Source organism: Acinetobacter sp. ANC 3929 (assembly GCF_000369405.1).
Lineage (GTDB): Bacteria > Pseudomonadota > Gammaproteobacteria > Pseudomonadales > Moraxellaceae > Acinetobacter.
The window spans coordinates 346,028-403,698 of sequence record NZ_KB850000.1 but is presented as its reverse complement, the minus strand read 5'-3'; the positions used below and the strand labels follow the sequence as shown (position 1 = coordinate 403,698).

Sequence of the window (57,671 nt, the reverse complement as noted above, 5' to 3'; positions counted from 1 at the left end):
CTTTGCCTCACTGCTTGTTGCGCGTTTACTCACCCCAATGATGTCCGCCTATATTCTAAAACCATGGGTCGGCAGGGTTGAACAACAAGATGAATCAACAACAGCACCAAATATCAGTGATCATGGCACAACCAGTCTAGCCAAAGACCGCGCTAAAGACGGTAAAGTCATGCGTGGCTACATGCGTTTGGTGACATGGTGTCTAAATCATCGCTGGATTACTTTAGCTGGTGCAATTACCTTCTTTATTTGCTCAGTCATGCTAATTCCATTGCTACCTACAGGTTTTGTCCCACCACCCGATACCGGACAAACTCAAGTTCGTTTGGAGCTGCCCCCGGGTTCACAGTTTGGAGATACACTTAAGACCGCAGAATATGCACGTACGCTAATTAAAGATCATCCTGAAATTAAAAGCATCTATACCACGATTGGTGGCGGTGCTGCTGGAACAGATCCTTTTGCAGGTGGCGCTTCGAGCGAACCACGTAAAGCAACACTGACAATCCAAATTACTGCACGTTCCGATCGTAGTGCCAGCTTACAAGACATTGAAGATCAATTGCGCCAACGTCTTGCTCCGCTTCCAGGCGCACGCATTCAAGTTGGCTTGGCTGGGAATAATAGTCAATACCAATTGGCCTTATCTAGTGATGATCCAGAAGCATTGATTGCAACTGCTCGTAGCCTAGAACGTGAATTACGTACCATTCCAAATGTAGGCAGTATCACCTCGAGTGCAGCCTTGATTCGTCCTGAGTTAGTGATTCGTCCTGATTTTGCAAAAGCGGCTGATTTAGGCGTGACAACGTATGATATTGCTGAGACTTTACGAATCGCAACCGCTGGTGATTTTGATCAAAACCTTGCTAAATTGAACTTATCTCAACGCCAAGTCCCTGTGGTAATTAAACTTCCACTGGCTGCACGTCAAGATCAGGAACTCATGAAACGCTTGATGGTGAAAGGTAGTCGAGGCCCTGTGATGCTCGGTACCATTGCAGATATCAATATCGAAAGTGGACCATCACAAATTGACCGTTTCAACCGTTTACGTAACATTAACTTCAATATTGAATTAAATAATCAACCGTTGGGAGATATTGCTGCCAAAGTTGATCAATTACCAACCATGAAGAATTTACCGCCAACTGTGAAGCGTACCAATATTGGTGATGCCGAAGTCATGCAGGAACTCTTCTCAAGCTTTGGTTTGGCAATGTTAACGGGCGTGTTGTGCATCTATGTGGTGTTAGTTTTATTATTCAAAGACTTCCTGCAACCAATTACCATTCTTGTGGCTTTGCCTTTATCTCTGGGCGGTGCGTTTGTGATGCTGCTTTTAGCCAAAAGTAGCTTCTCAATGCCGAGCTTGATTGGTCTGATTATGCTCATGGGGATTGCCAGCAAGAACTCAATTCTACTGGTCGATTACGCTATTATCGCAAGGAATGAAAAGCATTATTCGCGATTCAATGCCCTGCTCGATGCCTGCCACAAACGGGCACGTCCAATCATTATGACTACTCTGGCAATGGGTGCTGGGATGTTACCAATTGCTCTCGGGATTGGTACAGATCCGAGTTTCCGTGCACCCATGGCAATCTCGGTGATTGGTGGTTTGATTACCAGTACTTTCTTGTCATTACTGGTGATTCCTGTGGTGTACACCTTTATCGATGATATTAATCGAAAGATACACAGCTTTAGCAAAACACCATCTCAGCCTATTGAACCCACTCAATAGTGTTGAATAAAAAAGACGGTCAGATGGCCGTCTTTTTCCTCATTAAGACAGCACTAAAACCAACATGAAAAAGATGAAACTTGCACCCGCCAAATAATATAAATAATGCAGCTTTCGGTTTAGCCAAGCTAAATCAATCGTAGAACCTAGTAATTTTACAAGCGCTAGATTCCAGATCAGCACCATTCCCACCATCCAACAACAGACTAAAACATTTTCAATAAAACGATATTGCGGATAAATCAAGATCACCAATACCATATAGAACATCAAATTCTTAGGATTAAGTAAGCTAGAAAGTAAACCAAGCAATAACTGCTTGAGATTAGTATTATTTATGTGTGTCTCAAGTTCTTCAGGAACCATATCAATCGAACCATGGGCTAACCGCGCAGCAACAAAGCATTGAAAAGCCAGATATGCGAAATAAGCCACGCCCAACCATTTCATATAGATCAATAACTTGGTATTGATCTGACCCATCAAAAACAAACTGACATATATTCCAATCAAAATAATTGCATTACCCAGTGCGATACCCAAACATGTATATTGTGCTGCTCGTTGCTTACTTTGTATCAGCGTTTTTAGAATCAAAAAGAAATCTGCACCTGGTGTAAGCAACGCAATAAAATGAGTGATGGCGATGGTTAGAAAAAGCTCCATAGATTCTCTCCCGATAGATAGGAGCGAGCTTAGAAAAGCAGGACAAATTATTCTTGTATAAAATTGCGTTGGCTAAGTTTTTTTATAGTATTGCTTCGGTGTGATGCCGGTATGCTGCTTAAATACACGATGAAAATGACTCTGATCCACAAATTCCAACTCGCAGGCAAGCTGAGCTAAATCACAGCCGGCCCTTAATCGTTGCCGAGCTTGGTTCACTTTATAATTTAATTGATAGGCATGGGGTGTTAAGCCAAAGTAATGTTTAAATAATCGTATCAAAGCATAACGACTGATGTTCATCTTTTCAGAAAGCCCTTGCAAAGACAGATTCTCAATGTTTTCTTCAAGGCATTCCAATAAGTCAGATAAATGCTGCTGAAAATAATGAGATGGCTGTATTTTTTCCCAATTAAAATTTGGTAACAAAATATCGGTCAGGACCTGAATTAAACAGTGCTCTTTCTGTATCATCGACATGTGAGAATCAAACAAAATAGAATTTAAAGCGCTAAATGCATGGTAAAGATTTGAATTATTGAAGATATTTGGTTTTAGATTCGGAAAATATAACGTATCTATTTCTACTTTTAGCTGAATATTTTGCTGTAGCTCCTCGATCAATCCAGCTAACCATGTTGCATCAAGATGCATCATTTGGTAGCTCCAAGCCTGATCAGGTAATGGATTACAAGCGTGCTCTACATGCGCAGGAATAACCACTAAACTCCCCGCTTGAATGACTTGCTCATGTGCAAAAGCACTTGAAAAGCGGCTCTGCCCTATATCAACGGCGCCGATTGAAAAAGTAGGATGGCTGTGCGATTTATAACAAATGCGACTTTGACATGCCCTACGTATTTCGACATAAGGCATGTCTGGATGACTCCAAAATTCAACTGTTGAGTCCAAAATAATTTAAACTCCAACCTCTATACTTATCATTTTTATTTTGCCAAAGCTTTTTCAATATCAGCTTCCAAAGCCTCTGGCTTGGTCGTTGGTGCATAACGCTCCAAAACTTCTCCATTACGCCCTACCAAAAACTTAGTAAAGTTCCATTTGATGTTACGGCTGCCTAAAAGCCCTTTTGCTTCACGAGTTAAATAGCGGAAAATCACGTGTGCTTCTGGCCCTTTGACATCCACTTTGGCAAACATAGGAAAACTGACCCCATAATTGCGCTGGCAAAAAGTGCCAATCTCCTTATTGGTGCCTGGATCTTGTCCTCCAAACTGATTGCACGGAAAACCTAAAACTTCTAATCCTTGAGCATTATATTTTTCATAAAGTTTCTCAAGTCCTGCAAATTGTGGCGTAAAGCCACACTTACTTGCAGTATTTACAATCAGCATGACCTTGCCTTTATAATCAGCGAGCGCTTTTGTTTCTCCCTCTAACAAGTCAGCTTCAAACTGATAAATGTTACTCATGGATAAGTTTCCTCGTCATTCTTTTCTTCTGTTTTAAGTTGTAATGATGCCGAATTCACGCAATAACGCAGTCCTGTCGGCTGGGGGCCATCCTCAAACACATGGCCCAAATGTGCATCGCAATCATGGCAGACAATTTCTGTTCTGACCATACCATGTGACAAATCTTCATGCTCTTCTATGGCAACACCATCAATCGGTCTAAAAAAGCTTGGCCAACCACAACCACTATCGTATTTCGTTTCAGAAGAGAATAATTCCGCACCACAACAACGACATACATAAGTACCATGTTGTTTATTATTCCAATATTGTCCTGTAAATGCGGGTTCTGTGCCTTTCTGACGAGTTATGCGATATTCTTCAGGTGATAATTCTCTTTGCCATTCTCGGTCCGTTTTATTCACTTTTCCCATAACCTGCACCTTTATATTCTGTTGTTAAAAATATCATGATGATCAGATTTTATATTTACGCCATTCGAAAAAAAAACTCTAGTCTCAGATCGTACAATTTAGTGAAATTTAAGCACTTAACTCAAAAATAGCAAAAAGGAAGCAAATCAAATCCACTTGGTAAGCAATTTTTAACAATATTGTCTTTTGCGTAAGCAAAGATGGTGTTATTCTAATCCCGCACGGTTGTATAGGACAAAAAATGTCTCAGAAAAAAAGTGTGGTTTTCCAAAACTTATTACCAACCATCAGACAATATCAACAATCGGGCTTTACCCATGAAAAAATTGTTGAGTTGCTGAGAGATCAACACGATCTAAATTTGGTAAGCGTTGAAACCTTTAAAAGTTATTTATACCGATATGCAAAAGTGAATCCAGCTATGTCAAAAAATACTGTTGTTCCCCAGTCTATCCAATCAAGCCGAGAAATTAAAAAATCATCTAAGCTTGAGCATGTTTGTTACGACATCCGTGGACCAGTATTACGCGCCGCCAATGAAATGGAGGAGCAAGGGCACAAGATCATCAAGCTGAATATTGGCAACCCTGCACCTTTTGGTTTCGAAGCACCACAAGAAATTATTAATGATGTTGCTTTAAACCTGCCTAATGCAATTGGCTATACCGATTCAAAAGGGATTTTCCCTGCACGTAAAGCCATCTGCCAGTATTACCAACAGAAAGGCATTTTTGATATGCACGTTAATGATGTGTATGTCGGCAATGGTGTTTCTGAACTGATCGTAATGGCAATGCAAGGATTGCTTGATGATGGAGATGAAATGCTAGTGCCTATGCCGGACTACCCATTATGGACAGCAGCAGTAAATCTTTCAGGTGGTACAGCCGTTCACTATAAATGCGATTCTGAAAACTACTGGTATCCAGACATTGTAGATATGGAAAGTAAAATCACACCGAATACACGCGGCATTGTAATTATTAATCCAAACAACCCAACGGGTTCAGTCTATCCACGACATGTGTTAGAGCAAATTGTGGCGCTGGCGAAAAAGCACGACTTAATTTTATTTGCTGATGAAATCTACGACAAAATCGTTTATGACGGCATTGAACATGTTGCTGTTGCAGCATTGGCTGGCGATCAGCTTTGCATTTCATTCAATGGTTTATCAAAAGCATACCGTATTGCTGGTTATCGTGCAGGTTGGATGGCGATTACAGGCGACAAAGCGCGCGCAGCTGACTATATTGAAGGCTTGGACATGCTGGCTTCAATGCGTTTATGTGCCAATCACCAAGCACAATATGCCATTCAAACTGCATTAGGCGGTTATCAATCGATTAATGATTTGATTCGTCCAGGTGGTCGCTTATACGAACAACGCAATATTGCTTGGGAAATGCTGAATGAAATCCCAGGTGTAAGTTGTGTCAAACCCGATGGTGCAATGTACTGCTTCCCTAAACTTGATCCTGCGATCTATCCAATTGAAGATGATGAAAAATTGATGCTGGATTTATTAAAAGCTGAAAAAGTTCTTTTGGTACAAGGTACTGGCTTTAACTGGCCAACCCCAGACCATTTCCGTGTGGTGTTCTTGCCTGCTGAAAATGAACTGCGTGAGGCGATTAATCGCTTGAGTCGCTTCTTGGCAAAAATGCGTTAATAAAAAAATCCCCCTTAACTGGGGGATTTTTTTATTTAAGAATCCGAATCCTGTAGCTCATCCCATTGTGCTTCGTATTCTTTCGCTTTCTTCAAATTCTTAGTCAAACCAAAACCACCTTTTTCGTAGATTCGTGCTAAATCTAGCAGAGCCTCGTCTTCCCCTTGTGCCACCGCCAAGTCATAAAATTCCGCTGCCTTTTTATAGTTCTTAGCAACTCCTTTACCTTCTTCATATATATAGGCAATATTTGAAGAGCCTAAACCATTACCTGCACCAGAAGCCAAACTAAATAAGCGCAACGCTTCTTTATAATCTTGCTTTAATCCAGCCTTGCCTTCTAAATAGAAAATACCCAAATTATTAATGGCTGAAGATTCATTTTGTTTTGCAGCCAATTGGTAATAACGCAGTGCTTTTTTCAGATCCTGCGGTACACCTTCGCCACCATCATTGTATAAATGCCCAAGTTCAGCTTGTGCCATATCCAAACCAGCATCGGCTGACTTACTCATCCACTCCAATCCTTTTTGGGTATTTACCTTCACACCATCATCACCATAAAGATATAAATAACCTAAATAATATTGTGCATAGAGTTGTCCTTTTTGCGCGGCTTGGGTATACCACTTTAAAGCTGTTGGATTATCTTCTTCTACGCCTTCGCCGTAGTCATACATATAGCCGACTGAGAAAATTGCATCGGCATTGCCTTTTGCAGCCGCTTTTTTAAACCATTCCAAGGCCTTACCAAAATCTTGATCAACCTCATTTCCATAATAATAAGCATCGCCTAAATTATTCTGTGCAGTGGCATCACCTGCTTTTGCTTGTTGCACAAGTCCTTGACTAAAAGACACATCATCTGCATGACTCAAGGTAAATAAACTGCTGGTTAATAATATTGAAAGTACGACATCTTTTAATTTCATTATTTCGCTCACATTGCTACATTTTTATTCGATTACATTCTAGCTGTAAAACACCTTATGTAAACTAAAACTTATATTGATCGAAAAATCAAAGACTAATTTTTAATATTTTATAAAAATAACAAAGCAAAGACACGGTTTGCCAAAATATTAAGCATGTCATTTTCGGTTTGCATGCTAAACTATGCCTTGCTTTAAAAAAGGATAGTTCTTCTATGCGGTTTGTTCATCTCGGTATCCACACAGAATTCTCGATTACGGAATCGATTGTTCGCATACCTGATTTGGTCAAAGCTGCCGTAAAAGAAGAGATGCCCGCACTGGCGCTCACAGACTTATCGAATCTGCATGCTGCAATAAAATTTTATGAGGCATGTTTAAAAAAAGGGATTAAACCTGTTCTAGGTAGCGTCATTCGACTGAATAATGCAGAACACCGTACAACCTTGTTAGCCATGAGCAATAAAGGTTGGCGAAACCTGACTGAAATCGTTTCTCGTGGCTTTATTGAAGGCCAGCAACTCAGTCTCCCTTGCGTACAAAAAGAATGGATACTTGAACAGGCTGAAGATCTAATTATCTTACTCGGTCAACACAGCGATGTTGGTAAAATGCTCTGCTCTTCCAATCCACAAAAAGCTGAATCGTTATTAGAAGCATGGATTGAAAAGTTTGGAAATCGTGTCTATTTAGCCTTAACACGGACTGAACGTGCTGGTGAAGAAGATTTCATTCAGCAAGCGGTCAAACTCGCTGCAAAATACCAAATTGGTGTTGTTGCACATAACGATGTTCATTTCGTTGAGCAAGATGATTTTTATGCACACGAAGCTCGTGTGTGTATCGCCGATGGCTACGTGCTCGGGGATGACAAGCGTCCTAAAAATTATACACCAGAACAATATTTCAAAACCGGCGAGCAAATGTCTGAGCTATTCTCAGACATTCCGAGTGCCATTGAAAATAGCTACCATATTGCTAAACGTTGTAATGTCGAATTACAGCTCGGCACTTATTTCTTACCTGACTTCCCTATTCCAGATGGCTATACCATCGACACCTATTTTGAGCATTTGTCTCGTACAGGTTTAGAGGAACGTTTAAATCATCTTTATCCAATTGCTGAACGTGACGAAGATTGGGCAGAAATTCGTAAACCTTATGATGAACGAATCAAGTACGAAGTTGATATCATTCTCAAGATGGGATTCCCTGGTTACTTCCTGATCGTCATGGACTTTATTCAGTGGGCCAAAAATAATGGCGTCCCTGTAGGCCCTGGTCGTGGTTCAGGTGCAGGTTCACTGGTTGCCTACAGTTTAAAAATTACTGATCTTGACCCATTGCGCTATGATCTACTCTTTGAACGTTTCTTAAACCCAGAACGTGTTTCGATGCCCGATTTTGACGTCGATTTCTGTATCGCAGGTCGTGACCGTGTCATTGAATATGTCGCGCAAAATTATGGCCGACAAGCGGTATCACAGATTGCAACTTTCGGTACCATGGCTGCGAAAGGTGCAATCCGAGATGTAGCACGTGTCTTGGGTAAATCTTATGGTCTTGCTGACCGTATTTCAAAAATGGTTCCTACCAAACCTCTCGGTGTCGATTTGGCCACAGCGATTGATATGGAACCTCAACTTAAAGATATCGTCACCAATCCATCTAACCCTGATAATGATGATGCTGCTGAAATCTGGGAAATGGCACTCAAACTTGAGGGTATTACCCGTAATACAGGTAAGCATGCGGGTGGTGTCGTTATCGCACCAGGTAAAATTACCGATTACTCTGCGGTATTGTGTGATGCAGACGGTACTAACCGTGTCGCGCAATATGATAAGGACGATGTAGAAGCAGCAGGTCTGGTTAAGTTTGACTTCTTGGGCTTGCGTAACCTGACCGTGATTGAAGATGCGGTTCAAAATATTAATAAAAGAATCAAGGCTGAAATACCTCTTAATATTGCTAATGTCCCATTAGATGACAAAGATGCCTATCTGGTCTTTGCCAATGCAAATACCACTGCGGTATTTCAGTTTGAATCCGTCGGCATGAAAAAAATGCTTAAGGAAGCAAGACCAAGCAAATTTGAGGAAATTATTGCCTTTGTTTCATTGTATCGCCCTGGTCCAATGGATCTTATTCCCGACTTCATCCATCGTATGCATGGTGGTGAATTTGAATACCTACATCCGTTGCTGGAAGGTGTATTAGAACCAACTTACGGGATTATGGTTTACCAAGAACAGGTCATGCAGGCTGCTCAGTTCTGTGCAGGTTATACCCTTGGCGGCGCAGACTTGCTTCGTCGAGCCATGGGTAAAAAGAAACCTGAAGAAATGGTGAAACAGCGCCAGATCTTTATTGAAGGTGCTGCGAAAAAAGATATTGATGAAGCCACAGCCAACCATATTTTCGACTATATGGAAAAATTTGCAGGCTATGGTTTTAACAAATCCCATGCTGCAGCGTATGCGCTTGTTGCCTATCATACGGCTTGGTTAAAAGCACATTACCCTGCTGAATTTATGGCCGCTGTTTTATCATCGGAAATGCAGAATACCGACAGCATCGTATTCTTGATTGACGACTGCCGTAATAACAAGTTAGAAGTACTTCCACCTTCTGTGAATATGTCTTTATATCACTTCCATGCCAGTGACGAACAAACCATCGTCTACGGCTTAGGTGCAATTAAAGGTGTTGGTGAACAGGCGATGCAATCTGTCATCGACTCACGAATTAATGAAGGCCCTTATAAGGATTTATTTGATTTCTGTCACCGTATTGATCTGAAAAAAATCAATAAGCGGACCTTAGAAGCTTTGATTCGTGCAGGCGCTCTGGATTGTCTTGGTATTGAACGCTCAAGTCTAATGGCTCAATTACCTGAAGCCGTCCAAGCAGCTGATCAAGCTCGAAGTAATCGTGAAACGGGCATCATGGACTTGTTTGGTGAAGTTGAAGAGGTTCAGCGTAAACCAGCCAAGCCTGTAAAACCATGGGCAGATGAGGTCCGTCTCAAAGGTGAAAAAGACACGCTTGGCTTATATCTCACAGGTCACCCAATTGATGTTTACCGCCCTGAATTAAAATCATTCATTTCTGCAAAACTAAATGAACTCACTCCGACACGTCGCGGTGTAACGACAGTTTTTGCAGGTCTGGTGGTTGATATTGCCAACTTCCCAAACCGTATCATGATCACACTCGATGATGGTACAGCACGGGTTGAAATTAGCTGTAACCATGAACGTTTCCAACGTTATAAAGATATTGTTCGCTTAGAACAGGTTGTGGTCATTGAAGGTGAAATTTACGAGCGTGAAGGCTTTGATCGCCCGATGGCACGATTAAGTAAAGCTTTTAATTTGAATGAAATTCGCCAAAAACGAGCACAAAGCATTCAAATTCGCCTCCCCCAAGATTTGATGACCAAATCTTTGGCCAAAGATCTACAGGCGATTCTCTTACCTTATTGCAATATCGATATGTGTCAGCATATTGGTCTGCAAATCCTGCTTGAACAAAGCTTCGCAACTGCTGAATTACATTTAGGTGCACAATGGAAAGTTGTGCCATTAGATGAATTACTTGGAAAGTTACGCGATTATTTTGGTAAAGAAACCATTTCCATCGAATACCAAGTGAAATCGAAGGCTGCAAAAGCAGCTGAGGCACCTAAAGTAGCAATGGTAGCTCCCCCACCAGACAACATGTCAATGGATGAAGCACTGGATCTTTATCAAACTGAAGTCTCTCAATACTCTTAATTTTGGATAATATATGAACCTGTTTGACTCAAACAACGTGTCCAAACATTTGGATCATGTGCGTATTGTTATGGTCAATACCACCCTACCAGCCAATATTGGTAGCGCCTTACGTGCAATGAAAACCATGGGTTTATCAAAACTTGTACTTGTCGCGCCTAAAACCTATCCGCATCCAGATATTGATGCACTAGCAGCAGGTGCTCAAGATTTAATTGAAAAAATTGAAATTGTTGAAACCTTAAAACAAGCTATTCAAGATTGCCATATGGTATTCGGGACCAGTGCACGTAGCCGTACAATTCCATGGCCATTACTAGATGTTCGACCTGCTGCAAAAGAAGCATTAGATGCTGCAACCAAACAACAAAATATTGCAATTGTGTTTGGCCGTGAAGATCGGGGACTCACAAATGAAGAGTTAGCCTTAGCCAATTATCACTTAACCATTCCAGTAAATCCTGAATATGGGGTGCTCAATGTTGCACAAGCGATTCAAGTCGTCTGCTATGAGTTAAGAATGGCTGCGCTAGAACAAAATACTCAAGTTCAAGCCAACTCAGATGACCATATGCAACTGAAGCAACAACAAAGCATGGAATGGGATGAACCATTGGTTACACAACAACAAATGGAACAGTTCTATCCTCATTTAGAAAAAATGTTGACTGAAATTGAGTTTTTAGATCCAAATAACCCTCGTTTACTCCCATTACGCTTGCGTCGTCTATTCGGAAGGATACAATTAGATCGTATGGAGTATCATTTATTACGTGGAATCTTTAGCCGCGTACAGGCATTAGCCCAAGGTTCATGGAAAAAGACCAATACGGAGGATCACCCCAATGATTAAACAGCTTAAAGAAGATATTGAGGCTGTATTTGCACGTGATCCTGCGGCTCGAAATACACTAGAAGTCCTCACAACCTACCCAGGTATTCATGCACTGATTATGCACCGTATGGCACATGAGCTTTGGAAAAAAGAATATAAAGGCACTGCCCGCTTACTTTCTTCTTTTAGCCGCTTTGCAACTGGTATTGAGATTCATCCAGGTGCAAAAATCGGTAAGCGTTTTTTTATCGATCACGGTATGGGTGTGGTGATTGGTGAAACAGCTGAGATCGGTGACGATGTAACGCTTTATCATAGTGTCACCTTAGGTGGAACCACTTGGAATAAAGGCAAACGTCATCCAACACTTGAAGATGGTGTTGTTGTTGGCGCTGGTGCAAAAATCTTGGGGCCGTTTACAGTACATAAAGGTGCCAAAGTCGGCTCAAATGCAGTTGTAACAAAAGAAGTACCTGCAGGTGTAACTGCTGTTGGTAACCCTGCCCGTTATATTTTTAAAGACAAAAGTCAAATCGAACAAGACGAGGTCAATCGCCGTGACTATGCAGAAAGCATTGGTTTCGAACCTTATGCGACAACACAAGATCAGTCAGATCCTATTTTAGAAGGCATTCGTGTTTTACTCGATCGTATGCAAAAAAACGAAAAACGCATGAACGTACTTTGTCAACGTTTGTCTGAACTTGACCCAAGCTTCACTTCGCAAAGTTCAAAAACTCAACCATTGAGTAAAGAAGAACTTAAAATTATTGAAGAAGTTAGACGTGAGTGCGAAGCACAGAACAAAACTTCAGCAACATAATTGAATATATAAGAAATGTAACAAGCTTATCATTGCAAGTTGGTTTTGCTTTTCCTAGACTGTTGAAACCAACTATCTACTTCTCATTTAACTAAAATTAATGGATGTAAAGCATGAATTTTAAGCCTTTGGCATTACTTGTACTTTCAACTTCTTTTTTGACAGCCTGTGGCATCGCCCCAGCAAAAAAAGATAAGGCTGCTGAACCATTTGTGTTCAAGGAACCAGATCCAACCCCTGCTTTCTATGCTTTAAATCCAATCAAGTATGATGCACCACCAAGTTTTGAAGTCGCGATTAAGGATGCAACTGCACAACCTGTAACGAAGATGGTAGTGTCATTACAAAGTGATCCTTCAAAATCGACAACGCTTGATGTCAACAAACTTATTATTCCCACAGTCGATAGCAAACAACGCAGCATGAAATATGCAGTTCTTGCTGGCGACAATGAAGTTGATGTAACTGAAATTGACGATTTCTTACAGTTGGTTGAAGGTAAAGCGCGTCACTACCCACCTCGTTTCTCTGAGCGTCAAGAACGTAAAGGTTATGAAGTGAAGTTGAAAGAAACGACACAAAAATTAGATGCTTTAGCTGAAAAACCAAATGCTTCACTTGACGTATTAACACGTGCTTTCAAAGCGAGTGTAATGGCACGTAATCTAGACTTGGGTACCTCATATACTTCAAAATCGTTGACTTATGCCCAACGTATTCTTGCTATCAATCCAAGCGATGCGGAAACCAATTTCTGGTTTGGTTTTGGGTTGTCTGAAGGTGGCGGTCAGCGTGAAGCGATTCCATATTTAGATAAAGCCATGAAAGGTGGTGTACAAGAAGCATATCTTTCTGCTGCAAATAACTACCTTTGGTTAGAGCAAAAGAAAAATGCGATTCAAACCTTAAAGAACTATAAAGTCAGTTATCCTGATGAAGCGGAAGTCACGGATCGCTTAATCAAAGAAGTTGAAACTGGAAAACGCTGGAATATGTGGCAAGTTTTAAACTAATTGCTTGTAAATTTTACTCTGAAAAATAGACTGTCGTGTACAGTCTATTTTTTTATCAGTCATTGAAAAAACATTCTATTTTCGTATTATAGCTACAATCTTCCAGCGAACTTGCTGACATATCATGCTAGCATTTACACCAAATAAGCGTTTATTTTTTATTTCTCTCCTAAGCACCATCGTGATGAGTGGCTGCCAAGTTGTCAGTATTAAACAACAAGCGCTCAACGTGACAATTGCCAACGAACGTAACAGCATTCTCACCCAAAAGAAGCTCAGCGAAGCCAGTCTGAATGTACTTTCAATGTCAGGCAAAGAAGCTAAAGTCTGTATGCAAACCCCAAATGAGTGTATTGCTGACTTACATAAAATCCCACAGATTCAAGATGAGCAATTGCTATCGACAGCCAGTGAACTATATCTTTCCAAGGCAATCACACTTTCGGATTCCTCTGAATGTAAAATCAGCAAGCTGACTAAACATAGGGCTGAACAAGAACAAAAAGCAATCCAAACAGCCTATGAGCAATGCTTAGACCAAGAACTTGAAGCTTTAGATAAGAGTATCCGCTATAGCTATGCTTATTTATTTAAAACTGCTCGCCAGCCACAAGAACGGATTTTTGATAATAGACAGGTTCAAATTCGGGACTTCTATAATCAAGCCTTAACCAAATTGGTAAATGTACATAGTCTTAGAAATCCATCCAAGATCATAGCACCGACCATTCAGATTGGTAAAAGCATCTATACGATTGATATTCAGTCCTATCAACGACTTCAGAATATGAAACTGGAAAAATTTATTTCCAGTTATAACATGAACTTTTCAGGCTTACGTGCAATCAACCGTCGTGATGGTTTCGGCTCAGATTTCGTTGCAGTCTTCCCTTCAACAGATGCCAACCATGGTGAAAATAAATATATTCTCGATCCATTAAGTTATAGCTATCCAAATGGACTTAACCCTAATATTCATAAAGCACGCTATTTAGCGGCAACCATCATTGCCCAGCCCAAGAGTGCAGCTGCAACGATTAATGATGTTTTAAATAATCCGAACTTTGAAGTAAAGGTTTATGACCCTTATAGCGTAGAGAAAGTGAGTATTGCTGGTAAAGAATATTCGCTTGCCGCGAACTTCTCTGCACCTTATGGTCTTTGGTTAGCTGAAAATAATTTAGGTGCATCTGCCTATTTGAGCTTAATCGATCGTGATCAGCATCTAACCATGCCGCATTTATACATGCTCGAACCGTACAATCCAAACAAGAAAATCATTGTATTGGTACATGGTCTAGCAAGTAGTCCTGAAGCATGGATTGCAGTCACCAATGATATTATGGGCGATGCAGTTCTGCGTGAGCACTATCAAGTTTGGCAAGTGTTTTACTCAACCAATATGCCAATTCTAGAAAGTCGCTTCCAGATTTACGCACTTTTAAAACAAGCCTTTGGCTCACTGAATAATAAAGATGCAGCAGCTCAAGATGCGGTTTTAATTGGTCATAGTATGGGGGGCATTATCAGCCGTCTTTTGGTGAGTAAGGCTGATATTTCCAAGGAAGCACTCACCATGATGAATAGCCGCCAGCAAGCACGTTTACGTAAGCATCCCGTGATTGGTGAGCGACTTAAAATGGAACCTATTCCGAACTTTGATCGTGCTATTTTCTTGGCTGCTCCACATAAAGGAACAGACTTTGCTGATCGTTGGTTTACTTTGGCAGCACGAAAGATTATCAAACTTCCTGCAACCTTCTTGACCACTCTAGCGGATACCCTTACCAGCGATGACATGGATCTCAAAGATTTTGTCAAAACCCTGACTAATGATGTAATTCAAAATGGTCCAAGTGATCTAAGTAAGAAATCTAAATTTATGGAGTTAACCGCCAGTATCCCACCAGAAAAAGACCTCGTGTTCCATTCTATTATGGGTAACATTACCAAGAGTGACGATCCAAATGTCATTACCGATGGTATTGTTCCATATAAAAGTGCTCATTTAGATGGTGCTGTTTCTGAAAAGATTTTCACAGGTGGCCACTCTATTCAAGAAACACCTGAAGCGGTATTAGAACTTCGTCGTATCTTACGACAGCATTTAGTGGATCATGGTTTATATAAACCAAAGAATTAAGCGCAATAAAAAAGCCCCAAACAATTGGGGCTTTTTAGATCAAATCAGTTATACGCCAGAACGGATCATATAATCAAAGGCAGACAGCGATGCTTTGGCACCTTCACCAGTCGCAATGATGATTTGCTTGTATGGCACAGTCGTACAGTCACCCGCAGCAAATACACCTTTGACATTGGTTTCGTTGCGATCATTGATCACGATCTCACCGCGGTTACTCAGCTCAACCGCACTGTTCTTTAAGAAATCCGTGTTTGGCAATAAACCAATTTGCACAAAGATCCCTGCAAGCTCTACGGTGTGTTCAACCTCAGTGGCACGATCTTTGTATTTCAATGCCGTTACTTGTGAACCATCACCCACCACTTCAGTACTGAGTGCATTCAAGATCACCGTGGTATTTGGCAAGCTGTTTAACTTGTCTTGCAATACTTGATCGGCACGTAGTTTGGTATCAAACTCAACCAAAGTTACATGCTCCACAATCCCCGCAAGGTCAATGGCTGCTTCTACACCCGAGTTACCGCCACCAATCACCGCAACACGTTTGCCTTTGAACAATGGGCCATCACAGTGTGGGCAGTAGGCAACACCACGAGTACGGTATTCTGCTTCACCTGGTACATTCATTTCTCTCCAGCGCGCGCCAGTTGAAAGAATGATGGTTTTCGATTCAAGCTTGGCACCATTTTCCAGTTCAACTTCAACCAGACCATTGGCTGTTTGATCTGCACCTGTGATCTTGCTGACACGTTGCAAGTTCATGATGTCCACACCGTATTCACGTACATGTGCTTCCATGTCTTGAGCGAACTGTGGGCCTACGGTTTTTTGAACCGTGGTGAAGTTCTCAATATCCATGGTATCCATCACCTGACCGCCAAAGCGTTCAGCCACGATACCCGTTTTGATGCCTTTACGTGCGGCGTAAATCGCTGCGGTACCGCCAGCAGGACCACCTCCGATCACCAACACATCAAACGCATCTTTGGCATTGATTGCCGCTGCATCTTTCTCAGCAGAATTGCTATCTAACTTAGCAACGATTTCTTCCAAAGTCATACGACCTTGACCGATATGCTCATTGTCCTGGAACACCATTGGCACTGCCAAGATTTTACGTTCTTCAACTTCGTCTTGGAAGAACGCACCATCAATCATGGTCGCTGTGGTATTTGGATTGTTAATCGCAATTAAGTTGAGCGCTTGAACCACATCTGGACAGTTATGGCAGCTGAGTGAGACAAACACATCAAAATTTGCGCTTAAGTTTAAGCCTTTGATCTGAGTGAGGATTTCATCAGAGACTTTTGGTGCGTAACCAGACACTTGTAATAATGCCAAGATCAAAGAAGTAAACTCATGTCCCATTGGCAAGCCGGCAAAGAACACACGCGGTTGTTCACCTGCTTTTGCTACACCAAAACTAGGACGGCGAGTGTTTGAACCGTCAAAACGCGCCGTAACTTGGTCAGAAAGTTCAGCAATTTCCGTTACGAGTTCTTTAATTTTTGCAGCTTTGTCCGAGTCATCTAAAGCAGCAACCAACTCGATTGGACTTTCTAAACGTTCTAAGTAAGCTTTTAATTGAGTTTTAATATTTTGATCTAACATGTATTTCTCCAAACGCTAAGACTTTTCAATCAGCTAAATTCATTCAATGAAGCTATAGTACGCAAAAGTACTAAATAGGTAAAACAGTATGTTTTTATGAGTTTGATCGGATAAACCGAATAAAGATTTAAAAAACGTTAAGTTTCTGTGTGATCCGAACACGACGATTTTTCAAATGTTTGGCTAGCAAATACAAGATGGTACTGAACGCGACACTGAATACGATCAGTCCCCACAAGATCACATTCACAACGCTAGAAACTCGTTCTGCCTGCTGAGCCCGTAAATCTAGAGGCTGTGTGAGTGATGTGATACTTTTACCGTAAAGCTGCTGTTGCATGACCCACAGCTGCTCAGGCTTAAAATCATATTCTTTGAACTGAATCGGGTTGTTTTTCTCAGCTGCAATCAATTGATTAACATACTCATTTGCGGTTTTACGATCGACAGGCTGGTGCAATAAGGCCACTTGCGCCAAGATATAGGCTTTTTCAGTCGATGAAATATTGGCCTGCTGTAAATCTTGAGCAATCTGACTTTCAACAATATTGTTTTGATAGCTCATCCATTGCTGATATGCCTGCTTGGTTTCATCTTTCCAGTCGTATTGGATGTAGGTCAAACCAGACCAAAGCAAGATAAACGAAATTACCCATGCCAAAATACGCTGTGTCCATGCTTGGAAACGTTGCTGAAAAAATTTGAATTTCTTCGCCCAACTGACTAGCAAAAAAGCACCAATAAATGAGACAAAGAGTTTGAGAAACAACCAGCCAAACCATGATAATAAATTAAAAAGATAATCAACAGGTTGCTTAAAAGGAACAAGATCCTGTACATGATAAGGCAAATCTAAAGCCTGTACATATACAGAAAGATCAAAGAAACGATAGATAAATTCTTTTTGCAAAAACAGCACCGCAATTGTAACAACCAACAATGTACTGGTCAGAAAAAACCAGATCATCAAGTTGCGTTGACGTTTTTTTAAAACATCTAAACGCTGGTCAATAGGCTGTACACTAAAATCGTCTATGGGTGACAATGATCTTTCCTTCAAAAATGAGCTATATCAAGATTTAGGCGGTTGACTATTCTCAAGCACCAAATGATTCAAATTCTCTTGCAAAGCACGTAAGCGAGTTGTTGCTTCTGCGCGCTTTTGCATCCCTTCTTTCTGAATCTGAATCACATCGTTTACTGTTTTAATGAGGGTATTTTGTACATGTTCAAGTGTTTCTACATCGATCACAGAACGCTGATTGGCTTTAGCCGTATCAACAGAGTTCTGATGCAATAACTCCGCATTACGACGTAATAATTCATTGGTGGTATCATCAATCGCCTTGGCAAGTTGGACGCTGTTCTTTTGCTCTTGCAGCGAAATTGCCAAGCTTATTTGATTCTTCCATGCAGGTAATGTAATGTTTTTAATCGCATAAAACTTATCGACCAACATTAAATTGTTTGATTGGATAATCCGAATCATCGGCAAAGTTTGCATTGCAGACTGTTGTAAAACATGAAGATCACTCACCCGTTTTTCAAGATTATTGGCAACATGATTGAGATCATAAATCTGCTGTGTGGTCTGCTGATCTTGTTCTTGATTGGTCAGTGTCGTAATTTGCTGTTGAATATCCTGCTGCTTCAACTGACCCGCTGCAATATACACACCCAGTTGTTTATATTCATCCTGCACCGCATCAAACATTTTATCCAATGTGCCAACACGCGCTTTCAAACCTGATTGTGAACTTTCAATTTCTTTGACCAGTACATCAATCTGCTCTTTGGTGGTATTAAAATGCTGGTCAAAATTTTGTTTGGCACCCTTAATTTTGTTCAGTAAGCCACCAAAAAAGCCAGAGCTTTTTGATTTATTCAGAATACTTGACGTATTTAGCTGCTGAGCAACTTGTACCACTTCATTGAGTTTCTGACCTGTGGCATCCAAGTCTTTATTCTGTACCAAATTTAATAATTCATCGGTATAGGTTGAAGTCTTATTGGCAATATTTTTACCGTATTCAGCTACAGCTGTGGTACTGATTTCAGCCAGTTCTTTATGTGCATCCATCACTTCAGCATAGTCATGGGGTTGCAAGCCCAACTCTTTTAAATTCAATTGCTCAAAACGCTGTTCTGGTTTCAGTTCAATTTCATTTGATGATTGGATCAATTCTGAATCGGACATCATATTCCCCTCTTATTTCTGTAATGATTTTTTCAAATTTTGAATTAACTCTTCTCGGCTCTTATCTAGCTGCTCAATCGTTGCGCTAGAGTTTGACTCACGACTTTGCTTTAAATGGTATTGCCAAGCTGGAATCAACACCTGTTGTGCCTCTTTAAAACGATCTAAAAGACTAAAGGATAAATGCTGTGACAACTGCATCTGTTTCATCGCAATATCATTGCTGCTCTGTAAAGTCTGCAATGTATTGATTTTTTTAGATAGTCGCTCAACAAAATGGTCAAGCACCTGCTGTTTACTGAATTGAGGATATTCCTTCAGAAATTCATCTGCAGCAACAATATAGGCTGCCATCTGTTCTCGTAAACCCAAGGCTTGCTGCAAACGTGACTGGGATTTCTGGATTTCAATCTGCAACCGTTGACTTAAATGATTTGCTTCATTGATTAAACGATCCAAGTCTTTAACATATTTTACTTGTCCAGCATCATATTCGACATCAATTCCCAACCATTTTTGCAATGCATTAAATCGTCGGCTACCTAAATATTTCTTGGAAAGCGATAATTGCTGAATGATCTGTGTAATGACCTCACTCAGCTGTTGATTCAACTTTGGATCAACGCCATTCAGTAACACACTCTGCGCTTGCACCAAATGATCTGCATAATGATTCAAACGATGCGGATCATTAACTAAAGGCAATAGGTCATTCCGTTTAATCGCTAAAATATGTTCTTGATTTGACTCAATTTGCGATAAAGGTGTTAAGTCGAGCGGTATCGTCATAAAAGTAAGAAATAGTCAGAACAAATGAATTTGAACAGATTTAGTTTTAGCATGTTCTCACTATTTCGCATACTTAAATGTTGTTATGTTTTTTAAAGGACTCATCTACTTTATTCAATAAAAAACCCTCTAAATTACAATTAATAAAGAGGGCCTATTTGTTATTTTAAATCATATTTTATTCATCATTCAGTGCACACTCAAAACTATTTGGGTTTTGTTTACAGCGCACCTTTTTCAAGAAGTTCATCATTTTAGGATCATAGATTCCTGCCTTGGTGAGTGAAATACGCGCCTCACGCATCATTTTCATATAATTCACTTGTTCTTCAGGTGAAATGATCATCCAGTATTTTGCAGGAATTTCTTTTTCGTACTTGGAAATGATATTAAAGGTGCGACCGAGTTGACCCGCTACCCATTCACGAGACTTTTGCCCAAATCCTTCAGGAAACTTATCCTTTCGAATAATAAAATTTGCAGAAATTTGTGTCAGTGGAAATTTTACGATGCCACCTTTATCTCCCAACCCCTTATAGAGTTCAAACGGCTTATAAGCAACAATTGGCGCCGGCACAATATCAATTTGATGGTTATTAAACTTTGCCCCTGCATTGGTAACATCGACAGAAACTGCTTGTGCTCCTACTTGTGCAACCAGTTTCGGTTGAGCTTCATCATAAGCAAAAACACCGATCTTCTTGCCTGCTGCCTTAGCCAAAGTATTAATATTGCGATCAGAGACAAATAAATACGCAGGGCCAATCGTACCCAAACCAGCAATCTCATAAGGGCCGTTGAGCATACTTTTTGCAGCTTGCGGTTTGGAAAGCAATTGATAAGCAAGAATCGCTGTTTTTAAATCGGTTAAAGCACCAATAGCGTCTAATGAGCCGACATACTTATTGAACTGTCGACCACGTAATCCACTAATAATCGCGCCATCACATTGCCCTACTTTTAAATCTTCTGCTGCAACACGCTCATCCACATAAGCACGCAAATCAATTTCTGCACCCCACTTTTTTGCTTCCAGCGCATAATCTTTCGCTAAGGCAAAGGCATCACCCGATTTACCCACAGGATCAAATACACATACCGTCTGTTTCGCTTGCGCTGTTATAGCGCAGCCCAATAATGCCAAAGCAATTAAACCATTTTTAATTATCATCTCTTTCTTCCCGATAAGATTCATTCCATTATCACAACCGATTCGTGGTGATTATCCTATGACGAGATTTGTTTTTTTCATATATTTGCAGTCAATCAACTTTTAAAGGCATTTACTTAAAGGATTTTTAATAGAAGATAATTTTCACCTATAGACGATAGGAATCTTATCTAGGTGAAAATTACACAAGTCGTTCTAGTCAACTTTTTGTTGTGGTGGGAGCGCATAGGTTCCGATTACATGCGCAACAGGTTCTTCATCATCAAGCGAATATAACCATACTTCTCCTGTAACCAATGTTTTACCGACTTTGATTAATTTACACACTGCTCGGATATCGCGATTTCCATTGGGTTTGCGAAAAAAATTGATGGTCATATTTGTGGTAACCGCCATTGCGACCAAACCCAAATGTCCCATAATGGCGATGTAAAGCACATAATCAGCGATCAACATCAAGGTTGGACCAGATACAGTTTGTCCTGGACGTAAATCCCGAGCATCAACTTGATAAAGTAGTTGAGCACCTTTTGGTGTAATGTCTTCAATCACACTCTTCTTGAGTGCCTGTGGAAATTCCTGCGCCAAGAATCCCATGATTTCCTCTTTCGTTGCTGCCATGCTCTCTCCAATTATTAATCTTGTGGTGCCTATGATTTTAAAAACAGAAGCTCAAATTCCATTTCTTAGTCCGATTTATCTGATAACTCATTTAAGACTTGCCAATACGTCGGTGGCGCGGAGACATGACCACGCTCACGTAGCATCTGGTGCATTATTGGTAGTTTAAAATAAGGGACCGCTGCCATCAAATGATGCTCTTTATGATAGTTGACATTGATCGGTGCAACCAAAGCTCGCGCAAGATAGCCTGCTTTAGTCGTACGCGTATTGGTTAAAGCACTATGACTCGTCTCCATTCCTGCATGTTCTGCCATTGAACGGACTCTGAGGAATAAAGGAAATGGTGTCAAATATGCCACAACCCATAATGCATAAAGTTTAGGATGCCCCGCTGCCCACAATGCTGAAAATAGAGCAGCATTGGTTGCAATCGCACCGCCACTATTTTTTAGGAATGCTTTAGGATAATCGCTCCAGTGTTTGCCTTCCTGAGAAATCCAGCGACGGTCATTTGATAGCGTCCACTCCATTTTTTCAACATCCATCAATACTCGACCGACTGCAAACTTAAACCCCGTCACTCCTGACAGATCTCGCATAAATTTACGCATTAATGATTTTTTCGTGGTTGGAAAACCTGCGACTAATGATAAATCCGGATCATCCACCGTTGAGGTTTTACTATGATGACGCATATGATGGGCACGATATTTATGTAAATCATTCCAAATCGGACGCGCGCACAACCAATCCGTCAACGTATCATTCAACCATTTGGTTTTAAATAAACTTTGATGGGAAGCATCATGCATGATGATGGCGAGTGCCAGCTGACGACCTGCTAAAACAACTAAGGCAGCAATACACATGAGTAATTTACCCCAAGCAGGTAAATATTCCCAAGAACTGGCCACAGCTGCAAAAGTTCCACCAATGACTGCCCACGTCGAAAATACAGCCCAACTACCATGCGCATCAGATTTTGCAGTTAACTCGGTAATTTCTTCTCGTGAGAATAAATCACTAATCGCTACACGTGTATTCATATCCCTATCCTATATTTGTTTTATTTAAAAACTACACAATTTATATTTTTATTTTAAATTAAGTAATATTTCTGTCAATAAATTAAAATTTAAATTATTGTAATGAATATTTACTCGATACTGCTTTCATAAAACTTCTGCCAAGAGTCCAAACCGGTTTGATCAAGCTGTTGGACACTTTGCGCAAACTGTTCGCGAAGCTGCACATCGACAAAACCCTCTGGCAACAATGGATCATTCATGAGTAAGGAAATGGTTTGTCGTCCCAATAATAAAGATTCTCGCGCTGCATCTTCCAAACTGAGCTGATCGGCAGTCAAGAGCCATTTTTGAATCATTTGGCTATATTTTTCATAGTTTTGGTTAAGGGTTTGCGTAGACCAAAGTAATGGAATTGCCGCCAAAGTATCTGCATCAAAATGACTAATTTGACAGATCTTGGCATTATTTTCCAAGCCCGAAGCTTTTAACTCTGAAATAAGCTGATCAAATGTAATGACCAAATTATCAGGACGAATATAAATTCCTTGTTCTAATTCTTTAAAACCAAAATGCTTGAGTGCTCGTTCACGACGATTCAATGCAGTACGATCAACTCGCCCAAGCCGACCCGTAAAAACTGCCAGATATTGCCGATTCCATACTTTGGTTTGTTTAATACCATGCTTACGATTCAGCATGACATTTGCCCATTCATGCGATTGAACTGTAAATTGATAGACGCCACGTTCAATGGCTTCAATCACGCCGTCACTGGATAATCGTGTTACAGCAACACGGATACTGTTTTCACTGATTTCAAAAAGCCGTGCAGCAATAATAATTTGTTTAATTGAAATCGCTCGACCTTGAAGCCCTAACAGCAAATCAATAATTAAGTCTCGAGCATTCATTTTCGCTATTGTCATTGTGCTATCGAACCAGATTTGAAAAGAGTGAAATAAAGAACAGGAATTTTAACTGAGAATCTCCCTTTTCGCATTTGCCAAAAGGGAGATGTTTTTATTCTTATAAAAAGACGAATAATAAAATGATACCAAGTACGATGCGGTACCAAGCAAATACTCGTAAGGTATGACGTTCCACAAACTTGACTAAGGCACTGACCACCAATAATGCAGAAATGAATGCTGCCACAAAGCCAACAGCAATATTCAGCATATTGTCTTGCGTCAATACATCCGCATTACGTGCCAAATCAAACACTGCCGCACCCAACATTGTTGGCATTGCCAAGAAAAATGAAAACTCCGTTGCGGCTTTACGAGACAAACCAGAGAACATCCCCCCCACAATGGTTGCGCCTGAACGTGAAGTACCTGGAATCATCGCGACACATTGTGCACAACCGACCAAGAATGCTTGTTTATAAGTGATCTTGGTCGCATCTGTGGTTTTATGGTCAAAATTCTTCGACTCGACCCAGAAGATAATCAAACCACCCACAATTAAAGCAACGGAAACTACAAGCGGGCTGAATAAAACACTCTTGATAAAATCAACCGCAAAAATACCAATCACGACTGCTGGAATAAAAGCGAGTAAGACACTAAAAGCAAAATGTCGAGCTTCTGCATCCCCACTAAAGAAACCTTTGACCAAGTCAAAAATCTTTTGACGGTACAACCAGCACACAGCCAAAATTGCACCAAGCTGAATAACAACTTCAAAAACACGACCATCATCTGAATGAAAGTCGATCATATGACCAAATAAAATCAAATGACCCGTGCTTGAAATGGGTAAGAATTCGGTAAGACCCTCAATAAAACCTAAAAATAAGGCTTTTAAAATTTCAATATGTTCCATAAATTACTCAAAAGTACGAAATACAAGAATAAAAATAAATGGCAAGCTTACCCTGAAATCTAAGCATTTTATGTGATTGTCAGGTAACGTTTTCACAAAAAGATTCAGAGCAATACAGCAACTATTCTTAAATAATCATCAGACTGTTTTTCTTTTGCATTTGTTCGACCACTTCATGGGTATCAAAACCTAAACGCCAATATAAAAGCTCCAAAACATCTAATTCATCTTGGGTAATAATTCGATCATTCCAGAGACATCTTTCTGCAATCGATAAGATATTAAGGCGGTCGCGTAACAACAAACCCGAGACATCATTTAAGATTTCTGCCAAATCCAATGGCTCATCCGATATATCTGCATAAGTTTGCATTTCATCTTCAGTTAAAAGCATCTGCAAGATACGTTCACGAACTTCTAATTGGTTCGGACTATTAATTTGCTGTACATGCAGTAGTGCATCTATCAAATGTACGATCTGAGATTTGACATCTTCAAATGCTGCGGGCAAATGTGCAGGCATTAAATTTAGTTCCTGCTTCACACGTTCTAGTAATAATGCATCGAGTAAACCAACTTCCCCGTCTTCTTGAATAATACAAGCTAGCTTGGTTAGGAACTGACGTGCAATACTGGTTGGCATATGCCCAATATTTTTACAAGCGTCATGGAAAATCTGCACATGAATACGACCATCCAGATTTAATAATGCATCGACAATCGCATGGCTTACAGGTGCTTCTTGTGGAATAAATTCACGATATTGACGAATCATTAAAATCGCAACCATCACCTCACGTGAACCCGTTGCGGTCTGCATTGCCCTCTGAATCAATTCAGGCCGCTTTTTATTCTTACGGATTTCAGGATTAAGCGGTTTGATTGCATCATTCAAAGCAAAACTGATTGGCGATAACCTTAATAAGGGTAATGGCTGAGGTGAACTCCACGGCATGGTGATATCCGCACTTTCTTCTTCCAAAGAGCGGAATAAACTGAACAATGGTCGATTGCGCAACTTACGTAGATTTTCTAATTGTAGATCTTGCAACAAGGTTGGGTTTAATTCGTAAATTCGTTCTTTGATACTCGGATGAATATTCATCCAGCTCTGTGGACTCAGCGAGTTGGCAAAACACATATGCGAAATCGATTCAGAATAAGCACTGTGAATTTGGGAACCCGAATGGTGTACATAAATCCGTAATAAGGTTTGGACATTTGCATTGTTGTTCATCAAACGCATAGTCTTGAGGTCATTACGGAAAGTTCGACCACTCAAGGTTAGGTATTTAATACAACGTGTAATTAAAATTCCCAAACTACCAATCAGCCAAATCACCCCACCAATTGCAACAAAGATGGTCTCAAACTTATTTCGGTAAGAAGTTGCATAAGGATTATAACCTGCTTGAGCAAGTTTGCTGCCCCACTGACTAAAGGTGGTCAAGCCACTGTATAAAATTTTAAGCTTGGTATTTTCAACCGCTTCGCCAGATAAAATTTGATTAAACTCATAGCTGAGTAAGCCATAAAGCTCAAGTTCATCCAGATTTTGTAATGCACCCCAAGTCAGAATAATCGCAATATCTTGTGATCTAAAACCAGCTGTTAACGCATTTACCCCAACCTCATCAGGTAAGACATAAACTACGGGAGTATCGATATTAAAACTTTTAGCAACCTGATCTACAACTTTTAATGCGGTGCTTTCTTCAGGTGTACTTTCATCAAAAACCAAACGTCTTGCTTTCAACTGTTTTGCAAGTGAGTGTCCCCCCTCACGTAACACATATAGCTCCGCGCCTACGGACCAAAACAAGACTAAAATAAGGACCAAAATGAAGTAAGGACTAAGAACATGCCACCAAATTGGTTGTGTATAATCAAAGAAATGAACGACTAAACCCAAAATTAAATTGAGAATAAAGACGGTTAATAACATTGCGATAAGACAGAAACTGACCGACCATGCAATATTCTTATTTTCAATTAAATAATGGCTCATTTCTCTCAATGTAAGTTTTCCCGATTACATTGTTTCAGTTAAGTTTATCTTACCGACTATCATAAAATAAAAAAGCGGGAAATTCCCGCTTTTCTATAGATTAAGATGATTACTCTTCTTTAATCCCCGTTAAATCAACTGATGCTGCATCAATATTGACATCGATATAGCCATCAGCTTTACTTTTTGCAGCGTCACTTCGTTTTTGCTCAAGTGCGTCAAGATATGCCTTATCAATACCGCCAGCGACATAGACACCATCAAACACAGAACAATCAAACTCAGTTAAATCTGGCACTTTGCTGGTACGAACCGCATTTTTCAAATCTTCCAGGTCTTGGAAAACCAAACGGTCTGCACCAATATTTTCACGGATTTCTTCGACTGTACGACCTGACGCAATCAACTCAGCTTTCGCAGGCATATCAATACCATACACATTTGGATATTTCACCATTGGCGCGGCTGAAGCAAAGAATACTTTCTTCGCACCTGAATCACGTGCCATCTGGATAATTTCATTACATGTGGTACCACGAACAATTGAGTCATCGACCAATAGAACATTCTTGTCTTTAAACTCAAGTTCTACAGGGTTCAATTTTTGACGAACTGATTTTTTACGTTGCTGCTGACCTGGCATAATGAAGGTACGTCCGATGTAACGGTTTTTCATAAAACCTTCACGGAACTTCACACCTAAAATATTTGCCAACTCTAATGCAGAGGTACGACTGGTATCTGGAATTGGAATTACAACATCAATATCATGCTGCTCACCCCATTCTTTCAAGATTTTATACGCCAGTTTTTCACCCATTTTTAAACGGGCTTTATATACTGAAATCCCATCAATAATGGCATCTGGACGAGCAAAATACACATATTCAAAAATACATGGACGATATTCAGGATTCGCAGCGCATTGTTTGGTAAACAACTGCCCTTCTGAATCGATAAAAATCGCTTCGCCTGGTGCGATATCACGTTCAACTTTAAAACCAAGCGCTGTAATCGCAACAGATTCAGATGCGATAATGTATTCAATACCCTGTTCAGTTTCACGAGAACCATAAACCAAAGGACGAATCCCGTTTGGATCACGAAAACCGACTAAGCCATGACCTGTAATCATCGCTACAACACCATAAGCCCCTTTACAACGCTCATGTACGCGAGATACGGTGTGGAAAATATCATCTGGGCTTGGGTTTAAAGTTCTGATCTTCTGTAACTCATGTGCAAAAACATTGAGTAAAACTTCAGAATCTGAATCGGTATTCATATGACGTAAATCTGTTTTGAACAGGTCATCATGAATTTCGGCAGCGTTGGTCAAGTTACCATTATGAGCAAGGGTAATGCCATAGGGTGAGTTCACATAAAATGGTTGCGCTTCAGCACTGCTTGATGAACCAGCAGTTGGGTAACGAACATGTCCGATCCCATAGTTACCAAGCAATGCACGCATATGACGCGTATGGAATACATCACGTACCATACCGTTATCTTTGCGGAGGAATAAACGCCCTTGATGGCAGGTTACGATCCCTGCAGCATCTTGTCCTCGATGTTGCAGCATCGTTAAGGCATCAAATAACATTTGGTTCACTGGTGATTTACCGGCTATCCCAACAACTCCACACATAGCAACCTCGCGACAAGCTAGCGATTAATAAAAAGGATTTTTCGTCGAATGATCAGAACGCTCATCAACTGAAGCACGTTCTGATTGGTCCATTTCGGTCGAAGGGCGATGTAACAACGCACCTTCTGATGTCATTTGATTTAAAGCTTGATTTGCTGCATCTTTGGACAATTCAGTTGCCAAAGGTGCATAAGGTAATAGAATTTGTACAAATTTAGACTGTTTCCAGTGCGGTGAACTCTCAACCCAAGGCCCTAAACCCTGCATTGCGACCAGCACAATCAGCAGCCCCTTCAGAGAACCAAATGCACCACCTGCTAAACGATTTAATGGGCCCAATTTCAGACTTTTCAAGAGCCCATTGAGTAATGCAGACACAATCCATGTACACACTACGATGATCAATACAATAAAGGCAAATGCTGCAATTTTTTGCACAACGGGGTCTTGGCTTAGACTGCTCATCGCAGGTGCCAACATCACAGCGTATTTTGCCCCAACGATCAATGCGAATATCCATCCGATCAAGTTCGCAAAGGCTTTGATAAATCCTTGACGCAAACCGTTCAGCCCTCCAATGAGCAAGATGACCAGAATGATGATATCAAGCGTGTTCATTTCACACAGTCATCGCATCAACACAGTCTTTGACCAGTGTTGGACCCGTATAAATCAGACCACTATAAACTTGTACCAAGCTCGCACCTGCTTGTTGTTTTGCAATCGCCTGTTCACCCGCTAAAATGCCGCCCACGCCAATCAATGGAATTTGACCCGCCAGTACTTTAGCAAACTGACCTAAACATTCGGTACTTTTTTCAAACACTGGCGCACCAGACAACCCACCAGCCTCATTTCCATTTGGCAGGTTTTCAACCCCATCACGCCCCAATGTCGTATTGGTCACGATCAGGCCATCAATCTTGAATTGCAATAACTGTGCGGCAATGAATTGAATATCTTCTGCTGTTAAATCAGGTGCGACTTTAAGAACCAGTGGAACATAATGATTATATTGATTTGCCAGTTCGAGTTGACGCTCTTTTAAAGTTTGTAGCAACTCGGTCAGTGCATCGCCACTTTGTAAACTACGTAAGTTTTTGGTATTTGGTGATGAAATATTAACAGTAATATAAGACGCGTAATTATAAACTTTTTCTAGACAAATGAGATAATCTGAAACTGCATCTTCAACAGGCGTATCCGCATTTTTGCCGATATTGATTCCCAAAACACCCTTAAACTTTGCAGCTTTTACATTTTCAATCAGCTTATCCACGCCATCATTATTAAACCCCATACGGTTAATAATCGCTTTTGCTTGAGGAATACGGAATAAACGTGGTTGAGGGTTGCCCGCTTGTGGACGCGGTGTAATGGTTCCAATCTCGATAAAACCAAAACCTAATGCTGCTAGTGCATCAATATGTGCGCCATTTTTATCCAAGCCAGCAGCAAGACCGACAGGATTTGGGAATTCAATTCCCATACAGCTCACAGGTTTTGCAGCAACTTTCTGATGCATAAAGCCGAGTTTATGGGCCTTATCTAGCATAGAGAGTGTCAGTTCATGTGCACGCTCTGGCGCTAAAGTAAACAACAAAGGGCGAGCCAATGAATATAACATACCAATCACAGTCTACTGATTTTCAAGTAGGCATATTATAGGCATAGGCGTATCAAAACACCATGCCTGACATTGGGTTTTTAATGGCTTACTGTACTGTTGCAGTTAATTTAATCTGATTATTGTTAGAGACCATATCCATTTTCTGGATACTGATCCCCATTTGAGACAATTGCATCAAAAAGTTAGCTAACACAGCATAATTCTGATGTTCTGCGACAAGCTGAATCTGCTCACCATTTTGTTGTGAAGAAACTGCCAAACCTTGTTGTTGGGCCGTTCGCTGTATTTTATCTGCTGCGGTCAATCCCACATCATTTGCAGGCTTCATCGTGGCTGCATTACTCTGCATCCACACGGTTAAGTCTTTTAATTCATTTAACCGTTTTTGTTGCTGGTCTGCCAATGCATGCATTTTCCACAACGCAAAACCAATCACCGTTACAATGACAAAAATGGTGGTAAAAATAACCATCACCCGTTCACGCACAGATAAGCCTTGTAGATATTCATTTAACGCTTCAATTTTCTGATCAAAGCTATTTTGTAATCTTGTGAATGCTTTCATTATTTTACTTTTACCACCCCAATAGCGCCAACAGTATCTGCCTGAACATTGCCTAATTCAGCTTGAAAACCTTGTTGGTTTAATTGTTGAGTTAATCCTTGTAAATCATCCGCAGATTTTGCTTTAAGCGACATCGCCAATACAGAGGCATCATAACTGACTTGCTGTGCAACAATCTGTTTTTGCATCAAAATTGGTCCAACACGGCTTAACAGCGAGAGTGCTTGCGTATCCCCAAGTTGACTCATACGCAACTGACTTTCAAACTGACTTTTAATATTTTGTTCGGTGACACGACTATTTTCACCAAACCAATACTTATATTGCTCAATCGCCTGACTTGCCGTTTGATCAGCAACGCTTTTAAGTTTTGACCAACGTAACGCGTCATAACCCAATTGCACTATGATCACCGCCAATAGTACGGCAGCTGCAGCCTTCCAATAGCCAGACCATTTTATTTCTGCATTTTTTGATTTCGGCAGAACATTAAATGGATGCTGTTTCGGTCTTACTAATTGTTCAAATTGATAACTGAATTCAATCCGCTCATCTTTACTCGATGCAGTTGCAAGGCTATCCAATTGACTGGCATTCAGGTTGGCAAATTTATACGGTGTTGCTGCAGCCTGAAACTCCAAAAACAATCCTAAATCATCAACAGAATTACCTATCCATGTATTTTCTCTCACCAATAGATGATCATACAGGTTGAGCAACACCACTTGATTCGGTTCTGGTTCAGGTAAGATCAAGAAGTCTGGTAAAAATGCCACAATCTGGATGGGTAACAAACTCAAGGCATGCTGCCATGTTTCGATCGTCGATTGCGCAACACCCAAAATATTGAGTTGATCATTTTGGAAATGATGTACAACCTTCATATGATCAATCGGCAAGGTGACAAACTCTTCCAAGAGGTACTTAACACCCTCCTGTCCCAATTGCTTGTAATGCGCTTTGGTCATTGTTTGTTGTAATAATTGTGCATTTCGGCTTGGGAAATAAACCACAGCCTCTTTTCCATGATGCTCGTGCAAATCTTGAATCAACTGTTCAAGACTATCTGCCTGCAACCAATTTTCCCCTGCCGACCAATACCATGTTCCATTGGTTTCGGGCATCCATATATACAGCATCGGTGTTCAGTACCCTTATCCTTGCGCGGATATATAAAAATTATAATGTTGGTGTAAAACGATTGTTTTGTGTCGATAAACCATTTGCGATCACAGCTTGATCATAAATACGTGCTTCCGCCAATGCAAATGGATTAAAGTTTTCATGGGTCAGTTGTTCGGCAATATGTGCCACAACATTCATATGACAAACCACTGCAATTGACTCATAAGGTAGTTTTGACAACCACTCGATCGCATCTTTGGCATCATCATCGGGTTTAATCTTATCGCAAATTAACACAGGAATACCGTGAAAATGCGCTTTGATATGTGCCAATGTTTCCTGAGCCCGTAACAGCGGACTCACCACGAAAATTTCAGGCTGAATTACATCTTTTAGGAAATGCCCTGTTTGTTCCGCCTGCTGATGTCCACGCACCGTCAATGGACGCTGCATATCATTTCCATTGATTGCTGGAGAGGCTTCACCGTGACGAACTAAAGTTAACTGCATAAAACAACCTTATTTTTTATAGCTGTATCATAACGCGAATAGATGACAGTTTTTTGATTACACTTCAAGATTTTGATTAGACTTCATGATGCGGTAAAACGAACTCAACATCACTACGGTGGCCATTCTTCATCAAGGACAATGCGATTGTCATGGGTGGCGCGCCTTCAAAAATCACGTCATACAATGCATTGGTGATTGGCATATACACATCCAGTTCTTCCGCTTTGGTTCGAACTTGAACAATCGTATTGATCCCTTCTGCGGTTTGACCAAGCTCTTTGGTCGCCTGATCCAGTGTTTTCCCTGAACCCAATGCAAAGCCAATCTGATAGTTACGACTTAATGGACTGTTACAGGTTGCGAATAAATCACCTACACCCGATAACCCCAAAAAAGTTAATGGGTTTGCACCCTGCTTCACCGCAAAACGACTCATTTCAGCCAAAGCACGGGTCAGAATCATACTTTTGGTATTTTCACCAATCTTATAAGCACCGCCCATACCCATTGCAACTGCATAGATATTTTTTAAGGCACCACCCAATTCCACACCATGCACATCATCGCTACCAAACACACGGAACAAAGCACTGTGTAACGCATGTTGCACTGCATAACGAACCAATTCTGACTCACTGGCTATAACAGTTCCTGAAGGCATACCCGCCATAATTTCTTTGGCAAGGTTTGGGCCAGATAAAACACCGTACGGTACTTCTGGCAATTCTGTGCGAATAATATCGCTCATAAAACTAAAGGTTTTTGCTTCAATCCCTTTAGTCAATGAAACGATAGCCTGAGAAGTAATAAACGGCGCAATCTGTTTAAGCACATCACGGAAAGAATGGCTTGGAATCGCCACTAAAATAATGTCACGATCACGTACCGCCAACTCTAAGTCAGCCACTGCACGCAATGCAGGTTCCAATGGATAATCAGGTAGATAGCGTTTATTGATATGCGTTTGATTAATTTCATCGGCAACAGCAGCATCACGAATCCAAATCATGGTATCGCAACCATTTCTCGTCGCTAAATTTGCCATGGCCGTGCCAAAACTACCACCGCCCAATACCGTAATTCTGAGTGCTGTTTTCTGATCTACAGCAACTGGCTCAACTAAATCGCTAAAATTTAACTCTGTCATTTTTTATCCTGAAACGAATTTCTTTCTTTAATCACACAAAACAAAGCTTAGGTTACTTGCCATACTTTTACAAAATCTTGGCTGTTTATTTCTGCTCGTGGAGCGATTGTCTTGGCTGCAGTTCCAATATAAATAATACCAGAGATAAGATCTTGCTGTTTTAAGCCTAACTGCTGTTTTAACCAGTTTGACTCGACCACTGCACCAGAGCGCCACATCGTTGCAAAACCTTGGGCCTGTAAAGATAACAAGAAATTCTGAACCGCCGCACCTGTACTTAAAATTTGTTCAAAATGCGGAACTTTAGGATGATCTTGAAGGGTGGTTAAAGCTAAAACCAGCAAAGGTGCACGGAAAGGATGCTGTTTCACCCGATCAAGTTGTGCTGGATCTGTTTCACCCAAATCTGCTAAAGCACTCGCCAAATGCTCACCAAAAGCAGCGCGTTGCTCAGGCGTGATGATGACGAAACGAGTAGGTTTTAAACGATGATGATCAGGTGCGGTCAATGCAGCTTGCACTGCTTTTTCGAGTTGTTCTGTATTCGGCGCCGGCTCAATGAGTTGCCCAATAGATTGACGTTGATGAATATTTTGATGAATTGTCTCTATATTTGAGTCCGTCATTGAAATGAATCTAACTAACACAAGGATGGCGCTAGATTAGCATAATCTGAATGATTTCCACTATGCTTAATTCATGCTTGTCTCAGATGCCCATATTTGATTTCGTTAACAACTCGAAAATACCAGCGTTGCTAAGCCCATCATTCATTTGAAAAAATTAACAGAGTCTCTGCACAAACTGTACAGAACCTGCAAAACCGATGCGAAATTCTATGTTCCAATAATACAATTAAGCAGCAACTTGAGAACAAGCAATGAAAAAAACTTTAATCGTGAGTTTATTCGGCGGTTTAGCCCTTGGCCTAACAGCGTGTGCATCAACACCAACCAATACCTTGGCCATTCAAAAAGAAAACAATCAATACGAAGTGACGGGTGTAGGTAAAACCAGTCTGATTGCAAAAAATAATGCGGTTACAGCAGCACAAAAAACCTGTACTCGCAGCACCTCTCCTGTCGTAGTTGATGAAAAAACCGCGTATCAAGGCGTACTCAAAGGCGTGGTGGATGAACAAACCGGAAAAATGGTTGAAGCTGCCGCAGGTGTAATTGGTACCTTCACCGGCAAAAATGCCTCGCTCGCCCGTGATGATGATTATCAAACTACACTGACTTTCTACTGTAAAGCTAATTCATAAATACAAAAAAGCCGATGTGAAAACATCGGCTTTTATTTTCTAGATCGCTTAGTGCGCTTCGCTCGCAGCAACCTCTGAAGCTGCATGCTCTGCAACATCAGTATTATGTTCATCTAAATTCGGTTTATCAATCGCATCAATTGCGGCTTGTTGCTCTGGGGACGTCTGTGTTGATACAGCAGAAGCTGCTTGATCTTGCTGTTCAGTATTTTTCGCTTCTTCTTTCTTTGCACATGCAGTCAGCATGATTGGAGCAATAATTAGAGCGGCAAGGGTTAATTTAAATTTCATCACGGCTTTCCACAGTTACTTGGTTAAGTTGTGACAAGCATATTTCAGATATGTGACATTTTGATGACGACAACGTTGTGCAAAAGTAAAAAAGAGCCGATTTAAATCGACTCTTTTTTACTAATCTTCTTATAAATTAGAAGAATAAATTCAACTTAAGCACGCTCAAGTAAAACAGCAACAGCAGGTAAAGTTTTGCCTTCTACGAACTCTAAGAATGCACCGCCACCTGTTGAAATATAACCAATTTGATCAGCAACTTGATATTTATCAATCGCAGCCAATGTATCACCACCACCCGCAATCGAGAAACCAGCAGATTCAGCAATCGCTAAAGACAGTGTTTTAGTTCCTTCACCGAATTGATCTACTTCAAACACACCTACTGGACCATTCCAAAGAATTGTTTTTGAAGATTTTAAGATGTCCGCAAATGCTTTAGCCGTTTCAGGGCCAACATCTAAAATCATATCAGTATCAGTCACATCAGCAACATTTTTTACAACGGCTTGTGCACTTGCCAATGAACCAAGGAAATCTTCAAAGCTGATTTGGCTTGCATCTGCAACCACAACATCAGTTGGCAATGGAACACTGACTTTTGCAGCAATTTGTTTTGCCGTTTCAATCAAATCAGCTTCGTAAAGTGATTTACCGACATTGAAACCAGCAGCAGCCAAGAAGGTATTGGCAATCCCACCACCCACGATCAATTGATCACAGATTGTAGACAATGAAGTTAATACATCAAGTTTAGTTGAAACTTTAGAGCCTGCAACAATCGCCACCATCGGTTTTTCTGGGGTTTGCATCGCACGGCCAAGCGCATCTAACTCAGCGGCCAATAAAGGACCGGCAGCAGCGATTGGGGCAAAACGTGCTGCACCTTCAGTAGACGCTTCTGCACGGTGTGCTGTACCAAATGCATCCATAACGAATACGTCACAAAGCGCAGCATATTTTTTCGCAAGTTCTGGGTTATTTTTCTTTTCGCCGTGGTTGAAACGAACGTTTTCAAGTAACACAACTTGACCCGCAGCCACTTCAACGCCATCTAAGTAATCTGTGAATAATTTAACATCTTGACCCAAAGCCTTGCTTAAATAAGCAGCAACCGGTGCAAGTGATTGTTCTGGTTTTGGCTCACCTTCTACAGGACGACCCAGATGAGAAAATACCATCACTGCCGCGCCTTTTTCTAAAGCAGCTTTAATTGTTGGCAATGCAGCACGTAAACGTGCATCACTGGTAATTTCCCCATTTTTTACAGGAACGTTTAAGTCTTCACGAATAAGGACACGTTTACCTGCTAAATCAAGATCAGTCATGCGCTGAAAATTCATGGATGGCTCTCTAGTTGATTTTAAAAACGGCGTAATTTTAAATGATTCTCTGAAATAAAGGTGAGTTTTTTTGCAGAAAAGCTGCCGAAAGCTTCAGTTTTGATTATGATAATCACCGTCACTAAATCTTTCTATTATTATGTCAATTCATCCAGATCCAAAAATTAATCGTTTAAACGTCCTTGGCGAACCTTTAGCCAGCTGTTGTTATGACCCAATCACTGGGTATTTTCGTAATGGCTTTTGCCATACGGCGGTCACCGATTTAGGTCAGCATACCATGTGTGCACAAATGACTTCAGAGTTCTTAAATTTCTCCCAAAAAGTCGGCAACGACTTGATTACCCCTTTACCCGAAGTGGGTTTCCCAGGCCTCAAACCAGGTGACTTCTGGTGTATCTGTGTAACCCGTTGGGTTGAGGCTTATCAAGCAGGACAAGCGCCTCCTATTAAGTTGAATGCCTGCCACAATGCCGTGCTGCATTACGTGCCTCTCAATATCCTTGTGGAATATGCGGTGTAATGCGTCAACCTGAATTGATTTTGGCATCCAGCAGTCAAACCCGTAAAGATCTGATGAATCGTTTAAGGCTGGATTATCGTTGTATTTCCCCTGATATTGATGAATCTGCATCAGGTGAACTACATGCCGATGATTTGGCCAAACGACTTGCTTTTGAGAAAGCAGGTGTGATTGCTCAGCAACATCCAGATGCCATTGTGATTGGTTCCGATCAGGTGGCTTGGCGTGAACATGCTCCCTATGATTTTATTGGTAAACCTTTAAGCGTTGAAAATGCCATTCAGCAATTACAGGCAAATTCGGGTCAAACCGTGTTTTTCAGTACAGCTCTCAGTGTTCAACATTTGCAATCTGGCTTTGAAACCACATTGGTTGAACATTACCAAGTCAAATTTCGTCAGCTGACATTGGCGGAAATTGAGCGTTATATTGAAATTGACCAACCCTTGCATTGTGCGGGCAGTTTTAAATGTGAAAGCTTGGGCATTAGCTTATTTGAAAAAATGCTTGGTGATGATCAAACCACCTTGATGGGCTTGCCGATGATTCAACTATGTAAAATCTTACGCCAGTTTGAAATCAGTGTTCCTTAAAAAACACCCTGATCTAAACTCAATTTAGATCAGGGTAAGCCATTATTCCTCAACCACCGTGACTTGCTTTGGTAAAGCAAACCAAATAAAAATCGACAAGATCAAGAATAATAAGGCTGCCACATTCAACACTGAACGATGTGATTGGCTAAAAGCCTGTTTTGCAGCTGTAATTACATGTTCAGCAATCACTGGCTGTAATTGCTTGGCAGCTTGAACTGCTTCACCAATCGAACTGCTCACCTGTTCAACAATATGATGCGGCACATCGGTTGGCACTACAATCGAGTTGGCATAAAACCATGACAACATCAGACCGAAAAAGGCAATTCCTAAACCTGCCCCCAACTCATACGCCATCCCTTCAATAGCCCCTGCTGCTGTCGCTTTACTTGGCGGTACTGAAGACATAATGGCTGAGGTTGAAGCCAGTAAAGCAATTTCCACACTGAGGCCCAAGACAACCATCCAGCCCCATGCTTGCATTTGCGCCTGCATAAAGTCGGTATTTGCCAAGCCCCACAAACTTACAGCACTCATCAACATACCAAATGAAGCAACCGAACGTAGTCCGAAACGGTTGACCAGCATACTGGCGATTGGGCCGCCTAAACTAATCGCAACCATGAATGGTAAAATGAATGCCCCTGCTGCCAATGGTGAAAGCTGATAAACAAATTGCAATTCCTGTGAAATCAGCAACTCGAATCCGACCAAAGCCATCATCGATACAATCGCCATCACCACACCTGTCGCAATCACAGGATGTTTGAATAACTGAATATCAATCATTGGTGACGTTGAAGTGAGCTGTGTACGAATAAAGCCAATCAACAAACTAAAACCCACTGCAAAGATCAAAACCGACCAGATGCTAAAGCCATGCATCACGGTTTTAATCGCATAGATCATACTCAGAATGGCAACCACCAACACAATCGCCTGTAGCAAGTTAAGATTCTGCTTTGGCTGCCCAGCCTGCTTTGGAATTACAAATACAGTTAAAGTCAGCACAGCCAGCATAATGGGCACATTGATTAGGAATACAGCGCCCCAATGAAAATGTTCCAATAAGAAACCACCAAGCAATGGGCCAAATGCGGCACCACCACCACCGACAGTTGCCCAAATACCTAGGGCAAAGTTACGCTGCTTTTCATCTAGGAAGGTATTCCGAACCGCAGACAAAGTGGCAGGCAGAATCATGGCTGCACCCACTGCCAATAAAGCACGAGAACCAATCAAAGCATATGCGGTAGAAGAAAATGCAGCTGCCAACGATGCTAGGCCAAATAAAATACCGCCAATGATCATTAATTTTTTAAAGCCGATACGATCTCCCAATGCACCCATCGGCAAAATCAGACCAGCCATGACCAAGGAGTAGATATCGATAATCCACAACAACTCATTCGCAGATAATGAAAGTGACTCACTTAACGTTGGTGTCGCCACATGTAAAACGGTTGCATCAATTGATACAGGAAGGTAGATCAGTACAACGATTGCAAGAATTAACCACTTGCGTGACATAAATGCCTCTAAATTGGACAATTGTTCAAGTTGGCGTTATTATAACCAAAATTGAACACTTGTCCAACTTTCAAAGTTGAGTTAATTTGTTTCTGATTTGTATGTCCTGATAGGTACTAAAACGAATGGCTTATTTAAACCGTGAACAACGTCGTGAAATGATTTTGCAAGCTGCAATGCAGGTCGCATTAAACGAAGGTTTTCCTGCGATGACAGTTCGCCGTATTGCCACCGAAGCACAAACCTCGACAGGACAAGTCCATCATCATTTTGCTTCTAGCTCACATTTAAAAGCCGAAGCTTTTATTAAACTGATGCAGCAACTGGACGAAATTGAAAATCAGGTCACGACAACCAATTATTTGCAGCGCCTTTCGCTGTTACTCGGTTGCGAGAACATTGAGCAAATCCAACCTTATTTAAAGTTATGGAATGAAGCCGAGGTTCTGATTGATCAAGATGAAGAAATAAAGCTCGCCTACAATATCGCCATGCAAGACTGGCACCGCTCTATTGTGCTTCTGATTGATGAAGGCCAGACACAAGGTGAATTTCATTTTGAAACAAACAGCCACGACATCGCATGGCGACTCATTGCATTTGTCTGCGGCTTAGAAGGGATTTACAAACTAGGACTCATTGGGTTAAATGAAAACGATTTTAAACGCCATACCGAAGCCATTATTCAAGCAGAATTATTTAAAAAGTAAAAAGAGCAAACAATGAAACAACCATTATTACAGAGCTCAAGACTGGATTTATTTGTATTTCAAATGGATGATCTTGTTGACATCTATCCTTGCATCACCACAAGGTTAACACGTTATATGACATGGGAACCTGCACAAAGTTTTGCAGAAATCGAGCAGATTGGACAAACATGGCTGATCGCAGAAAGTAACCATACCGATCGCCATTTTGTGCTACGTGATAAACGAGATCAGATCTTTATTGGCTTAATTGGCGTACATCATTTAGACACCCCAACACCCGAATTAGGATTATGGATTCGAGAAAATTATCATCGACAAGGCTTTGCTAAAGAAGCCATCTTAGAAGTTTTCCGTTGGGCTTCTACCCATACCTCTGCCCAATATTTCTTATATCCAGTTGCAATCGAAAATCAGCCAAGTCGTAAACTGGCTGAATTTTTAGGGGGAACGGTTGAGGGACACAAAACTGAACGGAAATATGAAGCGGTGATTTATCACATTCCGCCCTATTAAGCTGATACGGATTAGAACCAGCCTTTGCGTCCATTTAAAATTGCATCGGCACAGCGCAAGGTTTCTTGGCTCAAACCCCAGAGACGATAGTCCCCTGTTGCCGAGGTCACATTAAAATTATGTGTATAAGCAAAACTCAATTGACGATCAAAATCACACCATGCGCCTGAACCATTAAAGCCAACATGACCGAAGCCATGTGGCGCACGTTTGCCCATCGTTAAAATACGGTGATAACCCAAACGCCAATGCATTGGAATTGGCATCACTCGATCACGCGCTTCACTTTGTACAGTGCTGAGTTGCTTAAATACTTCTGGACGAATGAGTTGTTGCCCCTGCCATTGCCCTTGATTGGCCAGCATCGCATATACTTTAGCTAAACTATCTGCAGTAAATACACCATTGGCTGCTGGAATAACAGCTTGCAATCCTTCATCGCTGTAGAAGCTAAAATTGCGCATCCCTTTTGGGATCATGGCATCCTGAAAATCCTGAGGGTTTTGCCCTGAAAGCTTTAACAATCTTTCTGATAAAGATGCTTTACGTGGTTGATTATTTTTCTTGGTTTCAGGTTTAGTTGAGGTAGGCGCTTTTGGTTTTAACAATAAACGTGCAACACGATTTAATTCTGAAGCAGGCGTTCCAAAGTATGCCCCATCCAGCTCAAGAGGCTGCACAAGATAACGTTGCATTAACCAACTTAAAGGCTGCTTCGCTGCTTTCTCAATCACACCACCCAAAATCCAACCATAGGTCAAAGGCTGATAAGCAAAACTTTGTCCAGCTGCAAAACGTGGTGTTGCTGCTGCAATTACATCAAGCATATGTGGCCAATCCAACATTTCTGTTGCAGCATCGATCATATTACGGATATCAAATAAACCGCTTTGATGCGATAAAACATGACGTAACGTAATATTGGCTTTGCCATTTTGAGCGAACTCAGGCCAGTAATGTACAATCGGCTGATCATATTCAAGCATCCCTTCACTCACCAGAATATGCGCAAGTGTTGCAAGAATACCTTTACCAGTTGAATAACACATCGCCAAGGTATTGGACTGCCAATCTTCTTCTCGAGATTTTTTACCCGTAAAAATATCAACAACTTTTTGACCTTGGAAATACACCACCAATGCAGCACCACCTTGCTGGCTTCGCGCATCTTGTAGACGGCTAAATTGGCTAGCCAAGTCTATAAAGCGTTCATCAACACTGCCATGATAATGATGTGTATCGGCAAATAGAATTTCTTTAATCAAAGTTCAATTCCTTATGATATTTATGTTTTTATAATATCCCTGTTGCGAACAACAGGGGGATTTAATAAATGCTAGCGTATTAAAGTGCTTTCACCGTACCTGCGACATGCGGCTTTTTAGATTTCACATTACGGATTAAGAAATCTGTTTGCTTTGATTCAGCCGCAGTTAAAAACTCAACCGTTGAAGGTAAATACATTGGCAGTTTGAACCAAACATCTGCTTCATAAGCTGCTGGAAGCTCAATGCTCGCCAAAGCTTTTGCCTTGCTCCACATACCATGTGCAATCGCTTGTTTAAAACCAAATGCTTTTGCAGTCACTGCATGGATATGAATCAAGTTGAAGTCACCAGAAATCACCGCATAACGACGTCCCGTATTTTCAGAAATCGCCCATTCTGCTTGTGGTTGATAAGCAGGTTCTTGCGTATCTTTCGCTTTCTCAGTCGCTTTTTTCTCAGTTTTTTGACGCGATAAATACGTCGTTAAACTTTCCATGACGACTTCACCCGCAACTTTCGCAGTGGTAATGAAATCAAACTGTAAACCCTTGTCGTGCGGTTTCAACTCACCAAACTTACAAGACAGCGTAATTTGTTCATTCACAGCAATTTTGCGTGTTTGCTTAATCTGATTACGAATATGTACCAAACCTAAGATCGCAAACGGGAAAGCTTCGCTGGTCATCATGTGCATTTGCAGACTTTGGGACAAAACCGCTAAATAAATTGCAGGCACGAAACCATCATTTTTAAAACCACAAATCTCGTTATAGCTTTCTAAATGTTTGCTATCAATCTTAAGTGTATCCACCACATATTCAACTTGTGGCAGGACCTTCTCACCTTTTGGCTTTGTGAAAATGAGACCTTGAATGACTTTTGGATAAGCTAAATAAGGTTTTGGCAATTGACTAAAATGACGTGTATTCATAATAAACCTTTCAATATTTTTATAAAAAAGGGATGCACAAGCACCCCTCTTCAAAACCCTAATGCTTACGCACCTAACAAGCTTTGACCGCAGACACGAACAACGTTACCAGTTACACCAGTTGAACCCGTTGACGCATACCAAGCAATTGCTTCTGCCACATCTACAGGTAAACCACCTTGGTTCATTGAGTTCATACGACGACCTGCTTCACGGATTGCGAATGGAATCGCAGCAGTCATTTGTGTTTCGATGAAACCAGGCGCAACAGCATTGATGGTAATACCATTCTTTAATGTCGGCGCAGTAAATTTAACCAAACCAATCACACCTGCTTTTGACACAGCATAGTTAGTTTGACCGAGGTTACCCGCGATACCACTGATTGATGATACACAAACGATACGGCCATTTGCATTTAAACCATCATTAGAAAGTAAGTAATCGTTAACACGCTCAATTGCAGACAAGTTAATGTTAATTACAAGATCCCAAAGCTCTGGTTTCATGTTTGCCAAAGTTTTGTCACGGGTAATTCCAGCGTTATGAACAATAACGTCTACACCACCTTGTTTTGCTGCGGCAGTCTTGATTTTTTCACCCGCATCAGCAGCAGTAATGTCAATGGCCAATACTGAACCACCAATTGAACCAGCAACACGCTCAAGATCGGCTTGTTGTTGTGGAACGTCTAAGCAAATGACATGTGCACCATCACGCGCTAATACATGAGCAATCGCTTCACCAATGCCACGGCTAGCACCAGTCACTAATGCTGTTTTACCCGCAAGTGGCTTCGCCCAGTCCAAATCAACCACATCTGCTTTAGAAACACGGATCACCTGACCAGATACATAAGCAGAACGTGGAGAAATCAAGAAACGTAAAGTTGATTCAAGGTTTGCTTCTGCACCTTGATCAACATAGACCACTTGTGCAGTAATACCTTTTTTGAATTCTTTACCAACAGACTTGATAAAACCTTCAAGCGCACGTTGTGCAATCGCTTGTTTAACTGTTTTGGCAGTTTCAGGTGTGGTACCAATCACGATCACACGACCTGAGCTGGAGATTTGGCGTGCGATTGGATTAAAGAAGTTATACAACTCTTTTAACTGTTCAGAATCTTGGATACCAGAAGCATCAAATACAACCGCTTTAAATTTAGATTCTTTGTCATCTGCATTAAGAGGACGAAGATTTAAACCTACTTTTGCAGCAGTTTGTTGCAATTCAACATTATTGCCAACATAGCTATCGGCATGAATATTACTCAAAACTTGAGCAATCGCAGCAGAAACCGTACTTGAAGGTGCTGCGCCAAGCAATACCGCACCATTCACAACAGGTTGAGCACTTTCAAAACGATCTAGCGAAACTGGCGACGGTAAACCTAAATTTTTTACAACAAATTTACCTAAAGGTGATTGTGTAAATGCTTGGTATTGATCAGTCATGGTTATTATCTCTCATACAAATGAATTTGTTACAAACACATGAATCATGTTGGGATATGGCATGAAATCAATGTCTGATTGACTCATAGCAAATCATACTTGAGTTCATGTCTAGATGTCTTGACCCGAATGTGGTCTCAAGCGTCATTCTAGTCAATACAGCAGTATTGGAAATATGGTATGTTTGTACCAAGAATATCGCAATTATGCTTGGAAAAGCCTTATGAGCAAAACAACTCAAGAAAATCCAGCAGTCGAGACTTCTGCTACTGAGACTGTGTCAAATACATCAAAAGCAGCTTCTACTTCACGTAAAACTGCAAGCACAGCTTCCAAAGCAGCAAGTACGACACCAAAAACAACTCGTACACGTACGCCAAGTCGCAGTACGAGTAGTACAAAAAGTACTGCTTCTTCTACAACGACGAAAGCAGCTACAGCTAAAACAACCAAACCTTCTGTTCAACAGGATAAAACCATGAGCCAAAACACTGTGCGCCGTGTTGCCATTATCGGCGGTAACCGTATTCCTTTCGCTCGCTCTAACGGCGCTTATTTCACAGCTTCTAACATCGACATGTTTACAGCTGCGTTAAACGGTTTGGTTGAGCGCTTCAACCTGCAAGGTCAACGCCTAGGTGAAGTGGTTGCGGGTGCGGTATTAAAGCACAGCCGTGACTTCAACATGACACGTGAGTGTGTTTTAAATACTCAACTTGCACCAGAAACACCTGCTTATGACATTCAGCAAGCATGTGGTACTGGCTTACAAGCAGCGTTCTTGGTTGCAAACAAAATCGCTTTAGGTCAAATCGAAGTGGGTGTTGCTGGTGGTGTTGATACCACTTCTGATGCACCAATCGCTTTCGGTGATGGCTTACGTAAAGCACTCCTTGAACTTAACATTGCAAAAACAGGTAAAGACCGTTTAAAAGCTTTAGCGAAAATCAATGTAAAAGACCTTATGGATGCACCTAAAAATGGTGAACCACGTACTGGTTTATCAATGGGTGACCATCAAGCAATCACAGCGCTTGAATGGGGTATTGCACGTGAAGATCAAGACGCTTTAGCTGCTTCTTCTCACCAAAAAATGGCAAAGGCATACGAAGAAGGTTTCTTCGACGACTTAATTACACCATTCCTAGGCTTAAGCCGTGATAACAACCTACGTGCGGACTCTACTGCTGAGAAATTAGCAAAATTAAAGCCTGCATTTGGTAAAGGCGAAGCTGCAACCATGACAGCGGGTAACTCGACTCCGTTAACGGATGGTGCTTCATGTGTACTTTTAGCTTCAGAAGAATGGGCGAAAGCAAATGGTCACGAAGTGCTTGCCTACCTTACTTTCTCTGAAACTGCTGCGGTTGATTTCGTTGGTAAGAAAGAAGGCTTATTGATGGCACCTGCTTACGCAGTTCCACGTATGCTTGAGCGTGCTGGCCTTAAACTTCAAGATTTCGACTACTATGAAATTCACGAAGCATTTGCATCACAAGTTCTTTCTACATTGAAAGCTTGGGAAGATGAAAAATTCTGTAAAGAGCGTTTAGGCTTAGATGCGCCTTTGGGTTCAATCGATCGTAGTAAGCTAAACATCAAAGGTTCTTCATTAGCCGCGGGTCACCCATTCGCTGCAACTGGTGGTCGTATCATCGCGACTGCTGCGAAAATCTTAAACCAAAAAGGTTCAGGTCGTATCCTTGTTTCGATCTGTGCTGCTGGTGGTCAAGGTGTAACGGCAATTATTGAAAAATAATCTCCAACCTGATCAAAAGAAAGGGATTAAATCTTTGGATTTAGTCCCTTTTTTTACATCTAAAACTACAAAAAATCCACTCATCTAAATTTAGACTTTCATTGACTATTGTTCATCCATTGAACTGAGGTAACAAGGACATAGCATCAGTTTATGAACAGTGACTAAAGCTGGGCAAGGATTTTCCGTAATTTTTATCTCTAAAAAGCAAGAGCAAAGTCAGCCCTATCTAATGTTAGTTAATATGAAAATATACTGATCACTTAAAGCTAAACTATTTCGCCCGCTTAAACTTCACATAATAATCATTTAAAACTTTAATCGCATGCTTGAGCTCTATAAGATTTTCCTCAGTGTTGCCCAATCGCTCAACAAAACGTTGTGAATGAATTTCCAAATCGATCTTTTCATTAATTTGCAGTGCAATCCGAAACAGTTTTTCTAAATCATCAAATCGGTCTAATTTTCGGTTTGAGAAATATTCCAAGCGGAATCCTAACTCATTCAGCACCGCCCCATTCAGAATCGGCCCTTGTTCAGCATCAAAGCTCAAAGCATGTTCTTTTAAAAATAACTGTTCTGGTGTTTCTTTCGAACTTTTGAATAGGTTGGTCAGTTGACTTAGCATTAATCGATCACATCACTCTATTTTTCGCTGATATTAAACCGCTAAAGATGCCAATCAAGCAACCTACATATGATAACCCACTATAAAAAAGCATCTTTTAAAAGATGCTTTCTAAAATTTACTTTCCGTACTGCGTTTTTAAATATTCAATAATCTTGGCAGATTCAAACATGTTCATCCCTGTATTTGGATCAACTAAATATGGAACCTGAATATCACGTCCCATCATTTCAACCACTTTTTCACGCTTACCATTTGGTAGCGGAATATATTTCCCTGGTTTTAAACGCAATACTGCAGGCCCCATGTCCTGCCAACGCTCTTTTGGCACATTATGCAAAATATATGGCAGTTCTAACTCAGTAAGGACTTCTCGCACCAAACGGGTATAAGGGCTTGCCTCAAAGCTCCATAACTCCAATAGCTGTGCTGGCGCTGAGCGGTAAATAATCTGCTGATTAATCCATACGCCACGCGCTGCATTGGCCACAGTCGCTAATGTAGAGACGTAAGGGAGTTTTGGATAATGACTATACTTCTTTGGTGTTTGTCCTGTTTTCCCATAATGTTTAAACAAATGATGAATAATCTGCTGTGATTCATATAACTGATCACCCGTATTTTCATCAATCAAGAATGGAAATTGTCGTTTCCCACCTTTTTCTTTTACGATTTGCCGGTATTTTTGACCACCTTTAGGACATGGATAAATTTCTACATCCAAATTCAACAAGGTGATCACTTCACGAACACGGCGGCAAAACGGAGAACCTTCGAATTCATACAGCTTGAGTGCTTTTGCAGGTTGGTTAGGAAATGGCGTACCTGAGACGCCCCGTCCACCTTCAATCACACTTGCAAACACAGATTGTAAAACCTTGAATTGATGGTTCACCATTTTCAGCATAGCGCTATCCTTTTAGCAGTCGACTAATTTTTCTTTTGCAATCACAATACCGTTATTATCTGCGTATAGATAATCACCAGAATTGATCGTTACGCTGCCAAAATACAGTGTGATGTCGACTTCACCTATGCCTTTACGATTACTTTTTTGCGGGATTGCAGCCAATGCATGTACGCCTAAATCCAATTCTGCAAGTGCATCGACATCACGTACACAGCCATAGATCACTACACCATTCCAATGATGCTTCACCGCAGACTCAGCAATCAAATCCCCCATCAAAGCACAACGCATTGACGCTCCACCATCAACCACCAATACTTTACCCGTACCATCGGTTGCCAAGAGTTCTTTCACACGAGAGTTATCTTCAAAGCACTTTACAGTGACCACTTGCCCACCAAAGGTCTTACGTGCACCATAACTCTTAAAGAATTTACCATCTAATGAAGGTATGACCACTTGCAGGTTTTTCTCAGTATTATCATCTAACAAATCACAGGTTACGAAAGGGATTGTTGTCACTGAAATTCTCCATTATTTGCTTTGTTGTATGCTTAAATTGTCATAGAGTTTGAATGCAGCTGTCTGCGTTTGGGCTGCAAATAACATAGTATGCGCCAATTGCTCGGCCGTTACAGGTTTAAGTTTAAACGGTCTGGTCCATGTCTTTTCAACAAGCTTAAAAATAGTTTGAGCCATGTCTTCCAAGACCCGTACTTCACTACGTTTACCAATTAATAATGACGGCTGAAAAATCGATAGCTTATAAATTGACAGGCTTTTGAGGTAATTTTCCAATTCACCTTTCACTTTATTATAAAAAACTGGTGAATTAGCATTCGCTCCCAACGCGCTCACTACTAATAAATGAATATTTTTATCCTGAACTAAATCAGCGAAATGAGCATTAATTTCATAATCAATCGCGTAAAATGCGTCTTTCGACCCTGCCTGTTTTATGGTGCTTCCCAAGCAACTGAATGCATGTGTATAACCATTCACATCTTCATCATTTAACAACAGGAAATCTGCTAAAACCAGTTGATTAACTTTACTGTAAGTTTTTAATGTATCTGAATTTTTTCTAACAATTACAGTAATCACATCGAAGTCATCTGAGTGTTGTAACTCATCAATCAATGCTTGACCCACCAGTCCTGTCGCACCGATGACGATTGCCTTTTTATCACCTGTTTTCATTTTTATTTATTCCAATCAATATCTAAGGTTAATGTAACGGTTTCTTGGAACATTATCACCTGTTAAATGTACTTAAAAGTATCACAAGACTTGACTTCGGGGCGTAGTTTCATCAAAATATGGCACTTGTTTACGGGCTGGTGAATGTTGCTAATGTTTTATTGGTTTTAACTTCAGCCCGCCCAGACCAACTTATTTTCAAGGAGTGCACGAGTGGCAAACTCTGCTCAAGCTAAAAAACGTGCTCGTCAAAACGTTAAAGCACGTAAACACAACGCAAGCTTGCGTTCTATGGTTCGTACATACATCAAACGCACTGTAAATGCAATTGCTGCTGGTGATTATGCGACTGCTACAGAAGCTTATAAAACTGCTGTTCCAGTTATCGACCGTATGGCTGATAAAGGCATCATCCACAAAAATAAAGCTGCTCGTCATAAGAGCCGCTTAAACGCTCAAGTTAAAGCATTAGCTAACTAATTTGATGCATATAAAAAAGCCCGAATTTTCGGGCTTTTTTATTGTCTTTAATTTTTCACATAAGGCTGCAAACCCGTTCCCGCCTCTGTCACGATCTTGAGCAACTTCTGGCACATCGCATAACTCTCCTCCAACAACCCCAAATCACTTGCTCGAGCATTACTCTGCATCAATAACGCCTTATGATATTGATAACGTTGTTGCAAATACAACTGATCTTGACTTAATGCCAACATCATCAACTCGAAACGGAAATCCAAATCAATCTGAATACCCGATGGCATATCACCATAGGCCCACGCCTGTAATGTCTCCAATCGACCTTGCCCAAGATTTGAAAAAATAAATTCGATATAAGCATCTAGATTGGTGAAAAAATTTTGAATATCTGCCTGTGTATCCCAACGCCCCGTCAATGCAAAGTGAGGCTCAGCATTGTTTTTCAATCCTATACTTTTATGCACATCCATCGAACGTAGACGAAAAATCAAGCGTTCAGATAGCTGCTCTTGCAATTGATCAGGAATAAAACGATCGGTAAAATCCATTGCGAAAGACAGCATCGGACTGACAGTTAATTTTCTGAGTACCATTTTGAGTTGGTAAAAAATACCAATTTGTTTTTGGGTGAGTAAAAAGCACCGATAACCTGTATCTAAGGCTAATTCAGGTCGACCGATATTGCCCCAATTTGAAATAAAATCATGCGCAACATTAAATACATCTAGCTTTAAATGCTGCGTATAACTTTGCTGCTCAAACCATTGACTAATCAATTGCTCCGCTTCTGGCATGCTTTGTGGTATTTGAAAATGATTAAGTTGCTTTTTCGACTCAGGAATTGATTCAAGCTCTTTGATTTTTAATGGTTCTAATAAATACGGCTGTAACATATTTGAAACTGCATTTTCAGGCGATTGCAACTCACCAATTGCCCACACATTATAGTTTGGTTCATAAAAACCAATTCCCGTTTCATGAACAGTCTCATAAAAGACCCGATAAACTGCATCGTTTTGTGCCTCCTGCTCTAAAACATCAAGTTGCACACTGGCACATAAACCCTGAGCAAATCGATCCTTAATCCCCTGTACCCACTGCTGTGTCTGTTCAGAAAAGTAGAGTTGATATTGCGGATCACAAATTTTTTCTGAAAAAAGATCTAACCAAGCCTGAAGGGTTTTACCATGCGTAGAAATATTGCGATATTGCTGATGAAGTTCAAAAGCAACTTGTTGTGAATCATCTTCTGCTGGGACTTTGCCTGTAAAAATTTCAGGTTCCCATAAATAAATTGTGTTTAATAACATCTTTTTATCCAATTATGCGTCAAGTTTCGCTTTTTATTTCCATATCATGACGAAAATTCTTATATTTTAAAAGTACACTTTTATTATTTTTTTAACGTCACCAGAAATCTATTCTAGATAAAAAAATATGAAGCCCCGAAGAGCTTCATATCATCAATTTATGACATTCAGATAAAATTATGAAGGGTTTTGTGCCAATACTTTGGTTGCCACTGCTAAATTCTTCGCCGATAAACCCGCCAGCACCAGACTATTATTCATCACAGGAATGCTCCATTTTTGGTTGGCCCCATTGGTGCAACGATAGCGGATCAAACGTGCACGATTATTACTTAAATAACCACCTTCCAAATCAAAACACTGATTCGACTGCTTAATGGCTTGTGTAACCGTATCAGTTTCCCATATCTGGCTGCTTGCACTGCTACATGGCAGCAAATTAATCACATTTCCTGCCGTGGTGGTTAAGCATTGATCGATATATTGCTTGTTATGAATTTTACCCAAAGCGTCATATACCCACTTCTCCGAGTCATCACCCAAACAACCTGTCGCTCCACTAATAAATGCATTCAATTGCCCATTGCCCAATTTCTCAGCTTTTAAACAATTGGTTCGATTCAGCAAACTTGTACTTGATGCAACATTCAGATCACCCTTCAGTTCCAGCTTTTCAATAAAGGCATGAAATGCATTTAATGCATCGGTATTTAAATTGGTGAGGTCTGAACGATATACATTGATCCAGCGATTTAAACGATAAAGCTTAATTTGCTGTTGAGTGTAGCGCACCATTTCATTTTGAGCATCTGTTGTTAGTTGATCTTTAAAAGTTCGATATGAATCAAACAGCAGCTTAGATTCAGGAGAGAGATTTACCACTGCCTTGTCTTTATTATCGAGTAAAGCCTGTTCTAACTGTGGTAATTCAATTGTTCTCAGGGCTGAGTATTCAGCCTCTTTACCAATCTCAACAGCTGGTGCTAAAGCCACCGTATTTACGGGAATCGACATGCTAGAAAGCAATACCGCTGCTTGATTGGCTTTTTTACAATACAGATTCACTTGCTGCGGTGCTTCACTTTGCGCAAGATTGACATGGAACTTATTGGCGTTGCTATTGGCATTCATGCGTTGCGGTGCTAAAGCAATATTTTGACTCGCACTAGCAAACTTCACATTCAACCAACAATTTGCTGTCGTCGCATTTGGATTGCCTTGCGGTAGATCAAACACATTACCCCAGTTCCCTTTCGCTGCAGGATAAATCAAGCCAACTTGTGCCTCAGGATCATATCCACCTAAAATCGTATACACAGGCACGCCAAACATTCTTGGTTTCAAATAATTGCCATCAGCACGGTTATACCAAACATTGCTTGAATTTGGCGTCTTAGGTTGCGCAACTTCCATTACCCGTGTTGTTGCATTCCATTTTTTATAGCCTGTTGGTGAACTGGCATCCCATACATAACGATCAAATGCAGGCTGAATTTTTAAATAAGTACTGTACCCTGTGTAATGGGTATATTTAGAGATACTACTTGCTGTTGCACCGCCCGACATCGCATCCCAACCGTAAGCATACTTGTTCAGGAAGTTTGGTACACCATTTGCACCATCACCCAGGTTGGTATTGGTCCAATTGAGATTACCACGCATTTTATTTCTAAAGGCAATATAACCCCAACCACTATCTGCATGATGCGCGGCCCAAAACATATTATCCCCAACTGAACCTGGATAATGTCCAAGCCCATAATGATGGCCGATCTCATGGCTAAACTCATTGCCCACCGAATCAATCAGGGTCAGCATGCCATTGCCGCCGCTTAAGCCATGAGTTGCCTCACCATTGCTATATTTGCCGCGTGCATAATGTGCTACAACACTTTGAGTGATTTGTGGTTGTTCTTGACTCGCCATTGAAGCACTGGTGATGCCCCAATTGGCCAAGTTAATACCCACACCAAAGGTCGATTTAGCGGTATTTTCACGCATATCACCACTATAAACATCACCTGTCGTAGCACTCACTGCATCATAAATGACACCACTGGCCACCATGACTCTATTCAGCTTTAAATCATCGTATTTGGTAACAATCATGCGTGCTGCTGGAATGGTCTGGAAATAATCGGTACCCGCCTTTGCAGGTTCAAGCAACATGTAATGACCCGTTGATTTTGGTGGGTCGGTTAATAAACCCAAACGGATATTCTGTACCACCAATTCACCCGGCGCGGCTAAATCAATATTGTCAGCAGTTAAATCACCACTACGATTATTCAGTGGATCAATTACCCGAAGATGTAAACCTGCTCGGATCTCACTCCATTTTAATGCAACCGTCCACGCTCTTTTGGAGTAGCTGACAGGTGGACGTCCATCGGTATTTGACTGATCAGAAGCTGCAATTCTCGACGGCTCTTTCAGTTTGACAGTTCTGAGCAGTTGATTGCCTTGATAAATTTCGACTTGAAGTTTTTGCAGATCACCCATTTCTGCCAATGGGGTGACCAATAACAAGGCATCTTTTTCTGTAGTTAGGCGTGGCATTGAGTCTTTTTCATTATTCTTAGGATTGACCACATGACTTTGTGCAAATTGCAGCATCGCAGCAAAACTGCCATTTAGATCATTACGCAGTAGACGCGGCAGCCCAAGCTTATCGTAATCATAAAAACCAAGCACCGATTCATCTATTATATTTTTACGAGGTTCTGGATACTTTTCTACCACAGGTGGAATAGACGGTGTTTCTGTATTTCCACCTCCACCTTGGCTCGGTGTTTCTGGTGTGGTGTTACCCGAACCATTATTACCATTGTTCGGTGTTTCAGGTTTTGTATTTTCTGAACCATTATTGCCAGTATTCGGCACTTCTGGTGTAACGCCACCTGAACCAGTATTACCGCCATTTGGCGTTTCAGGTGTTGTAGTCCCTGAGCCATTATTTGGTGTTTCTGGCGCTCCATCTCCTGGTAGCTCATTGGTTCCATCACCAGGCGTAAAGTTGGTATTTCCTCCTGCACCATGATCATTTTTCGGCGGCTCAGTATTATTTGTTGCATTTGAATGATCTGTACCACCACCACCGCAAGCGACGAGCATGGCCGATAACAAACAAACCGTTAAATGTTTAAGTTGTAATTGCATCACACTTCCCCAAGAAAAACCTGATAAATTATCGTTAATGAAAAATTAAGTTAATTGGTTAAAATTAATATAAATCATGCATTTATATATACTATCAGCTAAAACATCATAGGGGGATTAATTTTTAAAAAACAAGAAAACACAGCAGCTTAGATAATAAAGCGACTTTTACATGCATAAATCCTAATTTATTTTTTTTATTTTATAATTTTTTAAAATCTTGAATAATTAACTCTTCACGCTTACCGCGCCAAATCCATTTTAACTTACTACTCCCAAAGTCTTCCCCCTCAAACCACACAAACAAACCCTCCATCATGTCTGGCCAATCTGTTTGTTCAATTTGATTTTTACCAGAAATCACTGCAACAATGGCAGCAAGAATCGTGTCATGGCTTACCGCCAAACTAAGACCATTCTGTTGTGTCGGATGCGTATGATAAAGCAATTCCAGTACATCGAAGACGCCAGTAATGGGATGTTTCATGCCCGGCAAAGCATTATTCACAAAACTATTAATAAAACCTAATGCACCCTGTTTACGGAAATAAGGCGCTGCCTGCTGTATATCCAAAACGAAACTACCCGGCTCAACCAATAAACGTTGCTCAACAATTTCAATTTGATGTGTATTTACCGCTTTACGCGTCTCGTCTGCACCTTCAATCATTAAGGCAGCTGTATCGACACAACGCTGAATCGGACTGGAAATGCAATGTTGAATCACCCGATCAGTATTGCGAATGAGATATTCACCCCAAGCATAAGCCAAATCACGCCCTTGTTCTGTCAACTGCAAATCATAGCCAGCCAAACCCTGCCCATTCACCAATTCACGTAAAGAGTGGCGCGTAAATAAAGTCACAGGCGTTGAAGCATCAGGAAGTAAATCAATTGCTTCAAACATACTTTTAGGCAATAAGTGCAGGGTCATATTCACACACAAACTTTAATTTAACTCACTATAGCATGAGCCATATAACTCTCAATCTAAAATGCCAGAACGGCTTAACGCATCATATGCAATATTTTTGCAATGCTGATCACGATAAGCGATAAAGCCGCCATTCAACACTGTCTCACGTTGATTATAGAGAAAAGGTTTTTCATCCAACGTCATTAAGCCACCACCAATGCTTTCTAACAGGGCTTGTCCTGAGCTGGTATCCCATTCTGAGGTAGGATGGAAACGAGGATAAATATCGATTTCCCCTTCCAGCATCATACAAAACTTATAAGCACTGCCTGCTTCACGACGCTCTACCTGACGATTCTCTAAGATCGGCTCGATAAAGTTTTTATACTTTGGATTTTTACTGTTATGACTTAAACCAATTTGCAATGGAGCCGCCAGATCATGATCTTCAAGCTGATATTGGAACCATTCTTGTCGGCTAAAACTATATTTATAAGGTAATTGCGAAGTATGTCCGATATACATGACCTGCTCACATGGCACTGCAATAATGGCAAATATAGTCTGGTGACCGTCAATCAAACTCAGATTAATTGTGAATTCATCGCGCTCATGAATAAACTCTTTGGTGCCATCTAATGGATCAAGCATCCAGCAGCGTTGCCATGCCGCACGCGCTGAATAATCACTTTCTTCAGACAATACTGGTAATTGTGGCGTAACTGTCGCTAAGTGCTTTAATAAAAAATGATTTACTTTTAAATCTGCTTGAGTGACGGGTGAATCATCACTTTTTTCCTGAATATTAAACTCGCAACCTGCACAATAACTTTGGTATTCTTCCAACAATATTTGACTAGCCTGCGCCATGATCGGAACAAGTTGTGAAATTAACTGATCTTGTGGGACAAGCGTTTTAATAAACATAGACCAACCTTATGTCATATTCAGATTTACAGCAGCAGCCTATCGCCATGTTTGACATGGACGGCACATTACTCGATTTAGCCTTTGATGATTTCATTTGGAATCATTGTTTGCCAGAACGTCATGCCCAAGTCCATCAATGTACACTTGAGCAAAGTCAACAAACACTGTTTCAGTTTTACCAACAGCATAAGCATACACTATCTTGGTATTCTTCGGCGTATTGGACGGCTAAAGTTGGAGTCGATGTCTTACAACTGCAATACCAACACCGTGAAAAAATTCGTGCTCGTGCGGGTTGTCATCAACTGTTACAGCAACTGAATGCCCAAGGTTATCGTTGTTGGTTACTGACCAATGCAGATCAAGCTGGACTACAACTTAAACTTGAAAACGTCGAACTGAGCCCATACTTTGAACTTATGGTCAGTAGCGAAGAACTCGGGCATGCCAAAGAGGATGTTGCATTTTGGCAAAAATTGCAGCAACGACATCCATTTGATCCAGCACAAGCAGTCTTTATTGATGACACCGTTGCTGTGCTAAAAGGTGCAGAAGATTTTGGTATCACCCAACTGTTCAGTATTCTTCAACCTTCTAGCAGCAAAGCAGCAAGACTTTCAACTGAACTGCCTTACCCTGCCCTCGATCAGCTCACTGAACTCTTTGATTATCTTGAAACCAACACACAGGTAACAGATGCCAAAACAGCATGAAGCAGCAAGCATGGATACCATGCGCATTGATAAATGGCTTTGGGTCGCACGTTTTTTTAAAACCCGTTCGATTGCCAAAGCTGCAATTGAAGGTGGCAAAGTCCATCACAATAATGATCGCGTTAAAGTCTCCAGAGATGTCCGCATTGGCATGGAGCTCACCATTCAACAAGGTTTTGAGAAAAAAACTGTGGTCGTGAAGGCACTTTCTGCCATCCGTGGTGGTGCACCTGCCGCCCAATTGCTTTATGAAGAAACCGCAGAAAGTATTGAGCGCAGGGAGTTGCATGCCTCACAACGAAAATTGCATAATCTAGCCCGACCAGATCACCGACCAAGTAAAAAAGATCGTCGTGATATCAATCGTTTTAAGCAAGAAAATGTCCAATCTTGGTCTTATCATGATGAATAGATTGGATCGATATTTTCTATTTTTGGATGCGTCATCTCGTGTCGCATAGACACAGATCAGATGTAGAATAAACAACGAGAATCTGCCACTATACTCAAGTCCCAACAAGTTGAGATTCAATACATCCACTTGGGTTAGTCGTTAAGAAATAAAGTTTTGAGGTTTTGAGATGGATGATAATAAAAGTAAAGCGCTACAAGCTGCCTTAGGTCAGATTGAAAAGCAATTTGGCAAAAATACAGTGATGCGCTTAGGTGATAACACCGTATTAGCAGTTGAAGCTGTTTCTACAGGTTCTTTAACATTAGATATCGCATTAGGGATTGGCGGATTACCTAAGGGTCGTATTGTTGAAATTTACGGTCCTGAATCATCAGGTAAAACCACCATGACATTGCAAGCGATTGCACAATGTCAAAAGAATGGCGGTACATGTGCATTTATCGATGCAGAACATGCCTTAGACCCTGAATATGCACGCAAACTTGGCGTAGATATTGACAACCTATTGGTTTCTCAACCAGACCATGGTGAACAAGCATTAGAAATTGCTGATATGTTGGTTCGTTCAGGTGCAATTGACCTGATCGTTGTCGACTCCGTGGCTGCATTGACACCTAAAGCCGAGATTGAAGGCGAAATGGGTGATTCACACATGGGCTTACAAGCACGTTTGATGAGTCAGGCATTGCGTAAAATCACAGGTAATGCAAAGCGTTCTAACTGTATGGTGATCTTCATTAACCAAATCCGTATGAAGATTGGTGTCATGTTTGGTAGCCCAGAAACAACAACGGGTGGTAATGCACTTAAATTCTATGCATCTGTTCGTTTAGATATTCGTCGTATCGGTGCAGTGAAAGAAGGCGATGAAATCACAGGTAACGAAACACGCGTTAAAGTTGTTAAAAACAAAATGGCGCCTCCGTTCAAAGAAGCGGTATTCCAGATTATGTACGGTCGAGGGACCAACCAGTTGGGCGAACTCGTTGATCTAGCCGTTCAACAAGATATCGTTCAAAAAGCAGGTGCTTGGTATTCATACCAAGGTAACAAAATTGGGCAAGGTAAAAACAATGTGATTCGTCATTTCGAAGAGAATCCATTAATGGCTCAAGAAATTGAAAAAATCATTCGTGAACAGCTTCTCACCAAGAACAAAAATGAAGCAGCACAAAATGAGATTGAAGAAGAACCAGATTTACTAGAAATCTAAACTGAAACGCCCTTCGGGGCGTTTTTTTTAATGAGGAATGCATGTTTAATTCAGATCAAACCGAGAAACCCAAAACGCTGACTGGGCAACGATTACGTTCTTATGCTTTTGCCCTGCTCACGCGTCGTGATTATTCAAAAGCCGAATTAATTACCAAACTAAATCTCTATGCAATCAATCCAGATGAAGTGGCAAACCTTGTTGAAGAGTTAGCACAACAGAACTATCAGAGCGACCAACGCGTTGCCGAACTCACCCTTGCCA

Annotated in this window: 55 protein-coding genes (2 of these 55 running past the window's edge); 18 read left to right on the top strand and 37 right to left on the bottom strand. The window is 40.9% G+C overall.

The genetic code is table 11. The features are described 5' to 3' along the window. On the top strand, positions 1-1,747 hold the 3' portion of the coding sequence (locus tag F909_RS06555) for an efflux RND transporter permease subunit (protein ID WP_005152261.1). It extends 1,406 nt beyond the left edge of the window; 1,747 of the gene's 3,153 nt are visible here — the last part of the coding sequence; the start codon falls outside the window, past its left edge; the stop codon is at positions 1,745-1,747. A 42-nt stretch (positions 1,748-1,789) separates the two neighbouring features. Here the strand turns inward: F909_RS06555 and F909_RS06560 are convergent, their stop codons facing one another. The 4 genes from F909_RS06560 to msrB form a co-directional block, all read right to left on the bottom strand. After that, positions 1,790-2,413 carry a LysE family translocator gene (locus F909_RS06560; RefSeq protein WP_005152260.1) on the bottom strand — a complete coding sequence of 208 codons (624 nt, stop codon included), beginning with the start codon at positions 2,411-2,413 and terminating at the stop codon, positions 1,790-1,792. A gap of 72 nt (positions 2,414-2,485) precedes the next feature. Next, complete coding sequence (locus F909_RS06565; protein WP_005152259.1) at positions 2,486-3,289, bottom strand: AraC family transcriptional regulator; 804 nt, start codon at positions 3,287-3,289, stop codon at positions 2,486-2,488. 71 nt (positions 3,290-3,360) lie between these two features. Next, positions 3,361-3,846, bottom strand: coding sequence for a glutathione peroxidase (locus F909_RS06570; protein WP_005152258.1), 486 nt, complete (start codon positions 3,844-3,846; stop codon positions 3,361-3,363). Further along, positions 3,843-4,262, bottom strand: coding sequence for a peptide-methionine (R)-S-oxide reductase MsrB (gene msrB / locus F909_RS06575; protein ID WP_005152257.1), 420 nt, complete (start codon positions 4,260-4,262; stop codon positions 3,843-3,845). Before msrB ends, F909_RS06570 begins: the two co-directional genes overlap by 4 nt. A gap of 241 nt (positions 4,263-4,503) precedes the next feature. On the opposite strand from msrB, the gene F909_RS06580 reads away from it, so the two are divergent. Beyond that, positions 4,504-5,934, top strand: coding sequence for a pyridoxal phosphate-dependent aminotransferase (locus F909_RS06580; protein WP_005152254.1), 1,431 nt, complete (start codon positions 4,504-4,506; stop codon positions 5,932-5,934). A 35-nt stretch (positions 5,935-5,969) separates the two neighbouring features. On the opposite strand, the gene F909_RS06585 is transcribed toward F909_RS06580, so the two are convergent. Continuing rightward, positions 5,970-6,866: a tetratricopeptide repeat protein gene (locus F909_RS06585; RefSeq protein ID WP_005152253.1), complete on the bottom strand. Its 897-nt coding sequence runs from the start codon at positions 6,864-6,866 to the stop codon at positions 5,970-5,972. 215 nt (positions 6,867-7,081) lie between these two features. Here F909_RS06585 and dnaE point away from each other — a divergent pair, with 215 nt between their 5' ends. From dnaE to F909_RS06610, 5 genes are all read left to right on the top strand, one after another. After that, positions 7,082-10,645, top strand: a complete 3,564-nt coding sequence (dnaE, locus tag F909_RS06590) for a DNA polymerase III subunit alpha (protein ID WP_005152252.1) — start codon at positions 7,082-7,084, stop codon at positions 10,643-10,645. A 13-nt stretch (positions 10,646-10,658) separates the two neighbouring features. Further along, entirely contained in the window at positions 10,659-11,498 is an 840-nt protein-coding gene (locus tag F909_RS06595; protein WP_005152251.1) for an RNA methyltransferase, read from the top strand. Beyond that, on the top strand, positions 11,491-12,303 hold the full coding sequence (cysE, locus tag F909_RS06600; RefSeq protein ID WP_005152249.1) for a serine O-acetyltransferase: 813 nt from the start codon (positions 11,491-11,493) through the stop codon (positions 12,301-12,303). Before F909_RS06595 ends, cysE begins: the two co-directional genes overlap by 8 nt. Before the next feature lie 113 nt (positions 12,304-12,416). Then, positions 12,417-13,316, top strand: a complete 900-nt coding sequence (locus F909_RS06605; protein WP_005152246.1) for an ABUW_2363 family tetratricopeptide repeat lipoprotein — start codon at positions 12,417-12,419, stop codon at positions 13,314-13,316. Between the two features lie 124 nt (positions 13,317-13,440). Then, the gene (locus F909_RS06610; RefSeq protein ID WP_005152243.1) at positions 13,441-15,459 is read left to right on the top strand and encodes an esterase/lipase family protein; all 2,019 of its coding nucleotides are present in this window, start codon (positions 13,441-13,443) and stop codon (positions 15,457-15,459) included. A 48-nt stretch (positions 15,460-15,507) separates the two neighbouring features. Here the strand turns inward: F909_RS06610 and ahpF are convergent, their stop codons facing one another. From ahpF to F909_RS06700, 18 genes are all read right to left on the bottom strand, one after another. Further along, the gene (gene ahpF, locus F909_RS06615) at positions 15,508-17,073 is read right to left on the bottom strand and encodes an alkyl hydroperoxide reductase subunit F (protein WP_005152241.1); all 1,566 of its coding nucleotides are present in this window, start codon (positions 17,071-17,073) and stop codon (positions 15,508-15,510) included. A gap of 127 nt (positions 17,074-17,200) precedes the next feature. Next, positions 17,201-18,118 (bottom strand): hypothetical protein, encoded by a 918-nt coding sequence (locus F909_RS06620; protein ID WP_005152240.1) that lies wholly within the window; start codon positions 18,116-18,118, stop codon positions 17,201-17,203. A gap of 27 nt (positions 18,119-18,145) precedes the next feature. Then, complete coding sequence (locus tag F909_RS06625; protein WP_032878183.1) at positions 18,146-19,270, bottom strand: toxic anion resistance protein; 1,125 nt, start codon at positions 19,268-19,270, stop codon at positions 18,146-18,148. A 12-nt stretch (positions 19,271-19,282) separates the two neighbouring features. Beyond that, the gene (locus F909_RS06630) at positions 19,283-20,059 is read right to left on the bottom strand and encodes a hypothetical protein (RefSeq protein WP_005152237.1); all 777 of its coding nucleotides are present in this window, start codon (positions 20,057-20,059) and stop codon (positions 19,283-19,285) included. A gap of 178 nt (positions 20,060-20,237) precedes the next feature. Further along, positions 20,238-21,230 (bottom strand): putative solute-binding protein, encoded by a 993-nt coding sequence (locus F909_RS06635; protein WP_005152230.1) that lies wholly within the window; start codon positions 21,228-21,230, stop codon positions 20,238-20,240. 195 nt (positions 21,231-21,425) lie between these two features. After that, positions 21,426-21,851: a PaaI family thioesterase gene (locus F909_RS06640; RefSeq protein WP_005152227.1), complete on the bottom strand. Its 426-nt coding sequence runs from the start codon at positions 21,849-21,851 to the stop codon at positions 21,426-21,428. A 65-nt stretch (positions 21,852-21,916) separates the two neighbouring features. Beyond that, the gene (locus F909_RS06645; protein WP_005152225.1) at positions 21,917-22,900 is read right to left on the bottom strand and encodes a fatty acid desaturase family protein; all 984 of its coding nucleotides are present in this window, start codon (positions 22,898-22,900) and stop codon (positions 21,917-21,919) included. A 110-nt stretch (positions 22,901-23,010) separates the two neighbouring features. Then, positions 23,011-23,808 (bottom strand): hypothetical protein, encoded by a 798-nt coding sequence (locus tag F909_RS06650; protein ID WP_005152223.1) that lies wholly within the window; start codon positions 23,806-23,808, stop codon positions 23,011-23,013. Positions 23,809-23,908: 100 nt separating this feature from the next. Continuing rightward, positions 23,909-24,709, bottom strand: a complete 801-nt coding sequence (locus F909_RS06655; RefSeq protein WP_005152221.1) for an undecaprenyl-diphosphate phosphatase — start codon at positions 24,707-24,709, stop codon at positions 23,909-23,911. 127 nt (positions 24,710-24,836) lie between these two features. Further along, on the bottom strand, positions 24,837-26,726 hold the full coding sequence (locus tag F909_RS06660; RefSeq protein WP_171067319.1) for a M48 family metalloprotease: 1,890 nt from the start codon (positions 26,724-26,726) through the stop codon (positions 24,837-24,839). Positions 26,727-26,826: 100 nt separating this feature from the next. Beyond that, positions 26,827-28,365 (bottom strand): amidophosphoribosyltransferase, encoded by a 1,539-nt coding sequence (gene purF, locus F909_RS06665; RefSeq protein ID WP_005152217.1) that lies wholly within the window; start codon positions 28,363-28,365, stop codon positions 26,827-26,829. Between the two features lie 24 nt (positions 28,366-28,389). Further along, complete coding sequence (locus tag F909_RS06670) at positions 28,390-28,983, bottom strand: CvpA family protein (protein ID WP_005152212.1); 594 nt, start codon at positions 28,981-28,983, stop codon at positions 28,390-28,392. A gap of 1 nt (position 28,984) precedes the next feature. After that, complete coding sequence (locus F909_RS06675) at positions 28,985-29,992, bottom strand: quinone-dependent dihydroorotate dehydrogenase (RefSeq protein ID WP_005152211.1); 1,008 nt, start codon at positions 29,990-29,992, stop codon at positions 28,985-28,987. A gap of 88 nt (positions 29,993-30,080) precedes the next feature. Beyond that, positions 30,081-30,560, bottom strand: coding sequence for a type II secretion system protein GspM (gene gspM, locus F909_RS06680; RefSeq protein WP_005152210.1), 480 nt, complete (start codon positions 30,558-30,560; stop codon positions 30,081-30,083). After that, positions 30,560-31,699, bottom strand: coding sequence for a type II secretion system protein GspL (gspL, locus tag F909_RS06685; RefSeq protein WP_005152208.1), 1,140 nt, complete (start codon positions 31,697-31,699; stop codon positions 30,560-30,562). Before gspL ends, gspM begins: the two co-directional genes overlap by 1 nt. A 40-nt stretch (positions 31,700-31,739) precedes the next feature. After that, positions 31,740-32,195 (bottom strand): phosphohistidine phosphatase SixA, encoded by a 456-nt coding sequence (gene sixA / locus F909_RS06690; RefSeq protein ID WP_005152206.1) that lies wholly within the window; start codon positions 32,193-32,195, stop codon positions 31,740-31,742. 76 nt (positions 32,196-32,271) lie between these two features. Then, positions 32,272-33,345 (bottom strand): NAD(P)H-dependent glycerol-3-phosphate dehydrogenase, encoded by a 1,074-nt coding sequence (locus F909_RS06695; protein WP_005152203.1) that lies wholly within the window; start codon positions 33,343-33,345, stop codon positions 32,272-32,274. A 47-nt stretch (positions 33,346-33,392) separates the two neighbouring features. Next, the gene (locus F909_RS06700; RefSeq protein ID WP_005152201.1) at positions 33,393-33,971 is read right to left on the bottom strand and encodes a nitroreductase family protein; all 579 of its coding nucleotides are present in this window, start codon (positions 33,969-33,971) and stop codon (positions 33,393-33,395) included. A 254-nt stretch (positions 33,972-34,225) separates the two neighbouring features. Between F909_RS06700 and F909_RS06705 the strand changes: the two genes are divergently transcribed. After that, on the top strand, positions 34,226-34,609 hold the full coding sequence (locus F909_RS06705; protein ID WP_005152198.1) for a hypothetical protein: 384 nt from the start codon (positions 34,226-34,228) through the stop codon (positions 34,607-34,609). Between the two features lie 48 nt (positions 34,610-34,657). Here the strand turns inward: F909_RS06705 and F909_RS06710 are convergent, their stop codons facing one another. After that, positions 34,658-34,900: a hypothetical protein gene (locus tag F909_RS06710; RefSeq protein WP_005152196.1), complete on the bottom strand. Its 243-nt coding sequence runs from the start codon at positions 34,898-34,900 to the stop codon at positions 34,658-34,660. A 155-nt stretch (positions 34,901-35,055) separates the two neighbouring features. Beyond that, positions 35,056-36,243: a phosphoglycerate kinase gene (locus F909_RS06715; RefSeq protein ID WP_005152194.1), complete on the bottom strand. Its 1,188-nt coding sequence runs from the start codon at positions 36,241-36,243 to the stop codon at positions 35,056-35,058. Positions 36,244-36,382: 139 nt separating this feature from the next. Between F909_RS06715 and F909_RS06720 the strand changes: the two genes are divergently transcribed. Both F909_RS06720 and F909_RS06725 read left to right on the top strand, forming a co-directional pair. After that, positions 36,383-36,766: a DUF2237 family protein gene (locus F909_RS06720; RefSeq protein WP_004653014.1), complete on the top strand. Its 384-nt coding sequence runs from the start codon at positions 36,383-36,385 to the stop codon at positions 36,764-36,766. Then, on the top strand, positions 36,766-37,359 hold the full coding sequence (locus tag F909_RS06725) for a Maf family protein (RefSeq protein WP_005152191.1): 594 nt from the start codon (positions 36,766-36,768) through the stop codon (positions 37,357-37,359). Before F909_RS06720 ends, F909_RS06725 begins: the two co-directional genes overlap by 1 nt. Before the next feature lie 42 nt (positions 37,360-37,401). On the opposite strand, the gene F909_RS06730 is transcribed toward F909_RS06725, so the two are convergent. Beyond that, on the bottom strand, positions 37,402-38,892 hold the full coding sequence (locus F909_RS06730) for an MFS transporter (protein ID WP_005152189.1): 1,491 nt from the start codon (positions 38,890-38,892) through the stop codon (positions 37,402-37,404). Between the two features lie 125 nt (positions 38,893-39,017). On the opposite strand from F909_RS06730, the gene F909_RS06735 reads away from it, so the two are divergent. Continuing rightward, on the top strand, positions 39,018-39,602 hold the full coding sequence (locus tag F909_RS06735; RefSeq protein ID WP_005152186.1) for a TetR family transcriptional regulator: 585 nt from the start codon (positions 39,018-39,020) through the stop codon (positions 39,600-39,602). A 12-nt stretch (positions 39,603-39,614) separates the two neighbouring features. Next, positions 39,615-40,118 (top strand): GNAT family N-acetyltransferase, encoded by a 504-nt coding sequence (locus tag F909_RS06740; protein ID WP_005152184.1) that lies wholly within the window; start codon positions 39,615-39,617, stop codon positions 40,116-40,118. An 11-nt stretch (positions 40,119-40,129) separates the two neighbouring features. On the opposite strand, the gene F909_RS06745 is transcribed toward F909_RS06740, so the two are convergent. The 3 genes from F909_RS06745 to F909_RS06755 form a co-directional block, all read right to left on the bottom strand. Continuing rightward, on the bottom strand, positions 40,130-41,383 hold the full coding sequence (locus tag F909_RS06745) for a serine hydrolase domain-containing protein (RefSeq protein ID WP_005152181.1): 1,254 nt from the start codon (positions 41,381-41,383) through the stop codon (positions 40,130-40,132). A gap of 79 nt (positions 41,384-41,462) precedes the next feature. After that, positions 41,463-42,317, bottom strand: a complete 855-nt coding sequence (locus tag F909_RS06750; RefSeq protein ID WP_005152180.1) for a MaoC family dehydratase — start codon at positions 42,315-42,317, stop codon at positions 41,463-41,465. A 65-nt stretch (positions 42,318-42,382) separates the two neighbouring features. Next, the gene (locus tag F909_RS06755; protein WP_005152177.1) at positions 42,383-43,774 is read right to left on the bottom strand and encodes a 3-oxoacyl-ACP reductase; all 1,392 of its coding nucleotides are present in this window, start codon (positions 43,772-43,774) and stop codon (positions 42,383-42,385) included. 223 nt (positions 43,775-43,997) lie between these two features. Between F909_RS06755 and F909_RS06760 the strand changes: the two genes are divergently transcribed. Continuing rightward, positions 43,998-45,533 (top strand): acetyl-CoA C-acetyltransferase, encoded by a 1,536-nt coding sequence (locus F909_RS06760; protein WP_005152175.1) that lies wholly within the window; start codon positions 43,998-44,000, stop codon positions 45,531-45,533. A gap of 274 nt (positions 45,534-45,807) precedes the next feature. On the opposite strand, the gene F909_RS06765 is transcribed toward F909_RS06760, so the two are convergent. The 4 genes from F909_RS06765 to F909_RS06780 all read right to left on the bottom strand — a co-directional run bounded on the left by F909_RS06765 (position 45,808) and on the right by F909_RS06780 (position 48,271). Continuing rightward, positions 45,808-46,161, bottom strand: a complete 354-nt coding sequence (locus F909_RS06765) for a hypothetical protein (RefSeq protein WP_005152173.1) — start codon at positions 46,159-46,161, stop codon at positions 45,808-45,810. Positions 46,162-46,279: 118 nt separating this feature from the next. Beyond that, the gene (locus F909_RS06770) at positions 46,280-47,068 is read right to left on the bottom strand and encodes a glutathione S-transferase N-terminal domain-containing protein (protein ID WP_005152171.1); all 789 of its coding nucleotides are present in this window, start codon (positions 47,066-47,068) and stop codon (positions 46,280-46,282) included. 12 nt (positions 47,069-47,080) lie between these two features. Beyond that, positions 47,081-47,593 (bottom strand): ribonuclease E activity regulator RraA, encoded by a 513-nt coding sequence (rraA, locus tag F909_RS06775; RefSeq protein ID WP_005152158.1) that lies wholly within the window; start codon positions 47,591-47,593, stop codon positions 47,081-47,083. A gap of 12 nt (positions 47,594-47,605) precedes the next feature. Continuing rightward, entirely contained in the window at positions 47,606-48,271 is a 666-nt protein-coding gene (locus tag F909_RS06780; protein WP_005152157.1) for an NAD(P)H-binding protein, read from the bottom strand. Between the two features lie 213 nt (positions 48,272-48,484). On the opposite strand from F909_RS06780, the gene rpsT reads away from it, so the two are divergent. After that, complete coding sequence (rpsT, locus tag F909_RS06785) at positions 48,485-48,751, top strand: 30S ribosomal protein S20 (protein WP_004652997.1); 267 nt, start codon at positions 48,485-48,487, stop codon at positions 48,749-48,751. A 47-nt stretch (positions 48,752-48,798) separates the two neighbouring features. Here the strand turns inward: rpsT and F909_RS06790 are convergent, their stop codons facing one another. The 4 genes from F909_RS06790 to F909_RS06805 all read right to left on the bottom strand — a co-directional run bounded on the left by F909_RS06790 (position 48,799) and on the right by F909_RS06805 (position 55,063). Beyond that, on the bottom strand, positions 48,799-50,061 hold the full coding sequence (locus tag F909_RS06790) for a hypothetical protein (RefSeq protein ID WP_005152155.1): 1,263 nt from the start codon (positions 50,059-50,061) through the stop codon (positions 48,799-48,801). 177 nt (positions 50,062-50,238) lie between these two features. Continuing rightward, positions 50,239-53,220, bottom strand: a complete 2,982-nt coding sequence (locus F909_RS06795; protein WP_005152153.1) for a M66 family metalloprotease — start codon at positions 53,218-53,220, stop codon at positions 50,239-50,241. Positions 53,221-53,422: 202 nt separating this feature from the next. Continuing rightward, positions 53,423-54,154 carry a histidine phosphatase family protein gene (locus F909_RS06800; protein ID WP_005152151.1) on the bottom strand — a complete coding sequence of 244 codons (732 nt, stop codon included), beginning with the start codon at positions 54,152-54,154 and terminating at the stop codon, positions 53,423-53,425. A gap of 51 nt (positions 54,155-54,205) precedes the next feature. Next, positions 54,206-55,063: a 3'(2'),5'-bisphosphate nucleotidase CysQ family protein gene (locus tag F909_RS06805; protein ID WP_005152149.1), complete on the bottom strand. Its 858-nt coding sequence runs from the start codon at positions 55,061-55,063 to the stop codon at positions 54,206-54,208. Positions 55,064-55,074: 11 nt separating this feature from the next. Between F909_RS06805 and F909_RS06810 the strand changes: the two genes are divergently transcribed. From F909_RS06810 to F909_RS06825, 4 genes are all read left to right on the top strand, one after another. Continuing rightward, positions 55,075-55,779: an HAD-IA family hydrolase gene (locus tag F909_RS06810; protein WP_005152147.1), complete on the top strand. Its 705-nt coding sequence runs from the start codon at positions 55,075-55,077 to the stop codon at positions 55,777-55,779. Continuing rightward, positions 55,763-56,191: an RNA-binding S4 domain-containing protein gene (locus F909_RS06815; protein WP_005152145.1), complete on the top strand. Its 429-nt coding sequence runs from the start codon at positions 55,763-55,765 to the stop codon at positions 56,189-56,191. The genes F909_RS06810 and F909_RS06815 overlap by 17 nt, the downstream gene beginning before the upstream one ends. Positions 56,192-56,360: 169 nt before the next feature. Next, positions 56,361-57,407 carry a recombinase RecA gene (gene recA, locus F909_RS06820; protein WP_004807961.1) on the top strand — a complete coding sequence of 349 codons (1,047 nt, stop codon included), beginning with the start codon at positions 56,361-56,363 and terminating at the stop codon, positions 57,405-57,407. A gap of 41 nt (positions 57,408-57,448) precedes the next feature. Further along, positions 57,449-57,671, top strand: partial view of a regulatory protein RecX gene (locus F909_RS06825; protein ID WP_005152143.1) — the 5' end (the start) only. 260 nt of this gene lie beyond the right edge of the window; 223 of the gene's 483 nt are visible here — the first part of the coding sequence; its start codon is at positions 57,449-57,451; its stop codon lies beyond the right edge, outside the window.

Excerpts from the sequence above, each read along its gene's own strand:
- F909_RS06780 (WP_005152157.1), bottom strand. The coding sequence starts at position 48,271 with ATGAAAACAGGTGATAAAAAGGCAATCGTCATCGGTGCGACAGGACTG.
- recA (WP_004807961.1), top strand. The coding sequence starts at position 56,361 with ATGGATGATAATAAAAGTAAAGCGCTACAAGCTGCCTTAGGTCAGATT.
- gspL (WP_005152208.1), bottom strand. The coding sequence starts at position 31,699 with ATGCTGTATATATGGATGCCCGAAACCAATGGAACATGGTATTGGTCG.
- F909_RS06765 (WP_005152173.1), bottom strand. The coding sequence starts at position 46,161 with ATGCTAAGTCAACTGACCAACCTATTCAAAAGTTCGAAAGAAACACCA.
- F909_RS06725 (WP_005152191.1), top strand. The coding sequence starts at position 36,766 with ATGCGTCAACCTGAATTGATTTTGGCATCCAGCAGTCAAACCCGTAAA.
- F909_RS06595 (WP_005152251.1), top strand. The coding sequence starts at position 10,659 with ATGAACCTGTTTGACTCAAACAACGTGTCCAAACATTTGGATCATGTG.
- F909_RS06810 (WP_005152147.1), top strand. The coding sequence starts at position 55,075 with ATGTCATATTCAGATTTACAGCAGCAGCCTATCGCCATGTTTGACATG.
- gspM (WP_005152210.1), bottom strand. The coding sequence starts at position 30,560 with ATGAAAGCATTCACAAGATTACAAAATAGCTTTGATCAGAAAATTGAA.
- F909_RS06625 (WP_032878183.1), bottom strand. The coding sequence starts at position 19,270 with ATGTCCGATTCAGAATTGATCCAATCATCAAATGAAATTGAACTGAAA.
- F909_RS06570 (WP_005152258.1), bottom strand. The coding sequence starts at position 3,846 with ATGAGTAACATTTATCAGTTTGAAGCTGACTTGTTAGAGGGAGAAACA.
- purF (WP_005152217.1), bottom strand. The coding sequence starts at position 28,365 with ATGTGTGGAGTTGTTGGGATAGCCGGTAAATCACCAGTGAACCAAATG.
- F909_RS06635 (WP_005152230.1), bottom strand. The coding sequence starts at position 21,230 with ATGATAATTAAAAATGGTTTAATTGCTTTGGCATTATTGGGCTGCGCT.
- F909_RS06715 (WP_005152194.1), bottom strand. The coding sequence starts at position 36,243 with ATGAATTTTCAGCGCATGACTGATCTTGATTTAGCAGGTAAACGTGTC.
- F909_RS06760 (WP_005152175.1), top strand. The coding sequence starts at position 43,998 with ATGAGCAAAACAACTCAAGAAAATCCAGCAGTCGAGACTTCTGCTACT.
- F909_RS06585 (WP_005152253.1), bottom strand. The coding sequence starts at position 6,866 with ATGAAATTAAAAGATGTCGTACTTTCAATATTATTAACCAGCAGTTTA.
- F909_RS06610 (WP_005152243.1), top strand. The coding sequence starts at position 13,441 with ATGCTAGCATTTACACCAAATAAGCGTTTATTTTTTATTTCTCTCCTA.
- F909_RS06770 (WP_005152171.1), bottom strand. The coding sequence starts at position 47,068 with ATGCTGAAAATGGTGAACCATCAATTCAAGGTTTTACAATCTGTGTTT.
- F909_RS06795 (WP_005152153.1), bottom strand. The coding sequence starts at position 53,220 with ATGCAATTACAACTTAAACATTTAACGGTTTGTTTGTTATCGGCCATG.
- F909_RS06700 (WP_005152201.1), bottom strand. The coding sequence starts at position 33,971 with ATGACGGACTCAAATATAGAGACAATTCATCAAAATATTCATCAACGT.
- F909_RS06695 (WP_005152203.1), bottom strand. The coding sequence starts at position 33,345 with ATGACAGAGTTAAATTTTAGCGATTTAGTTGAGCCAGTTGCTGTAGAT.
- F909_RS06605 (WP_005152246.1), top strand. The coding sequence starts at position 12,417 with ATGAATTTTAAGCCTTTGGCATTACTTGTACTTTCAACTTCTTTTTTG.
- F909_RS06645 (WP_005152225.1), bottom strand. The coding sequence starts at position 22,900 with ATGAATACACGTGTAGCGATTAGTGATTTATTCTCACGAGAAGAAATT.
- F909_RS06815 (WP_005152145.1), top strand. The coding sequence starts at position 55,763 with ATGCCAAAACAGCATGAAGCAGCAAGCATGGATACCATGCGCATTGAT.
- F909_RS06790 (WP_005152155.1), bottom strand. The coding sequence starts at position 50,061 with ATGTTATTAAACACAATTTATTTATGGGAACCTGAAATTTTTACAGGC.
- F909_RS06740 (WP_005152184.1), top strand. The coding sequence starts at position 39,615 with ATGAAACAACCATTATTACAGAGCTCAAGACTGGATTTATTTGTATTT.
- F909_RS06750 (WP_005152180.1), bottom strand. The coding sequence starts at position 42,317 with ATGAATACACGTCATTTTAGTCAATTGCCAAAACCTTATTTAGCTTAT.
- cysE (WP_005152249.1), top strand. The coding sequence starts at position 11,491 with ATGATTAAACAGCTTAAAGAAGATATTGAGGCTGTATTTGCACGTGAT.
- ahpF (WP_005152241.1), bottom strand. The coding sequence starts at position 17,073 with ATGTTAGATCAAAATATTAAAACTCAATTAAAAGCTTACTTAGAACGT.
- F909_RS06730 (WP_005152189.1), bottom strand. The coding sequence starts at position 38,892 with ATGTCACGCAAGTGGTTAATTCTTGCAATCGTTGTACTGATCTACCTT.
- F909_RS06755 (WP_005152177.1), bottom strand. The coding sequence starts at position 43,774 with ATGACTGATCAATACCAAGCATTTACACAATCACCTTTAGGTAAATTT.
- F909_RS06670 (WP_005152212.1), bottom strand. The coding sequence starts at position 28,983 with ATGAACACGCTTGATATCATCATTCTGGTCATCTTGCTCATTGGAGGG.
- msrB (WP_005152257.1), bottom strand. The coding sequence starts at position 4,262 with ATGGGAAAAGTGAATAAAACGGACCGAGAATGGCAAAGAGAATTATCA.
- dnaE (WP_005152252.1), top strand. The coding sequence starts at position 7,082 with ATGCGGTTTGTTCATCTCGGTATCCACACAGAATTCTCGATTACGGAA.
- F909_RS06655 (WP_005152221.1), bottom strand. The coding sequence starts at position 24,709 with ATGGAACATATTGAAATTTTAAAAGCCTTATTTTTAGGTTTTATTGAG.
- F909_RS06800 (WP_005152151.1), bottom strand. The coding sequence starts at position 54,154 with ATGACCCTGCACTTATTGCCTAAAAGTATGTTTGAAGCAATTGATTTA.
- F909_RS06560 (WP_005152260.1), bottom strand. The coding sequence starts at position 2,413 with ATGGAGCTTTTTCTAACCATCGCCATCACTCATTTTATTGCGTTGCTT.
- F909_RS06630 (WP_005152237.1), bottom strand. The coding sequence starts at position 20,059 with ATGACGATACCGCTCGACTTAACACCTTTATCGCAAATTGAGTCAAAT.
- F909_RS06580 (WP_005152254.1), top strand. The coding sequence starts at position 4,504 with ATGTCTCAGAAAAAAAGTGTGGTTTTCCAAAACTTATTACCAACCATC.
- F909_RS06565 (WP_005152259.1), bottom strand. The coding sequence starts at position 3,289 with ATGCCTTATGTCGAAATACGTAGGGCATGTCAAAGTCGCATTTGTTAT.
- F909_RS06705 (WP_005152198.1), top strand. The coding sequence starts at position 34,226 with ATGAAAAAAACTTTAATCGTGAGTTTATTCGGCGGTTTAGCCCTTGGC.
- F909_RS06675 (WP_005152211.1), bottom strand. The coding sequence starts at position 29,992 with ATGTTATATTCATTGGCTCGCCCTTTGTTGTTTACTTTAGCGCCAGAG.
- F909_RS06710 (WP_005152196.1), bottom strand. The coding sequence starts at position 34,900 with ATGAAATTTAAATTAACCCTTGCCGCTCTAATTATTGCTCCAATCATG.
- F909_RS06805 (WP_005152149.1), bottom strand. The coding sequence starts at position 55,063 with ATGTTTATTAAAACGCTTGTCCCACAAGATCAGTTAATTTCACAACTT.
- F909_RS06650 (WP_005152223.1), bottom strand. The coding sequence starts at position 23,808 with ATGACAATAGCGAAAATGAATGCTCGAGACTTAATTATTGATTTGCTG.
- sixA (WP_005152206.1), bottom strand. The coding sequence starts at position 32,195 with ATGCAGTTAACTTTAGTTCGTCACGGTGAAGCCTCTCCAGCAATCAAT.
- F909_RS06735 (WP_005152186.1), top strand. The coding sequence starts at position 39,018 with ATGGCTTATTTAAACCGTGAACAACGTCGTGAAATGATTTTGCAAGCT.
- F909_RS06640 (WP_005152227.1), bottom strand. The coding sequence starts at position 21,851 with ATGGCAGCAACGAAAGAGGAAATCATGGGATTCTTGGCGCAGGAATTT.
- F909_RS06720 (WP_004653014.1), top strand. The coding sequence starts at position 36,383 with ATGTCAATTCATCCAGATCCAAAAATTAATCGTTTAAACGTCCTTGGC.